Source organism: Pseudomonas sp. PNPG3, from assembly GCF_023093815.1.
GTDB lineage: Bacteria > Pseudomonadota > Gammaproteobacteria > Pseudomonadales > Pseudomonadaceae > Aquipseudomonas > Aquipseudomonas asiatica.
In genome coordinates, this window is the sequence record NZ_JALLKV010000036.1 from 1 (window position 1) to 47884 (window position 47884).

Annotated in this window: 41 protein-coding genes and 1 pseudogene; 22 read left to right on the forward strand and 20 right to left on the reverse strand. The window is 63.3% G+C overall.

Annotated elements, in window-relative coordinates; genetic code table 11:
* Window positions 1-78: 78 nt before the first annotated feature.
* Entirely contained in the window at window positions 79-1602 is a 1524-nt protein-coding gene (locus MJ643_RS20650; RefSeq protein ID WP_013974059.1) for a fumarate hydratase, read from the reverse strand.
* Window positions 1603-1850: 248 nt separating this feature from the next.
* On the opposite strand from MJ643_RS20650, the gene MJ643_RS20655 reads away from it, so the two are divergent.
* On the forward strand, window positions 1851-2771 hold the full coding sequence (locus tag MJ643_RS20655; protein WP_024087696.1) for an iron-sulfur-binding ferredoxin reductase: 921 nt from the start codon (window positions 1851-1853) through the stop codon (window positions 2769-2771).
* Window positions 2772-2847: 76 nt separating this feature from the next.
* Here the strand turns inward: MJ643_RS20655 and pyk are convergent, their stop codons facing one another.
* A complete protein-coding gene (gene pyk / locus MJ643_RS20660) occupies window positions 2848-4302 on the reverse strand; it encodes a pyruvate kinase (protein WP_013974057.1) in 1455 nt (484 codons plus the stop codon).
* A 179-nt stretch (window positions 4303-4481) separates the two neighbouring features.
* Here pyk and MJ643_RS20665 point away from each other — a divergent pair, with 179 nt between their 5' ends.
* The 3 genes from MJ643_RS20665 to sbcB all read left to right on the forward strand — a co-directional run bounded on the left by MJ643_RS20665 (window position 4482) and on the right by sbcB (window position 6856).
* Entirely contained in the window at window positions 4482-4868 is a 387-nt protein-coding gene (locus MJ643_RS20665; RefSeq protein WP_003259593.1) for a hypothetical protein, read from the forward strand.
* 123 nt (window positions 4869-4991) lie between these two features.
* Window positions 4992-5351, forward strand: coding sequence for a PilZ domain-containing protein (locus MJ643_RS20670; protein WP_003259592.1), 360 nt, complete (start codon window positions 4992-4994; stop codon window positions 5349-5351).
* A 71-nt stretch (window positions 5352-5422) separates the two neighbouring features.
* Window positions 5423-6856 carry an exodeoxyribonuclease I gene (gene sbcB / locus MJ643_RS20675; protein WP_013974056.1) on the forward strand — a complete coding sequence of 478 codons (1434 nt, stop codon included), beginning with the start codon at window positions 5423-5425 and terminating at the stop codon, window positions 6854-6856.
* 85 nt (window positions 6857-6941) lie between these two features.
* Here sbcB and mvaT read toward each other — a convergent pair whose 3' ends face one another.
* Window positions 6942-7319, reverse strand: a complete 378-nt coding sequence (mvaT, locus tag MJ643_RS20680) for a histone-like nucleoid-structuring protein MvaT (protein ID WP_003259590.1) — start codon at window positions 7317-7319, stop codon at window positions 6942-6944.
* Window positions 7320-7603: 284 nt separating this feature from the next.
* Here mvaT and purU point away from each other — a divergent pair, with 284 nt between their 5' ends.
* The gene (purU, locus tag MJ643_RS20685) at window positions 7604-8455 is read left to right on the forward strand and encodes a formyltetrahydrofolate deformylase (RefSeq protein ID WP_023662871.1); all 852 of its coding nucleotides are present in this window, start codon (window positions 7604-7606) and stop codon (window positions 8453-8455) included.
* Between the two features lie 297 nt (window positions 8456-8752).
* Here purU and MJ643_RS20695 read toward each other — a convergent pair whose 3' ends face one another.
* The 4 genes from MJ643_RS20695 to MJ643_RS20710 form a co-directional block, all read right to left on the reverse strand.
* Complete coding sequence (locus tag MJ643_RS20695) at window positions 8753-9745, reverse strand: lysylphosphatidylglycerol synthase transmembrane domain-containing protein (RefSeq protein WP_013974054.1); 993 nt, start codon at window positions 9743-9745, stop codon at window positions 8753-8755.
* Window positions 9742-10506, reverse strand: coding sequence for a DUF2334 domain-containing protein (locus MJ643_RS20700; RefSeq protein WP_013974053.1), 765 nt, complete (start codon window positions 10504-10506; stop codon window positions 9742-9744). Before MJ643_RS20700 ends, MJ643_RS20695 begins: the two co-directional genes overlap by 4 nt.
* Window positions 10499-11620 carry a glycosyltransferase family 1 protein gene (locus MJ643_RS20705; RefSeq protein WP_013974052.1) on the reverse strand — a complete coding sequence of 374 codons (1122 nt, stop codon included), beginning with the start codon at window positions 11618-11620 and terminating at the stop codon, window positions 10499-10501. The genes MJ643_RS20700 and MJ643_RS20705 overlap by 8 nt, the downstream gene beginning before the upstream one ends.
* Before the next feature lie 233 nt (window positions 11621-11853).
* Window positions 11854-13728: a methyl-accepting chemotaxis protein gene (locus tag MJ643_RS20710; protein ID WP_013974051.1), complete on the reverse strand. Its 1875-nt coding sequence runs from the start codon at window positions 13726-13728 to the stop codon at window positions 11854-11856.
* A 170-nt stretch (window positions 13729-13898) separates the two neighbouring features.
* Here MJ643_RS20710 and MJ643_RS20715 point away from each other — a divergent pair, with 170 nt between their 5' ends.
* Window positions 13899-15374, forward strand: a complete 1476-nt coding sequence (locus tag MJ643_RS20715) for a helicase HerA-like domain-containing protein (RefSeq protein WP_013974050.1) — start codon at window positions 13899-13901, stop codon at window positions 15372-15374.
* Between the two features lie 156 nt (window positions 15375-15530).
* On the opposite strand, the gene MJ643_RS20720 is transcribed toward MJ643_RS20715, so the two are convergent.
* Together MJ643_RS20720 and MJ643_RS20725 are read right to left on the reverse strand one after the other, a co-directional pair.
* The gene (locus MJ643_RS20720; RefSeq protein WP_013974049.1) at window positions 15531-17003 is read right to left on the reverse strand and encodes an inorganic phosphate transporter; all 1473 of its coding nucleotides are present in this window, start codon (window positions 17001-17003) and stop codon (window positions 15531-15533) included.
* Window positions 17004-17314: 311 nt separating this feature from the next.
* Window positions 17315-17515 (reverse strand): hypothetical protein, encoded by a 201-nt coding sequence (locus MJ643_RS20725; RefSeq protein ID WP_003259583.1) that lies wholly within the window; start codon window positions 17513-17515, stop codon window positions 17315-17317.
* A gap of 488 nt (window positions 17516-18003) precedes the next feature.
* Between MJ643_RS20725 and pcaR the strand changes: the two genes are divergently transcribed.
* From pcaR to pcaC, 9 genes are all read left to right on the forward strand, one after another.
* Window positions 18004-18894: a pca regulon transcriptional regulator PcaR gene (gene pcaR, locus MJ643_RS20730; RefSeq protein ID WP_013974048.1), complete on the forward strand. Its 891-nt coding sequence runs from the start codon at window positions 18004-18006 to the stop codon at window positions 18892-18894.
* Between the two features lie 328 nt (window positions 18895-19222).
* Complete coding sequence (locus MJ643_RS20735) at window positions 19223-20569, forward strand: MFS transporter (RefSeq protein WP_208209683.1); 1347 nt, start codon at window positions 19223-19225, stop codon at window positions 20567-20569.
* A 152-nt stretch (window positions 20570-20721) separates the two neighbouring features.
* A complete protein-coding gene (locus tag MJ643_RS20740) occupies window positions 20722-21582 on the forward strand; it encodes a CoA transferase subunit A (protein ID WP_015271654.1) in 861 nt (286 codons plus the stop codon).
* Window positions 21579-22358, forward strand: coding sequence for a CoA-transferase subunit beta (locus tag MJ643_RS20745; protein WP_015271653.1), 780 nt, complete (start codon window positions 21579-21581; stop codon window positions 22356-22358). The genes MJ643_RS20740 and MJ643_RS20745 overlap by 4 nt, the downstream gene beginning before the upstream one ends.
* Entirely contained in the window at window positions 22355-23560 is a 1206-nt protein-coding gene (gene pcaF / locus MJ643_RS20750; RefSeq protein ID WP_169774743.1) for a 3-oxoadipyl-CoA thiolase, read from the forward strand. The genes MJ643_RS20745 and pcaF overlap by 4 nt, the downstream gene beginning before the upstream one ends.
* A 185-nt stretch (window positions 23561-23745) precedes the next feature.
* Window positions 23746-25035, forward strand: coding sequence for an MFS family transporter (locus tag MJ643_RS20755; protein WP_013974043.1), 1290 nt, complete (start codon window positions 23746-23748; stop codon window positions 25033-25035).
* A 9-nt stretch (window positions 25036-25044) separates the two neighbouring features.
* Window positions 25045-26397, forward strand: a complete 1353-nt coding sequence (locus tag MJ643_RS20760) for a 3-carboxy-cis,cis-muconate cycloisomerase (RefSeq protein ID WP_024087692.1) — start codon at window positions 25045-25047, stop codon at window positions 26395-26397.
* A gap of 11 nt (window positions 26398-26408) precedes the next feature.
* Window positions 26409-27200, forward strand: coding sequence for a 3-oxoadipate enol-lactonase (pcaD, locus tag MJ643_RS20765; protein ID WP_013974041.1), 792 nt, complete (start codon window positions 26409-26411; stop codon window positions 27198-27200).
* A gap of 10 nt (window positions 27201-27210) precedes the next feature.
* Entirely contained in the window at window positions 27211-27603 is a 393-nt protein-coding gene (pcaC, locus tag MJ643_RS20770; protein ID WP_013974040.1) for a 4-carboxymuconolactone decarboxylase, read from the forward strand.
* A 127-nt stretch (window positions 27604-27730) separates the two neighbouring features.
* Here the strand turns inward: pcaC and MJ643_RS20775 are convergent, their stop codons facing one another.
* The 6 genes and pseudogenes from MJ643_RS20775 to ttgA form a co-directional block, all read right to left on the reverse strand.
* Entirely contained in the window at window positions 27731-28243 is a 513-nt protein-coding gene (locus MJ643_RS20775; protein ID WP_208209684.1) for an Mpo1-like protein, read from the reverse strand.
* Window positions 28244-28478: 235 nt separating this feature from the next.
* Window positions 28479-28553: pseudogene (locus tag MJ643_RS20780) on the reverse strand (hypothetical protein); the annotation flags it as partial.
* 9 nt (window positions 28554-28562) lie between these two features.
* Entirely contained in the window at window positions 28563-29819 is a 1257-nt protein-coding gene (locus MJ643_RS20785; protein WP_024087690.1) for an OprD family porin, read from the reverse strand.
* Between the two features lie 362 nt (window positions 29820-30181).
* Complete coding sequence (locus MJ643_RS20790; RefSeq protein ID WP_013974037.1) at window positions 30182-31639, reverse strand: AdeC/AdeK/OprM family multidrug efflux complex outer membrane factor; 1458 nt, start codon at window positions 31637-31639, stop codon at window positions 30182-30184.
* Entirely contained in the window at window positions 31636-34788 is a 3153-nt protein-coding gene (ttgB, locus tag MJ643_RS20795; protein ID WP_013974036.1) for a multidrug efflux RND transporter permease subunit TtgB, read from the reverse strand. The genes MJ643_RS20790 and ttgB overlap by 4 nt, the downstream gene beginning before the upstream one ends.
* Before the next feature lie 3 nt (window positions 34789-34791).
* The gene (ttgA, locus tag MJ643_RS20800) at window positions 34792-35946 is read right to left on the reverse strand and encodes a toluene efflux RND transporter periplasmic adaptor subunit TtgA (protein WP_013974035.1); all 1155 of its coding nucleotides are present in this window, start codon (window positions 35944-35946) and stop codon (window positions 34792-34794) included.
* 258 nt (window positions 35947-36204) lie between these two features.
* On the opposite strand from ttgA, the gene ttgR reads away from it, so the two are divergent.
* Complete coding sequence (gene ttgR / locus MJ643_RS20805) at window positions 36205-36837, forward strand: efflux transport transcriptional regulator TtgR (protein ID WP_013974034.1); 633 nt, start codon at window positions 36205-36207, stop codon at window positions 36835-36837.
* Between the two features lie 251 nt (window positions 36838-37088).
* Here the strand turns inward: ttgR and MJ643_RS20810 are convergent, their stop codons facing one another.
* Window positions 37089-38540 (reverse strand): MDR family MFS transporter, encoded by a 1452-nt coding sequence (locus tag MJ643_RS20810; RefSeq protein ID WP_024087689.1) that lies wholly within the window; start codon window positions 38538-38540, stop codon window positions 37089-37091.
* Between the two features lie 452 nt (window positions 38541-38992).
* Between MJ643_RS20810 and MJ643_RS20815 the strand changes: the two genes are divergently transcribed.
* Window positions 38993-39862, forward strand: coding sequence for an oxaloacetate decarboxylase (locus MJ643_RS20815; protein ID WP_003259571.1), 870 nt, complete (start codon window positions 38993-38995; stop codon window positions 39860-39862).
* Window positions 39863-39887: 25 nt separating this feature from the next.
* On the opposite strand, the gene MJ643_RS20820 is transcribed toward MJ643_RS20815, so the two are convergent.
* Window positions 39888-40793, reverse strand: a complete 906-nt coding sequence (locus MJ643_RS20820; protein ID WP_013974031.1) for a LysR family transcriptional regulator — start codon at window positions 40791-40793, stop codon at window positions 39888-39890.
* Between the two features lie 103 nt (window positions 40794-40896).
* On the opposite strand from MJ643_RS20820, the gene MJ643_RS20825 reads away from it, so the two are divergent.
* Both MJ643_RS20825 and MJ643_RS20830 read left to right on the forward strand, forming a co-directional pair.
* Entirely contained in the window at window positions 40897-41772 is an 876-nt protein-coding gene (locus MJ643_RS20825) for an MBL fold metallo-hydrolase (RefSeq protein WP_024087688.1), read from the forward strand.
* A gap of 27 nt (window positions 41773-41799) precedes the next feature.
* On the forward strand, window positions 41800-42414 hold the full coding sequence (locus tag MJ643_RS20830) for an NAD(P)-dependent oxidoreductase (protein WP_013974029.1): 615 nt from the start codon (window positions 41800-41802) through the stop codon (window positions 42412-42414).
* Between the two features lie 98 nt (window positions 42415-42512).
* Here MJ643_RS20830 and MJ643_RS20835 read toward each other — a convergent pair whose 3' ends face one another.
* Window positions 42513-43388: a LysR substrate-binding domain-containing protein gene (locus tag MJ643_RS20835; RefSeq protein WP_208209743.1), complete on the reverse strand. Its 876-nt coding sequence runs from the start codon at window positions 43386-43388 to the stop codon at window positions 42513-42515.
* Between the two features lie 114 nt (window positions 43389-43502).
* Between MJ643_RS20835 and MJ643_RS20840 the strand changes: the two genes are divergently transcribed.
* Window positions 43503-45140, forward strand: a complete 1638-nt coding sequence (locus tag MJ643_RS20840) for a 5-guanidino-2-oxopentanoate decarboxylase (protein ID WP_013974027.1) — start codon at window positions 43503-43505, stop codon at window positions 45138-45140.
* Window positions 45141-45274: 134 nt separating this feature from the next.
* Here MJ643_RS20840 and MJ643_RS20845 read toward each other — a convergent pair whose 3' ends face one another.
* Window positions 45275-46195, reverse strand: a complete 921-nt coding sequence (locus MJ643_RS20845) for an AraC family transcriptional regulator (protein ID WP_208209725.1) — start codon at window positions 46193-46195, stop codon at window positions 45275-45277.
* Window positions 46196-46397: 202 nt separating this feature from the next.
* On the opposite strand from MJ643_RS20845, the gene MJ643_RS20850 reads away from it, so the two are divergent.
* Both MJ643_RS20850 and MJ643_RS20855 read left to right on the forward strand, forming a co-directional pair.
* Window positions 46398-46691, forward strand: a complete 294-nt coding sequence (locus MJ643_RS20850) for an antibiotic biosynthesis monooxygenase family protein (RefSeq protein ID WP_003258431.1) — start codon at window positions 46398-46400, stop codon at window positions 46689-46691.
* Between the two features lie 82 nt (window positions 46692-46773).
* On the forward strand, window positions 46774-47007 hold the full coding sequence (locus MJ643_RS20855; protein WP_023660990.1) for a hypothetical protein: 234 nt from the start codon (window positions 46774-46776) through the stop codon (window positions 47005-47007).
* On the opposite strand, the gene MJ643_RS20860 is transcribed toward MJ643_RS20855, so the two are convergent.
* Complete coding sequence (locus tag MJ643_RS20860) at window positions 47008-47613, reverse strand: flavin reductase family protein (protein ID WP_013974025.1); 606 nt, start codon at window positions 47611-47613, stop codon at window positions 47008-47010.
* Between the last annotated feature and the right edge of the window lie 271 nt (window positions 47614-47884).

The following is a 47884-nucleotide window of genomic DNA, read 5'->3' on the forward strand; positions in this document are numbered from 1 at the left end:
ATTTAGTCCCACCACCCCTTCAAGTCTAACCATACAAGCGGGCATGCCCGCGAAGAGGCCGCCGCCGTTACATCAGGTTTACTTCACTTCGACTGCCAGGCTCTGGGCAATCTTGCTCTGCCACAGGGCAGGGCCAGTGATGTGTACCGACTCACCGTTGCTGTCCACGGCGACGGTCACCGGCATGTCCTTGACCTCGAACTCGTAGATCGCTTCCATGCCCAGCTCGGCGAAGGCCAGGACCTTCGACTTGCGGATGGCCTGGGCCACCAGGTAGGCAGCACCGCCGACGGCCATCAGGTACACGGCCTTGTTGTCCTTGATCGCTTCGATGGCGGCAGGGCCGCGCTCGGACTTGCCGATCATGCCGAGCAGGCCGGTCTGCTCGAGGATCTGGCGGGTGAACTTGTCCATGCGGGTAGCGGTGGTCGGGCCGGCTGGGCCTACCACTTCGTCACCGACCGGGTCGACCGGGCCAACGTAGTAGATGAAGCGGCCTTTCAGGTCCACCGGCAGTTCTTCGCCACGGTTGAGCATTTCGACCATGCGCTTGTGCGCGGCATCGCGGCCGGTCAGCATCTTGCCGTTGAGCAGGATGGTTTCGCCCGGCTTCCAGCTCGCGACTTCTTCCGGGGTGATGGCGTCGAGGTTGACGCGACGGGCGCTCGGGCCGGCTTCCCAGACGATTTCCGGGTAGGCGTCCAGCGACGGCGCTTCCAGCTCGGCCGGGCCGGAGCCATCGAGCACGAAGTGGGCGTGGCGGGTGGCGGCGCAGTTGGGGATCATGCACACCGGCAGCGAAGCGGCGTGGGTCGGGTAGTCCATGATCTTGACGTCGAGCACGGTGGTCAGGCCACCCAGGCCCTGGGCGCCGATGCCCAGCTGGTTGACCTTCTCGAACAGTTCCAGGCGGATTTCTTCCAGACGGTTCTGCGGCCCACGGGCTTTCAGTTCGTGGATGTCGATGGACTCCATCAACACTTCCTTGGCCATGACGGCGGCCTTCTCGGCGGTACCGCCGATGCCGATGCCGAGCATGCCAGGCGGGCACCAGCCAGCGCCCATGGTCGGGACAGTCTTCAGTACCCAGTCGACGATCGAGTCGGACGGGTTGAGCATGGCCATCTTCGACTTGTTCTCCGAGCCGCCGCCTTTGGCTGCGACATCGACCTCGACCTTGTCGCCGGGGACGATGGAGTAGTGGATCACTGCCGGGGTGTTGTCCTTGGTGTTCTTGCGGGCACCGGCCGGGTCGGCCAGGATCGAAGCGCGCAGGACGTTTTCAGGCAGATTGTAGGCGCGACGCACACCTTCGTTGATCATGTCGTCGACGCTCATGGTGGCGCCGTCCCAGCGCACGTCCATGCCCACGCGGATGAACACGGTGACGATACCGGTGTCTTGGCAGATCGGGCGATGGCCAGTGGCGCACATGCGCGAGTTGATCAGGATCTGGGCGATGGAATCGCGCGCAGCAGGCGATTCTTCACGCAGATAGGCCTCGTGCATGGCCTGGATGAAATCGACGGGGTGGTAGTACGAGATGAATTGCAGGGCGTCGGCGACGCTCTGAATCAGGTCGTCTTGCTTGATCACGGTCATGCAGCGCGCTCCTCTTAAAGACGGGAACATTCATTACGGCGCTCGACGGTGCCGACCAGCGTGTCGAAGCGCCTTGCAAGGCGCCGGCAGGTCAGGCCGACGGAAAAAGGCGCGGCAGTATAGCGCGCATCCGTGCCGGGCACACCTGCGGTCGGTCTGGACCATGGTCGGCAGTGGTTGGGCATCCTTTTTGCTGCCGTTGCGTGCTTGGCTTAAAGTGCACTGTGATATGTGGAGAAAGACCGACCATGCCCGAACTTTGCGTGGGCGAGCGCCGCTGGGCGGTGCCGACCGGCAGCAACCTGCTCGATGCCTTGAACGAGGCCGGGCTGAACGTACCCTACAGTTGCCGCGCCGGCAGTTGCCATGCCTGCCTGGTGCACTGCCTGGGCGGGCAACCGCTGGATGCCATGCCCGAGGCCCTGGCGCCGGACAAGCATGCCCAGGGCTGGCGGCTGGCCTGTCAGTGTCGGGTAGTCGAAGATCTGCGCGTGGCGCTGTTCGACCCGCAGCAAGATGGCCTGCCGGCGCAGGTCTGTGCCCTGGACTGGTTCGGCGATGTGCTGCGCGTGCGGCTGCGGCCCGAACGGGCAATGCGTTACCAGGCGGGGCAGCATGTGGTGCTGTGGAATGGCGCGGTGGCGCGGCCTTACTCCTTGGCCAGCCTGCCGGGCGAAGATGATTTCCTCGAGTTTCATATCGACTGCCAGCACCCCGGCGCCTTTTGTGACAAGGCCCGTGGCTTGCAGCTGGGTGATGTGCTGCGCCTGGGCGAGCTCAGGGGTGGGGCCTTGCACTACGACCCGGACTGGCAGCAGCGGCCGCTGTGGTTGCTGGCGGCGGGGACCGGGCTGGCGCCGTTGTGGGGCATCTTGCGCGAGGCTCTGCGGCAGGGGCACCAAGGGGAAATCAGGGTCATGCATGTGGCGCGCGAGGGCGTTGGGCATTATCTGGTCGAGCCGTTGCGCCAGATGGCGGATGTGAATGTCGAGTTGGTACTGGCAGAGCGGCTGGATGAAGCGTTGGCCGGGTTGCGGCCGTCATCGCGGCAGACGGTGGCGCTGGTGTGCGGGGCGCCGGGGAGTGTCGAGCGGTTTGCCCGGCGGCTGTTCATTGCCGGGGTGCCACGGGGGCAGGTGTTGGCCGATGTGTTTGTCGAGCATGCCTGAGGCATTTGTGTTGATCGTGCCGGCCCATTCGCGGGCACGCCCGCGAACGGGGCCATGGCGCGGCCCCTTGGCGGGATCAACCGACCAGCGGATCACCGACATGCAGGATCTTCATGCCATTGGTGCCACCGATGGTGTGGTAGCTGTCACCCTTGGTCAGGATTACCCAGTCACCTTGCTCCACCAGGCCACGCTTGAGCAGTTCGTCGACCGCTGCCTGACTCACCTTGTCGGCCGGCAGCGAGGCCGGATCGAAGGCGATCGGGTACACGCCGCGGAACATGTTGGCACGGGCCTGGGTAGCGCGGTGCGGCGACAGGGCGAAGATCGGCACGTGCGAACGCAGGCGCGACATGATCAGCGGGGTGTAGCCACTCTCGGTCAGGGCGATGATCGCCTTCACGCCTGGGAAGTGGTTGGCGGTGTACATGGCCGCCAGGGCGATGCTCTCGTCGCAGCGCTCGAAGGTAGTGTGCAGGCGGTGGCTGGACTTCTGGCTGGTCGGGTGCTTTTCGGCACCCAGGCAGATGCGGGCCATGGCCTGGACAGCTTCGATCGGGTAGGCACCGGCGGCGCTCTCGGCCGACAGCATCACCGCGTCGGTGTTGTCCAGCACGGCGTTGGCTACGTCGGACACTTCGGCACGGGTCGGCATCGGGTTCTGGATCATCGACTCCATCATCTGGGTCGCCACGATCACCGCCTTGTTGTTGCGGCGGGCGTGCTGGATGATCTTCTTCTGGATAGCGATCAGCTCGGCGTCGCCGATTTCCACGCCCAGGTCGCCACGGGCGACCATGACGGCGTCGGATGCGAGGATCAGCTTGTCGAGGGTCTCGTCGTCGGCCACCGCTTCGGCGCGTTCGATCTTGGCCACCAGCCAGGCGCTGCCGCCAGCTTCGTCACGCAGCTTGCGTGCGTATTCCATGTCGCTGGCGTCACGCGGGAAGGACACGGCCAGGTAGTCCAGGTCCATTTCCGCGGCCAGCTTGATGTCGGCCTTGTCTTTCTCGGTCAGGGCCGGTGCGGTGAGGCCGCCACCTTTACGGTTGATGCCTTTGTGGTCGGACAGCGGGCCACCGATGATCACCACGCAGTGCAGGGCATCTGCGGTGGCGGTCTCGACGCGCATCACCACGCGGCCATCGTCGAGCAGCAGTTCGTCACCAACGCCGCAGTCCTTGACCAGGTCGGGGTAGTCGATACCGACGATGTCCTGGTTGCCTTCGGTCAGCGGGTGGGCGGTGGAGAAGGTGAACTTGTCACCGATCTTCAATTCGATACGCTTGTTGGCGAACTTGGCGATGCGGATCTTCGGACCCTGCAGGTCGCCCAGCAGTGCAACATGGCGGCCGTTCTTGGCGGCGATGTCACGGATCAGGCGCGCGCGGGCCTTGTGCTCGTCCGGAGTGCCGTGGGAGAAGTTCAGGCGTGCCACGTCCAGGCCGGCGAGGATCAGCTGTTCGATCACTTCCGGCGAGTTGCTGGCGGGGCCAAGGGTGGCGACGATTTTGGTACGGCGGATGCTCATGCACAGACTCCTATAGTGAAGCGCAGCGAAAGGCTACTCCTGAATCTCGCTGTAGTCATTGTTCCGTTGCACTACCTGCGACCGAGGCAGGGTGGCATTTGAACGGGCAGGGCATCCTTGCAAAAGGATGTGAAGATTTGCCGGCAAAGGCCGATACACTGGCATCAAAGGAGACCCCCATGCGAGCCCTGATCGTTTTAGCCCTGGCGGCCAGCGCCGTCGGCTGCACCCGCTGGTCCATGGACCACCACCTGAACAATGCCTACCGTGCCTACGACCGTGGCGATTGCGCGCGGGTCATGCTCGAGCTGTCGCAGGTCGACCGCACCAGCCGTGCACGACCGTTCATCCACCCCGAGGTGTCGCTGCTGCGCGGCCAGTGCCTGGAGCGCCAGGCCTTGTACGTGGATGCGGCGCAGACCTACCAGTACCTGATCCAGCAGTACCCGGGCAATGAATACGCGTATCGTGCCCAGGCACGCCTGCAGACCCTGGAGAAACTCGGCCATTTGCGCGGCACCGAAGCCGCCGTGGCGAACCCGGTGACCGCCGCACCTTGGCGTTAACACCAAGGTGTGATTTATTTCACGGGATTTGCCGCGCGCGCTGCGCTAATCTGTAACTCAGTTGTTACAACAACCGCCAGTTCCACGTATTCCTGGCATCGGATACGGACTGCACTTGCGATCATGTTCAACAAGCGCCACATCGAACGCCATCAGCTGCCTTGTGTTCTCAAGGTGTTCAATCGCATTACCGGCCAGGCCATCGGCCAGCTGGGTAACGCCTCTGAAGACGGGCTGATGCTTATAAGCCAGCTACCTGTGCTGGTCGGGCCCGACTACGATTTGCAATTACGCCTGCCGCTGCTTGGTGGCGGGCATCAATTCGTCAACCTTACCGCCAGCTGCCTGTGGTGTCGTGAAGACCAGACGCCCGGGCACTACGATTCCGGCTTCATGCTGCTGCAGGCCCCCCGCGAGTACGATGAATTCGTCCGTTCGTTGCGCGACTATTTCAGTTTCCGCCCCGCCAACGCATCTGCCTGAACCTGCTGAGCCCCGGGCCCAGCTACTGGAATCGCGCTAGAATCGGGTCGACCTCGATACAGGACGACCCCGTGACCTCCAGCATTTTCTGGCACGACTACGAAACCACCGGCATCAACCCGCGTTGCGACCGGCCGCTGCAGGTGGCCGGCGTGCGCACCGACTTCGACCTCAACGAAATCGACGAGCCGATAAGCCTTTATTGTCGGCCCTCCGACGATATCCTGCCGCACCCGGCGGCTTGCCTGGTGACCGGCATCACCCCGCACCTGCTGGCCGAGCAGGGTTTGTGCGAAGCGGAGTTCATGACCCGGGTGCATGCGCAACTCGCGCACCCTGGTACCTGCGGTGCCGGCTACAACACCCTGCGCTTCGACGACGAAGTGACCCGTTACAGCCTGTACCGCAACTTTTTCGACCCTTATGCCCGAGAGTGGCAGGGCGGCAACAGCCGCTGGGACCTGATCGACATCGTGCGCACGGCCTATGCACTGCGCCCGGACGGCATCGAGTGGCCGCAACAGGACGGGCGCACCAGCCTGCGTCTTGAACTGCTGAGCAAGGCCAATGGCATCGACCACGGGCATGCCCACGAAGCGCTTTCCGACGTGCGGGCAACCATCGCCCTGGCCCGCCTGATCCGACAGAAACAGCCCAAGTTGTATGACTGGCTGTTTCAGTTGCGCAGCAAGCATAAAGTGATGGAGCAGATCAGTTTGTTGCAGCCACTGGTGCATATATCCGGGCGCTTCTCGGCGGCACGCAATTACCTTGGTGTCGTATTGCCACTGGCCTGGCACCCGCGTAATCGCAATGCACTGATTGTGTGCGACCTGCATCAGGAAACCCTACCGTTACTACGGGAAAGTGCTGAAGTTCTACGCCAGCGTTTGTATACCCGCCATGAAGAACTGGCCGAAGGCGAATTACCCGTGCCGCTCAAATTGGTGCAGATCAATCGCTGCCCGGTACTGGCGCCACTTTCGGTATTGCGCCCGGCCGATCAACAACGGTTGGGCCTGGACTTGACGTTGTTACAATTGCGCGGCGAAGAATTGGCCGAGCAACAGGCGCAATGGCAAGACAAGCTGGAACACATCTACGGCAAGGAAGACTTTGCCCCGAGTGAAGACCCGGAACAACAATTGTATGACGGTTTTCTGGGGGACCGTGACCGCCGCTTATGCGAGCAAGTTCGTGCACTGGAGCCGGCGCAGTTGAGCCGTGGGCAGTGGATGTTCGATGACCCGCGCCTGCCTGAACTGTTGTTCCGCTATCGGGCGCGCAACTTCCCCGAGACCCTGAGCGGCGAAGAGCGGCAACGCTGGTTCAGCTTCTGCCAGCAACGCCTGAGCGACCCGCAGTGGGGCGCGCCGAATACGCTGGGCGACTTCGAACAGGCGCGGCAGCAAGCCTGGGAGGGCGCTGACGATGCCGGGCGGCGTGTGCTGGATGCCTGGCAGGTACATGCCCGGCAATTGCAGGCACAGTATGCAGTTGGCTGAGCGCTGGCACAAAACGCGGACAAACAAAAACGCCGGCAATATGCCGGCGTTCTTGTTGCGATAAGCAGCAGGCGTGTGCGGACAATCAGTCCAGCAGGGTCGCCCAGCTTTCAACCACATCGCCACCCCACTTGGCTTTCCATTCTTTCAGGGTCTTGTGGTTGCCGCCTTTGGTTTCGATCACTTCATTGTTGTGCGGGTTCTTGTATTGCTTGACCTTGCGTGCACGCTTGGTGGCGGTAGTCTTGACCGCACCACGAGGTGCCTTGCTCAGTTTCGACTCTGGGTCGAGCAGGGCAATCACGTCGCGCAGCGACTTGGAGTATTCGCCCATCAGTGTGCGCAGTTTGCCTTCGAACTCCAGTTCTTTCTTCAGCTTGTCATCCTGCGACAGGTTGGCCAAGCGGGCCTGAAGTTCCTTGATGGCTTCTTCGGTAGCGCGGTACTCGTTGATCAGGGACATGGAGTGTTCCTTAATGCGTGTTCAGAAATGTGTGGGGCAATAATAGACAGGCAATACTCGCAAGTAAACATATTGTTGGGCAATTAACTGTTAACTAAGCTGTGACAACCATTTCTCTAGGTGAACAAAAATTTACAATTAACCCTGCATTTCGTCACGTCTGTCATAGAATCTCGGCTGTGCATCTGGTCAGGAACACAGGCCACGGCCGCTACGATCATTACTGCGTTTTTCCTGGCGGGCCGCTAGAATGAGCGCCTTTGCGAAGTTCTGGAGTCTCATTCATGCGCACCTATCGTCTGGTGATCGCCTGCCCCGACCGTGTTGGCATCGTGGCGAAAGTCAGTAATTTCCTGGCCTTGTACAATGGCTGGATCAACGAAGCCAGCCACCACTCTGATGAGCAGAGCGGTTGGTTCTTCATGCGCCATGAAATCCGCGCCGAATCGCTGCCGTTCGGTATCGAAGCCTTCCGTGAAGCGTTCGCGCCGATCGCCGAAGAGTTCTCCATGACCTGGCGCATTACCGACTCGGCGCAGAAAAAGCGCGTGGTGCTGATGGCCAGCCGCGAGTCGCACTGCCTGGCCGACCTGCTGCACCGCTGGCACACCGATGAACTGGACTGCGAGATCCCTTGCGTGATCTCCAACCACAACGACCTGCGCAGCATGGTCGAGTGGCACGGTATTCCGTTCTTCCATGTACCGGTCGACCCCAAAGACAAGGCACCGGCCTTTGCCGAAGTTTCGCGCCTGGTGCAGGAGCACGCCGCCGACGTGGTGGTGCTGGCCCGCTACATGCAGATCCTGCCGCCGCAGCTGTGCCAGGACTATGCTGAAAAGGTGATCAACATCCACCACAGCTTCCTGCCGTCGTTCGTCGGCGCCAAGCCGTATCACCAGGCCGCCCTTCGTGGTGTGAAACTGATCGGAGCGACTTGCCACTACGTAACCGAAGAGCTGGACGCCGGCCCGATCATCGAGCAGGACGTGGTGCGTGTCAGCCATGCCGACAGCATCGACGACATGGTCCGCTTTGGCCGTGATGTGGAGAAGATGGTGCTGGCCCGTGGCCTGCGTTATCACCTGGAAGACCGGGTGCTGGTGCATGGCAACAAGACTGTGGTGTTTGACTGACAGAGTCGGGTTGGCGGTGAGATCTTGGGGCTGCTGCGCAGCCCTTTCGCGACGCAAGGCCGCTCCCACAAGGGTATGGTGTACCCCGTTCCATGTGGGAGCGGCCTTGTGTCGCGAAAGGGGCGCAAGGCGCCCCCGGCAATCCTGAGGCATACGCAATGGCCAAGACCCGCAATAACCCCACCGCCTCACCCCCACCCACCCTCGGTGAAGGCTGCCTGGCCCGCTACGACCCCGAAGCCCTGGCCGACACCGATGGCACCGATTTCCCCGGCGCCGCCGAACTCTGGCAGCAGCTCAACCCGCCTGACGCCGCCAACGCTCCAGCAGCGGGCGCGCCAGCAGGCACACAAACACCGGCCCACCCGCCAGCAGATAAAAGTAGTAAGTGACCGCCCGCCATATCAGGATCGCCGCAGCAGCGGTCGAACTGCCTACCAGTGGCGTCAGCAGGCTGGCCGAAGTCAGCTCGGCGGCGCCGGCACCACCCGGCAACAGGCTGAACTGGCCAGCACTGAGCGACAGCATCTGCACCAGGAAGCTGGGGATCCACGCCAGGTCTACCCCCAACCCCCTCAATACCAGATACAACACGCTGTAGCGCAGGCCCCAGTGGGCGCAGGTCAGGGTGAACACCAAGGTCAGCGTACGCTTGGGCAGGCGCCAGGTCTGCGCCAGTGCATCGATGAAGCGTAGCAGTTTGCGTGCCCAGCGCCGCTTGCGCTGGCGGCTCATGCCCAGGCGGCGCAGCAACCTGCCGTTCACGCGCATCACCGTGCGCCGGTAGCGCAGCAGGCCGATCACCCCGGCCAGTGCCGTGCACAGCAGCAACGCGCTGCCCAGCAACATGCTTTCCTGGCTGCGGCCCAGGCTATGGAACAGTGCATAGCCGGCAATCGCCAGCATCGCGCAGAAAAAGAACACCAGATCGTTCAGCTGATCCATGGCAAACACCGCGCCGCTGCGCGCTGGGCCGATCCGGTCGCGTGCCAGCAGGGCCATCAGGGTCAAGGGGCCGCCGCTGCCGCCGGGGGTGGTACAGATGGCGAACTCGGTAGCCATCACCACACCCAGGCTGCGCAGGCGCCCAAGCCTTGCTCCTTGCTGGCCGAGCAGCAGGCGCAGGCGAATGGCGTTGATGACCCAGCACAGCAGGATCATGCCCAGTAGAGTCAGCATCAGGCTGGGGGCGAAGCGCTGCAGCCTCGGTAACAGCTCGCTGCCACCGAGCAGGGCTGGCACCAGCACGGCACTCAGCAGTGCCAGGGCCAGCCAGGCCAGGCGGTTCATACGCTGGCCTGGCGGTCGAGCCAGGTGGACTTGGTCAGCGGCTCGCGGCCCTGTGCCAGTAGCGTGTGCAAGGTGTTCAGCCAATAGTCGCGGGACACGCGATGGCGCATGTCCACCGGGTGCAGGCCCAGGCGCAGGGTCTGGGCGTCGCGCCAGCGCCGGCATTGCCAGTCGCACAGCACCCGTGACAGGCCACGGCGCCAGGCGCTGCGTGCACTCCAGACAAGCCCTGGGGCCTTGATCGCGGTGAAGTCCGGTAAACGATACAGGTGCTGTGGCGTGCTGGTGTAGCGCAGCGGCAGACGGCGCAGTGCCTGGCGGGTGCCTTCGCTCATCAGCCAGGCAGGCGCGACGAAGCCTGCCACTGGCCAGCCCTGCCGGGCGAACAGTGCCAGGCCGTGCTCCAGTCGTTGCAGGGCCTGCTGCTGGTCAAGGGCGTAGAATTCCCCTTCGTGGGTATAGATGCGGCGCATGAAGTATTCGCCGGGTGTGCGCGGTGGTGGCCCGCTGTCGGCATGGTAGAAGCCGTGCAGGGCAAGCTCGTCGCCCTGGGCCAGGCGCCGTTCGAGCAAGCGGCAGAAGGTAGGCGAGCGTTGCAGCGGGTTGCGGTGGTGAAAGTCCGGCACCACCAGCCAGGTCATTGGGATGCCGCCGATGGCGTCGACGGCCTGGACGAAAGGCTGGTAGTCGGGCCAGGTCTCGGGCGCGACATCGTGCAGCACCAGCATCAGGCTGCGCGATGCCGGTAGCGGCTCAGCCATGGGCACGTACCTGTGGCTGGTGACCGAGCACAGCCTGGTAGTGCTGCAGCAGGCCGGTGACCACGTTGTCCCACGAATAGTGCTGCTCGGCATGGCGACGGGCCTGTACCCCAAGCGTGCACACACCGGCTTCGAACGCCTCTTGTACGGCCGTCGCCATGGCTTGGCTATCGTTGGGGCGGCACAAGCGCCCGCACTGTTCGTTGACGATTTCGCCGAAAGCACCTGCGCGCACGGCCACTACCGGCGTGGCGCTGGCCATCGCTTCGAGAATGACCAGGCCGAAGGTTTCCTGGTCACCGGCATGCACCAGCAGGTCGGCGCTGGCCATCAGCCGGGCGACTTCCGGTGCCGGGCAGAAGTGATCGATCACACTGACGTTCCGCGGTACGTTGGCCGGCATGTTCGAACCCACCAACAGCAAGTGGTAGGGGTGGCCCAGGTGCTGCATGCAGTCGAGCAGCACCGGCAGGTTCTTTTCTCGCGAGCCACGGCCGGCGTAGATCAGCAGGCGACTGGTTTCGGCAATACCCAGTTCGGCACGCAGCTGCGGGTCGCGCTGGTTGGGGTGGAAGGTGGCCAGGTCGACGCCCAGGCGCTGCACGTGCACATCGCGCACGCCCAGGCGGCGCAACTTGTCGGCCATGACCTGGCTGGGGGCCAGGACCCGGTCGAAATTGCCGTACAGCTTGCTGACATAGGCCTCTACATTGGGGGTGAACCAGTTGCCCATGCGGTTACTGACCAGCAGCGGCAGGTCGGAATGGTAGAAGCCGATTACCGGCACATCGAGCTTGCGCCGCGCTTCCAGCGCAGCCCAGGCGGTCAGGTAGGGGTCGCCGACTTCGATCAGGTCGGGCTTGAGCCTGCGCAGCACATTGCACCAAGGGGCCAGGCGTACCGGGAAGCGGTAGCCATTGCCGAACGGCAGCGGCGGTGCGGGCACCTGGTATATGCCATCGGCGTGCTGGGCGCTGGCACCGGGTATCAGCAAGCTGTGGCGGACGCCCTGGATGGCGTCGAGGCGGTGGTGTTTGGCATCAAGATAGGTACGTACGCCACCACTGGCGGGAGCGTAGAACATGGTGATGTCGGCGATGTGCACGATCAGCATCCCTCCGGGATCGTCTTCGGGTCTGTCATCCGGCGTTAACGGGCCGGCGATGACGCGCCTAAAGGTTGACCTATCAGAAGGATAGTTTGTTCGATCGGGGTTGGGTGGGGCGGGGGATCGGTGTGGGCTTCTTCGCGGGCTTGCCCGTTCCCACAGGGATTACACAGGCTTCAGGGTCTGTGCAGTTCCTGTGGTAACGGGCAAGCCTGCGAAGCAGGCGACGCGGATTGAGATCAGATGCGGAAGCTGCCCACCAGGTGCTTCAGGCGGCCGGCCTGCTGCTCCAGGTCGGAGCAGGCGCGCAGGGTGGCCTGCAGGTTTTCCACGCCCTCCTGGTTGAGCATGTTGATTTCGTTGATGTCCATGTTGATCGCTTCGACCACGGCGGTCTGCTCTTCGGTGGCGGTGGCTACCGACTGGTTCATGCCGTCGATCTCTCCGATGCGCACGGTAACGCTGTCCAGCCGTTCACCGGCCTGGTTGGCAATCTGCATGCTGTCCTGGCTGTGGCGCTGGCTCTGGTCCATGGTCTCGACCGATTCGCGCGCGCCGACCTGCAGTTCCTCGATCATGGTCTGCACCTGTTGCGCCGACTCCTGGGTGCGGTGCGCCAGGTTGCGTACTTCATCGGCGACAACCGCAAAACCACGCCCGGCTTCACCGGCGCGTGCCGCCTCGATGGCCGCGTTCAGCGCCAGCAGGTTGGTCTGCTGGGAAATGCTGGTGATCACCTCAAGGATCTGACCGATGTTGACGGTCTTGCTGTTCAGCGTCTCGATGTGCGCGCTGGAAGTGACGATCAGGTCGGACAGGCGGTTCATTGCTGCAATGTTGCGTTCCACCACCTGCTGTCCTTCTTCGGCCAGCAACCGCGCCGAACTGGCGTGCTGCGAGGCCTGGGCGGCGTTGCCGGCAATTTCCTGGGCGGCGGCGCCCAGTTCGTTGATGGCGGCGGCCACGCTGTTGGTGCGGTTGGACTGTTCGTCGGAGTTGGTCATCGACGAGTTCGAGGCACTGATGACCCGCAGGGCTACTTCGTTGACCTGCTCGGTGGCCGAGGACACTTCGCGGATTGAGCTGTGAATACGCTCGACGAAACGGTTGAAGGCGCTGCCCAAAATGCCGAATTCGTCATGGTTGTGGATACGCAGGCGCTTGGTCAGGTCGCCTTCACCTTCGGCGATGTCTTCCATGGCGCGGGTCATGGTGTGCAGCGGCTGCATCAGCACACGGATCAGCAGGCCGAGCAGGCCGATGATGATCACCACCGCCACCAGAGTGGCGATTACCGCCGAGGTGCGGAAGGTGCTCAGCATCGAGAAGGCTTTGTCCTTGTCCACCGACAGGCCGATGTACCAGTTGGCCGACGGCAGGCCGGTGATCGGGGTGAAGGTCAGCAGGCGGGCCTGGCCGTCGCTCTGCACTTCGGTCAACTCACCGCTCAGTTTCGGCGTGTGCTGCGGGAACAGGTCCGACAGCGACTTCATCACCAGGTCTTTGTCCGGGTGCACCAGGATCTTGCCTTGATCGTTGACCAGGAAGGCATAGCCCATGCCGCCGAAGTTCAGCGAGTTGATGATCTGCACCAGGCCGTCCAGGGCCAGGTCGCCACCGACGACACCGACACTGCCGGACACTTTGTTGATGATGCCGATGACCATCCTGTTGGTGGCCATGTCGATGTATGGCTCGGTCAGGATCGGGCCTGCGGCGTTCATGCCGTCCTTGTACCAGGGGCGGATGCGTGGGTCGTAGCCGTCTGGCATCTTCGTGTCAGGACGCACGCTGAAGCCACCGTCGACCTTGCCCACGTAAACTGTGAGAAAGCTCGAGATCAGTGCATTCTGGCTCATCAGGGTTTCTGCGCTGGCCGGGTTCTGGGCAATATTCTGCGCCAGGTTTTCCACCAGCTTGATACGGCCTTCGAACAGGTTGCGGATATTGGTCGAAGTGGAAGCGCCCATCTCAGCCAGATAGTTCTCGAGGTCCTCGCGGATCGCATTACGTTGGAGGTAATCGTTGTAGAGCGTGAAAAGGCTGAAGGCGAGTATCACGATCAGTGATGCTGCCAAAAGAATCTTGTGGCTGAAACGAAGGCTTTTGTTCATGGCGTAATCGGTTCCGCTAAGGTTTCATATCAGGCGTTTGCACGCGTGGGGTCGCAAAGCAGTGCAATATCCCGAAAAAGTCCCTTTTCGGTTGTTCCTCTCTATTAAGGCGAATATCACCCACAGGTATCGGCCGAATTACGGTAAAGCTTGAGCAGAGGATTTAAGAGATGTCGGAATTTTCGACCATCGTTGTAGGTGCTGGTCCGGATGGCCAGCCGGTTGGGCAAGCCATGAGGTTGGCCAACCGCCATGGCCTGGTTGCGGGCGCTACGGGTACTGGCAAGACCGTCACCCTGCAGCATCTGGCGGAAGCGTTCAGTGACGCCGGGGTTGCGGTGTTCGCCGCCGATGTCAAAGGCGACCTGTGCGGCCTGGGCGCTGCTGGTGCGCCGCAGGGGAAGGTGGCCGAGCGTATCGCCGGCATGCCCTGGCTGGGGCACAGGCCCCAGGCTTACCCGGTGAGCCTGTGGGACATTGCCGGGCAGTCCGGCCACCCGCTGCGTACCACCCTCAGTGAAATGGGGCCGCTGCTACTGGGCAACCTGCTGGAACTGACCGACAGCCAACAGGCGGCGCTTTACGCGGCGTTCAAGGTGGCCGACCGTGAAGGCCTGCTGCTGCTCGACCTCAAGGACCTCAAGGCGCTGCTCGCGCACCTGAAGGACAACCCGCAACTGCTGGGCGAAGACAGCGCGCTGATGACCACGGCCTCCACTCAGGCGCTGTTGCGCCGGTTGGCGACCCTGGAGCAGCAGGGCGCCGAGGCGTTGTTCGGTGAACCGGGGTTGCAGCTTGAGGACCTCCTGCGGCCAGACCCGGATGGCCGTGGGCGTATCCACCTGCTGGACGCCAGCCGGTTGGTTCACGATGCCCCCAAGGTGTACGCGACCTTCCTGTTGTGGCTACTGGCCGAGTTGTTCGAACAGTTGCCCGAGCGTGGTGATGCCGACAAGCCGGTGCTGGCGTTGTTCTTCGATGAAGCGCACTTGTTGTTCAACGATACACCCAAGGCATTGCAGGATCGTCTGGAGCAGGTGGTGCGGCTGATTCGTTCCAAGGGCGTGGGTGTGTACTTCGTCACCCAGTCGCCGGGAGACTTGCCAGATGCGGTGCTGGCCCAGTTGGGCTTGCGCATTCAGCATGGCTTGCGGGCGTTCACTGCCAAGGAGCAGAAGTCGCTGCGGGCGGTGGCTGATGGCTTCCGCCCCAACCCGGCGTTCGACACCTTGGCGGTGCTGACCGAACTGGGTATTGGCGAGGCGCTGGTGGGGACACTGGAAGAGAAGGGCACGCCAGCGATGGTGCAGCGTGTGCTGATTGCACCGCCGCAGTCGCGTATCGGGCCGTTGAGCGCGGCTGAGCGCAGTGTGCTGATTGCCAATTCGCCGCTGGCAGGGCGTTACGACAAGCCGGTGGACCGTGAGTCGGCGTATGAGATGCTGACCCAGCGCAAGGGCGAGCCGGTGGAGCCCGCGCCGCAACCCAAGGCGGATGAAGAAAGCTTTGCCGACAAGGCTGGTGAGTTCTTGCAAAGTGCGGCAGGGCAGGCCATCAAGTCGGCGGTGCGCCAGGCGGCCAACCAGTTGGGGCGGCAGTTGGTGCGAGGGTTGATGGGGTCGTTGCTGGGGGGCAAGAAAAGGTAGGTTGCCTGTACCGGCCCCTTCGCGGGTAAACCCGCTCCCACAGGTTCATCACAGATATCAAGAGCTGTGCATTACCTGTGGGAGCGGGTTTACCCGCGAAGAGGCCGGTACAGAAAAAAGGCGACCCGAAGGCCGCCTCTTTCAGAACCGTATCACTCAGCCAATGGCTTTGGACGCCAGCCAGAACAGGCCGGCCGCCAGGCCCATCGACGCAGGCAGGGTCAGTACCCAGGCCAGCAGGATGGTCTTCACGGTGCCGCCTTGCAGGCCGCTCTTGTTGGCGACCATGGTGCCGGCCACACCGGACGACAGCACGTGGGTGGTCGATACCGGCAGGGCGAAGATGTTGGCCATGCCGATGGCACAAGCCGCGGTGATCTGTGCCGACATGCCCTGGGCATAGGTCATACCCTGCTTGCCGATCTTCTCGCCAACGGTCAGTACCACGCGCTTCCAGCCGACCATGGTACCCAGGCCCAGGGCCAGGGCGACGGCCACGATCACCCAGAACGGGGCGTACTCGGTAGTGGCAGTCAGGTCTTTGCGCAGTTTTTCCAGATCGGCCTTTTCACGGGCTTCCAGACCCGGCAGCTTGCCGACCTTCTTCGCCGTGTCGTCCAGGCACAGCAGGTAGCGGCGCACTTCGACACGCTTGTCGGCACTCAGGCTGTGGTAGTCGGTCACGCCCTGCAGCGAGGACTGCAGCGCGGCAATGGTCGGCTCGGTCTGCTGCGGGTTGCAGCTGAACTGCTCCGGCAGGTCGCTGGACTTGGCCTTGCCCAGGGCCAGGAACTCGCCCAGGGTGGCGGCGTTGCGCTGGTAGAACTGGCTCATGTGCAAGGTGGCGTCGCGGGTACGCTCGATCTGGTAGGTGGTGCTGTTCAGGTCGAGGACGAATTTGGCCGGGACGATACCGATCAGCACCAGCATGATCAGGCCGATGCCTTTCTGGCCGTCGTTGGAACCATGCACGAAGCTCACGCCCATGGCCGAAACCACCAGTACCAGGCGGTTCCAGAACGGTGGGTGCTTTTTGTCGTCGAGCTTGCGGCGCTGCTCGGGGGTCTTGTGCATCTTCGACAGCGGACGCCACCACTTGAGGCCGATCAGCACCATAGCGGCAACGGCGAAGCCGGCCATCGGCGAGACCACCAGCGACATGGCGATGTCGATTGCCTTCTGCCAGTTGACACCGTCGCCCAGCGGGATGTCGTTGATCAGGGCGTTGGCCAGGCCGACGCCGAGGATGGAGCCGATCAGCGTGTGCGAGCTGGAGGCGGGGATACCGAAGTACCAGGTGCCCAGGTTCCAGGTGATGGCCGCAGCCAGCAGCGAGAAGACCATGGCCAGGCCGTGTCCGGTGTTCACATTGATCAGCAACTCTACTGGCAGCAGGTGCACGATGGCATAGGCCACCCCGACACCGCCGAGCAGAACGCCAAGGAAGTTGAACACGCCGGAGAAGAACACGGCGAGGTGCGGCGGCATGGCTTTGGTATAGATGACGGTAGCTACCGCGTTGGCGGTGTCATGAAAGCCATTGATGAACTCGAAGGCGAGCACGAAGGTCAAGGCGAGCAGCAGGCTCACCAACACCCAGGCATCCAGTCCGCTGAATAATTCGATCATGAAGGTTGTCTGGCGATCTTAGGGGGGCGGGATTATGCCAGAAAACGTTGGCAATCGATGCATTTGCGACAGACCGACGGCAATCTTCCTTACGCGAGCGTGATGTGCACGGTGCAACGTGCCGGCAGGGAAATATCCGCTAAAGCGCGTAAAAGCTGGCGAAAACCGGCAAAAAGCTGGATAAAAAGCCGCTTCGCTTCTTTTCAAACGGGCGTATGAAATTTGTGTAATTCCATTTCACCTTCGGCCGGACAGTAAAGATCGACCGCGCCCGGGCTGGCCGGGCGACGACGCGCTGGCGTGGTCCCGGGTCAGGGAGTGTCGCTGCGCAGTTCCTTTTCCATACGTTCCAGTTCCTGGCTGAAGGCCTGGTCGCGCACGCTGGCGCGCTTGCGCCAAGGTTTGCGTTCCGGATCCGGTTGTGCGGCGTAAGTGGTGACTTCGCCACCATAAACATCCTTGTAACGTTCAGCCTGGCGCTCGAGTTCCGCGCGCAGTTCATCTTTCGTCACAGTAGTACCTGAATTAAGTTTGATGACAGTTGTTATGCGTTGTGCAGCGTGCACATGCCTTGCTGGCAGCAACGGTTTGATACAGCGGAAGGTTCCATTGCCACGGCATCGTCGAGGCCTGCGCAATCGATTATAGCAATCGATATTCGCCGAACATCGTAATTTACCCAACCCTGACATCACAAGACGCAAGTAATGGAATGCATTCGATGACAGTTTGGGCCTTTCGTACAAGTTTGAAAGGCAATACGGACAAAAGTTCGTTGCAGTGCAGCAGCGGGACCGTCGAGCGGGAGGGTAATGAAAAACGGCCTCGCCAAAAGGCGAGGCCGTTGCCTGGGGACTTCTACGGTGGGTACCTGACCAGTCTCTCCAAAGAAGCCACAAGTGGCATGAGAAAGGTATAAGTAAAAGTGTCAGCGGTCAATTGCGATTATCGGCCGTTTGTTCGATAATCGCACGAGTGGGCGTTTTTTTTGAGGTGTGCGATGAGTGACGAAACCTTGGCCAGCGATTCCGTCAATCCAGAGTCGGTCAACCTGGAGCAGGGGCGACCTGCCTCGGCAGCCCTGGCACCGCCGATCGTGGCGTCACCGGCCAAGCGCATCCAGGCCTTTACCGGCGACCCGGACTTCATGACCTCCCTGGCGCGAGGCCTGGCAGTCATCCAGGCCTTTCAGGAACGCAAGCGTCACCTGACCATCGCCCAGATCAGCCACCGCACCGAAATCCCCCGTGCTGCGGTACGCCGTTGCCTGCACACGTTGATCAAGCTGGGTTACGCCACCACCGACGGGCGCACCTATTCGCTGTTGCCCAAAGTGCTGACGCTGGGGCATGCGTACCTGTCGTCGACGCCGCTGGCGATTTCCGCCCAGCCTTACCTGGACCGCATCAGCGACCAGCTGCACGAGGCGGCCAACATGGCCACGCTCGAAGGTGACGACATCCTTTATATAGCCCGTTCGGCGACCGTGGAGCGGTTGATTTCGGTCGACCTGTCGGTGGGCGGGCGCCTGCCGGCCTATTGCACATCGATGGGGCGCATCCTGTTGGCGGCCATGGACGACACCAGCCTGCGTGAATACCTGGAGCGTGCCGACCTGAAGGCGCGTACCAGCCGTACCTTGCACGACCCCGAGTCGCTGTTCGCCTGTATCCAGCAGGTGCGTGCCCAGGGCTGGTGCGTGGTAGACCAGGAGCTGGAGCAGGGGCTGCGCTCGATTGCGGTGCCGGTGTATGACGCCTCGGGGCAGGTGCTGGCGGCATTGAATGTGAGTACCCATGTCGGGCGGGTGACGCGCAGTGAGCTGGAGCAGCGGTTCTTGCCGATCCTGCTCGCAGCCAGCCGGGACCTTTGCCATCAGTTGTTTGGCTGAGCCCCGCAGGGCGCACAGCGCGCCACTTTCAAATTTAGAACAGGAAAAACCCTTTCCTGTGCGATAAACGCACAGTGTCGTTCGCGGTGAATTGCGCCGCCTCCGCCCGCTGATTAATGTCTCTCGCAACGGTCGGCTGTGCCGACCGAACAAGAAAAACATAAGAGGCACTTAACATGAATACTGTCCCCTCGCTGCCGCGGCCGCACCCGCGCGCAGTACCGTTATATCCAGGCTGACGCCGGCCGCATTCCCCCAAATCATCGTCCTCTGTACCGTTTGATCGCGTGCAGTGGGCTGGCTGTGCCCCTCATTCTGGAAAACAATAATGAATCAAGCGCAAACCAACGTCGGCAATAGCCTCGACGTCCAGTCGTTCATCAATCAGCAGCCGCTGTCCCGCTACCAATGGCGGGTGGTGTTGCTGTGCTTCCTGATCGTCTTCCTCGATGGCCTGGACACCGCCGCCATGGGCTTCATCGCCCCGGCCCTTTCGCAGGAGTGGGGGATAGACCGCGCCAGCCTCGGCCCGGTCATGAGTGCTGCATTGATCGGTATGGTTTTCGGTGCCCTCGGCTCCGGCCCGCTGGCGGACCGTTTTGGCCGCAAGGGCGTGCTGGTGGGCGCAGTGCTGGTATTCGGTGGCTTCAGCCTGGCCTCGGCCTACGCCACCAACGTCGATCAGTTGCTGGTGTTGCGCTTCCTGACTGGCCTGGGCCTTGGTGCAGGCATGCCCAACGCCACCACGCTATTGTCTGAATATACCCCCGAGCGCCTCAAGTCGCTGTTGGTGACCAGCATGTTCTGCGGCTTCAACCTGGGCATGGCCGGCGGTGGTTTCATTTCCGCCAAGATGATCCCGGCCTACGGCTGGCACAGTCTGCTGGTGATCGGTGGCGTGCTGCCGTTGCTGCTGGCGCTGGTGCTGATGGTGTGGCTGCCGGAGTCAGCGCGGTTCCTGGTGGTGCGCAACCGGGGGACTGACAAGGTGCGCAAGACCTTGTCGCCCATCGCGCCACAGGTGGTGGCCGAGGCGGGCAGCTTCAGCGTGCCGGAGCAAAAGGCAGTGGCTGCGCGCAACGTGTTTGCGCTGATCTTCTCCGGTACCTACGGCATGGGCACCATGCTGTTGTGGCTGACCTATTTCATGGGCCTTGTGATCGTCTATCTGCTGACCAGCTGGTTGCCAACCTTGATGCGCGCCAGCGGCGCGAGCATGGAACAGGCTGCCTTCATCGGCGCACTGTTCCAGTTCGGTGGCGTGCTGAGCGCCGTCGGTGTGGGTTGGGCCATGGACCGCTTCAATCCGCACAAGGTGATCGGCATTTTCTACCTGCTGGCCGGGGTGTTCGCCTACGCCGTGGGGCAGAGCCTGGGCAACATCACCGTATTGGCCACGCTGGTGCTGGTTGCCGGCATGTGCGTGAACGGCGCCCAATCGGCGATGCCTTCGCTGGCGGCGCGCTTCTATCCGACACAGGGCCGCGCCACAGGGGTATCGTGGATGCTGGGTATCGGCCGCTTCGGTGCGATTCTCGGGGCCTGGAGTGGTGCGACGCTGCTGGGGCTGGGCTGGAACTTCGAACAGGTGCTGACGGCGTTGCTGGTGCCGGCGGGGCTGGCGACCGTGGGTGTGATCGTGAAAGGGCTGGTGAGCCACGCTGACGCTACCTGACGCAATGAGGCCAGTACAGGCAGTGAGGGGAGATAGGTAGGGATGCAATAATTGGTTCGATAATCGCACAAATAGTCGATTATCGGATTGTAAGCCACCCACCAGTCTCCTTAATCTGAGCTCACCGAAGCACCCTGACCAGGAGTCTCCAAATGGCTGCAATTCTCCCGCTTCACGAAGCCGTGAAGCAGTTCATCCAGGATGGCGATACCGTCGCCCTCGAAGGTTTCACCCACCTGATCCCGACTGCCGCCGGCCACGAGATCATCCGTCAGGGCAAGCGCGACCTGACCCTGGTGCGCATGACTCCGGACCTGATCTACGACCAGCTGATCGGCGCCGGCTGCGCCAGCAAGCTGATCTTCTCCTGGGGTGGTAACCCAGGTGTCGGTTCGCTGCACCGCCTGCGTGATGCTGTCGAGAAGCAGTGGCCACACGCCATCGAAATCGAAGAACACAGCCATGCTGACCTGGCAAACGCCTATGTCGCCGGTGCTTCTGGCCTGCCGTTCGCCGTGCTGCGTGCCTACGCCGGCTCCGACCTGCCGAAGGTCAACCCGCTGATCAAGAGCGTCACCTGCCCGTTCACCGGGGAAGTGCTGGCAGCTGTGCCGTCGGTGCGCCCGGATGTGACCGTGATCCACGCGCAAAAGGCCGACCGCAAAGGCAATGTGCTGCTGTGGGGCATCCTCGGCGTGCAGAAGGAAGCCGCCCTGGCCGCCAAGCGCTGCATCGTCACCGTCGAGGAAATCGTCGACGACCTGCAGGCCCCGATGAACGCCTGTGTGCTGCCGACCTGGGCCCTGAGCGCGGTATGCCTGGTACCTGGCGGTGCGCACCCGTCCTATGCCCACGGCTACTACGAGCGTGACAACCGCTTCTACCAGGCCTGGGACCCGATCGCGCGTAGCCGCGAATCGTTCACCGCCTGGATCGACACCTACATCCGTGGCACTGCCGATTTCAACGAATTCAAGGCCAAGCTGGCCAGCACTGCGGAGGCCGCACAATGAGCTACTCCACTTCCGAAATGATGACCGTCGCTGCAGCCCGTCGCCTGCGCAACGGTGCTGTGTGCTTCGTCGGCATCGGCCTGCCGTCCAAGGCTGCCAACCTGGCGCGCCTGACATCTTCGCCAGACGTGGTGCTGATCTACGAATCCGGCCCGATCGGCGCCAAGCCAAGCGTGCTGCCGCTGTCTATCGGCGACGGCGAGCTGGCCGAAACCGCTGACACCGTGGTGCCGACCGGCGAGATCTTCCGCTACTGGCTGCAAGGTGGGCGCATCGACGTCGGCTTCCTCGGCGCCGCCCAGGTCGACCGCTTCGGCAACATCAACACTACCGTCGTCGGTGATTACCACGCCCCGAAAACCCGCCTGCCAGGTGCTGGTGGCGCACCGGAAATCGCTGGTTCCGCCAAGCAGGTACTGATCATCCTTAAGCAGTCGCCGCGTGCCTTTGTCGACAAGCTGGACTTCATCACCTCGGTTGGCCACGGTGAAGGCGGCGACTCGCGCAAACGCCTGGGCCTGCCAGGCGACGGCCCGGTCGGCATTATCACCGACCTGTGCATCATGGAGCCGGAAGCCGGGACCCACGAATTCGTCGTCACTGCGATCCACCCGGGTGTGACCCGCGAACAGATCATCGCCGCCACTGGCTGGGCGATCCGCTTTGCCGACGATGTGCAGACCACCGCCGAACCGACCGAAGTCGAGCTGTCCGCCCTGCGTGACCTCGAAGCCCGTACCGCCGCGGCCCATGGCCAGGTCGCAGGAGAAGCCTGATGCGCGACGTATTCATCTGTGACGCCATTCGCACCCCGATCGGCCGCTTCGGTGGCGCCCTGGCCGGCGTGCGGGCCGACGACCTGGCCGCCGTGCCACTGAAGGCGCTGATCGAGCGCAACCCGACCGTGCAGTGGGATCAGGTTGACGAAGTGTTCTTCGGCTGCGCCAACCAGGCTGGTGAAGACAACCGCAACGTGGCACGCATGGCGCTGCTGCTGGCCGGCCTGCCGGAGAGCATTCCGGGTGTCACCTTGAACCGCCTGTGCGCGTCGGGCATGGATGCCATTGGCACTGCCTTCCGCGCCATTGCCAGCGGCGAAATGGAGCTGGCGATTGCCGGCGGCGTCGAGTCGATGTCGCGTGCCCCGTTCGTCATGGGCAAGGCCGAAAGCGGCTATTCGCGCAACATGAAGCTCGAAGACACCACCATCGGCTGGCGTTTCATCAACCCGCTGATGAAGAGCCAGTACGGTGTGGACTCCATGCCGGAAACCGCCGACAACGTGGCTGACGATTACCAGGTTTCGCGTGCCGACCAGGACGCCTTCGCCCTGCGCAGCCAGCAGAAGGCAGCTGCGGCCCAGGCCGCCGGCTTCTTCGCCGAAGAGATCGTGCCGGTGCGAATCGCGCACAAGAAGGGCGAGACCATCGTCGAGCGTGATGAACACCTGCGCCCGGAAACCACGCTGGAAGCCTTGACCAAGCTCAAGCCGGTCAACGGCCCGGACAAGACCGTCACCGCCGGCAATGCCTCGGGCGTGAACGACGGTGCCGCGGCGTTGATCCTGGCTTCGGCCGAGGCTGTGAAGAAACACGGCCTGACCCCACGTGCCCGCGTACTGGGCATGGCCAGCGCCGGTGTTGCACCGCGAGTGATGGGCATTGGTCCGGTGCCGGCAGTGCGCAAGCTGACCGAGCGCCTGGGTGTGGCGGTGAATGATTTCGATGTGATCGAGCTCAACGAAGCCTTTGCCAGCCAAGGTCTGGCGGTGCTGCGTGAGCTGGGTGTGGCCGACGATGCACCGCAGGTGAACCCCAACGGCGGTGCCATCGCCCTGGGCCACCCGCTGGGCATGAGCGGTGCGCGGCTGGTGCTGACTGCGCTTCACCAGCTGGAGAAGAGCGGTGGGCGTAAAGGCCTGGCGACCATGTGTGTGGGCGTAGGCCAAGGTTTGGCGCTGGCCATCGAGCGGGTTTGACTTGTACCGGCCTCTTCGCGGGTGAACCCGCTCCCACAGGGAACCACGCATCCCCTGTGGGAGCGGGTTTACCCGCGAAGAGGCCGGCACATGCGACTCAAGGCCAGTTGCCAGCCAGATAGCGGAACGAGTGTGTTACCAGGTGTGTCTAGAATTACCTGCGACCCTCCAGGAGTAAACTCACCATGACCTCAACCTATTACACCGGCGAAGAACGCAGCAAACGCATCTTCGCTATCGTTGGTGCCTCTTCGGGCAACCTGGTGGAATGGTTCGACTTCTACGTCTATGCCTTCTGCGCGATCTACTTTGCCCCGGCTTTCTTCCCCTCCGACGACCCCACCGTGCAGTTGTTGAACACGGCAGGCGTGTTCGCCGCGGGCTTTCTGATGCGCCCCATCGGTGGCTGGATCTTCGGCCGCCTCGCTGACCGCCATGGTCGCAAGAATTCCCTGATGATCTCGGTGCTGATGATGTGCTTCGGCTCGCTGATGATCGCCTGCCTGCCCACCTATGCCAGCATCGGCACCTGGGCCCCGGCGCTGCTATTGCTGGCCCGGTTGATCCAGGGCCTGTCGGTAGGCGGCGAGTACGGCACCACTGCCACTTACATGAGTGAAGTAGCCCTGCGCGGCCAGCGCGGTTTCTTCGCCTCGTTCCAGTACGTGACCCTGATCGGCGGCCAGTTGCTGGCGGTGCTGGTGGTGGTGATCCTGCAGCAGCTGCTCACCGAAGAAGAGCTGCGCGCCTGGGGCTGGCGCATTCCGTTCGTGGTCGGTGCCATTGCCGCACTGATCTCGCTGATGCTGCGCCGCTCGCTGCATGAGACCAGCAGCGCCGAAACCCGCCAGGACAAGGACGCCGGCACCATCAAGGGCCTGTTCCGCGACCACGCGGCGGCCTTCATCACCGTGCTTGGCTATACCGCGGGCGGTTCGCTGATCTTCTACACCTTCACCACCTACATGCAGAAGTACCTGGTCAACACCGCTGGCATGACCGCGAAAAATGCCAGCTACGTGATGACCGGCGCGCTGTTCCTGTTCATGGTGCTGCAGCCGTTCTTCGGCATGCTCTCCGACCGCATCGGCCGGCGTAACTCGATGATGCTGTTCGGTGCCCTGGGTACGCTGTTCACCGTGCCGTTGCTGATGGCGCTGAAGACCGTGAGCAGCCCTTTCATGGCCTTCGTGCTGATTTCCCTGGCGTTGTGTATCGTCAGTTTCTACACCTCGATCAGCGGCCTGGTGAAGGCCGAGATGTTCCCGCCGCAGGTGCGCGCACTGGGTGTGGGCCTGGCCTATGCAGTGGCAAACGCGGCGTTCGGCGGTTCGGCCGAGTACGTGGCCCTGGGCCTGAAGACCTTGGGCATGGAAAACACTTTCTACTGGTACGTGACGGCGATGATGGCGATTGCCTTCCTGTTCAGCCTGCGCCTGCCGAAGCAGGCCGCGTACCTGCACCACGATAATTAAGGACGTGGCATGACCAACCTACTGTTCGACGCCTACTTCACCGCACCGGCCATGCGCGAGATCTTCTCCGACCGTGGCCGCCTGCAGGGCATGCTCGATTTCGAAGCGGCGCTGGCGCGGGCCGAGGCGGCTGCCGGGCTGGTCCCGCATAGCGCGGTAGCGGCCATCGAGGCGGCGTGCCACGCCGAGCGCTATGACGTTGGCGCGCTGGCCAATGCCATCGCCACTGCTGGCAACTCGGCGATCCCGCTGGTGAAGGCGTTGGGCAAGGTGATTGCCAGTGGCGTGCCCGAAGCCGAGCGCTATGTGCACCTGGGCGCCACCAGCCAGGACGCGATGGACACTGGCCTGGTCCTGCAGCTGCGTGCTGCCCTCGACCTGATCGAAGCCGACCTCGGCAAGCTGGCCGATACCCTGTCGCGTCAGGCCTTGCAGCACGCCGACACGCCGCTGGTGGGGCGCACCTGGCTGCAGCACGCCACCCCCGTGACCCTGGGCATGAAACTGGCCGGTGTGCTGGGCGCCTTGACCCGTCATCGCCAGCGCTTGCAGGAGCTGCGCCCACGCTTGCTGGTGCTGCAGTTCGGCGGCGCCTCGGGTAGCCTGGCGGCGTTGGGCAGCAAGGCGATGCCGGTGGCCGAAGCCCTGGCCGAGCAGCTCAAGCTGACCCTGCCCGAGCAGCCCTGGCACACCCAGCGCGACCGCCTGGTGGAGTTTGCCTCGGTACTAGGCCTGGTCGCTGGTAGCCTGGGCAAGTTCGGCCGCGATGTCAGCTTGCTGATGCAGACCGAGGCGGGGGAACTGTTCGAGCCTTCCGCGCCGGGCAAGGGTGGGTCTTCGACCATGCCGCACAAGCGCAACCCTGTCGGCGCCGCGGTGCTGATCGGCGCCGCGACCCGCGTGCCGGGGCTGGTTTCGACGCTGTTCGCCGCCATGCCCCAGGAGCATGAGCGCAGCCTCGGCCTGTGGCATGCCGAATGGGAAACCCTACCGGACATCTGCTGCCTGGTCTCTGGTGCGCTGCGCCAGGCCCAGGTGATTGCCGAGGGCATGGAAGTGGATGCCGCGCGCATGCGCCGTAACCTCGACCTGACCCAGGGCCTGGTGCTGGCCGAAGCGGTGAGCATCGTCCTCGCCCAGCGCCTGGGCCGCGACCACGCCCATCACCTGCTGGAACAGTGCTGCCAGCGCGCTGTGGCCGAACAGCGCCACCTGCGCACCGTGCTGGGTGAAGAGCCGCAGGTCAGTGCCGAACTGTCCGCCGAAGAACTCGATCGCTTGCTCGACCCTGCCCATTACCTGGGCCAGGCCCGCGTCTGGGTGGCGCGCGCCGTGTCCGAACATCAACGTTTCACTGCCTGAAGGAGACCGCTGTGGCGCACTTGCAACTGGCCGATGGCGTTTTGAATTACCAGATCGATGGCCCGGAAAACGCCCCGGTGCTGGTCCTGTCCAACTCGCTGGGCACCGACCTGGGCATGTGGGACACACAGATACCACTGTGGAGCCAGCACTTGCGCGTGCTGCGCTACGACACCCGTGGCCACGGTGGGTCGCTGGTCACTGAAGGCCCCTACAGCATCGATCAGCTGGGCCGTGACGTGCTGGCCCTGCTCGATGGCCTGGATATCGCCAAGGCGCACTTCGTCGGCCTGTCGATGGGCGGCTTGATCGGCCAGTGGCTGGGCATCAACGCAGGCGAGCGCCTGCACAGCCTGACCCTGTGCAATACCGCCGCCAAGATCGCCAACGACGAGGTGTGGAACACACGTATCGACACCGTGCTCAAGGGCGGCCAGCAGGCCATGGTCGACCTGCGCGATGCCTCCATCGCCCGCTGGTTCACCCCGGGCTTCGCCCAGGCCCAGCCAGCGCAGGCCCAGCGCATCTGCCAGATGCTGGCGCAAACCAGCCCGCAAGGTTATGCCGGCAACTGCGCGGCGGTGCGTGATGCCGATTACCGCGAGCAACTGGGCCGTATCCAGGTGCCGGCGCTGATCGTTGCTGGTACCGAGGACGTGGTGACCACTCCGGAGCACGGCCGCTTCATGCAGGCCGGTATCGCGGGTGCCGAGTACGTCGACTTCCCGGCGGCGCACCTGTCCAACGTCGAGATCGGCGAGGCGTTCAGCCGCCGAGTGCTCGCCTTCCTGCAGGCTCACTGAGGATACCGCCATGGACGAGAAACAACGTTACGACGCCGGCATGCAAGTACGCCGCGCAGTGCTTGGCGATGCCCACGTGGACCGCAGCCTGGAGAAGCTCAACGACTTCAACGGCGAGTTCCAGGAGATGATCACCCGCCACGCCTGGGGTGACATCTGGACTCGCCCTGGCCTGCCGCGCCATACCCGTAGCCTGATCACCATCGCCATGCTGATTGGCATGAACCGCAACGACGAGCTGAAGCTGCACCTGCGCGCGGCGGCCAACAACGGCGTGACCCGCGACGAAATCAAGGAAGTGCTGATGCAGAGCGCGATCTATTGCGGCATTCCGGCGGCCAATGCCACCTTCCACATGGCTGAGTCGGTGTGGGATGAGCTGGGTGTGGAGTCGCGTACCTGACCACTACGCGGTCCCTTGTAGGAGCGGCCTTGCGTCGCGATGGGCCGCGCAGCGGCCCCTAGGCTTCAGCTTCGCAGCCAATATTGCCGGGGCCGCTTCGCAGCCCTATCGCGACACAAGGCCGCTCCTACATAGAGCGCGCCACCACGGGCCCGGCGTTGGCCTCGACGGCGCGTTTCAGGGCCGGGCACAGGCCGAGCATGAATGCCGCTTCTGCCACCACGAACAACGGCCCGATGATCAACCCGCTGACATCGTCGACAAACGCCGGCTTGCGGCCTTCGTAGTAATGGCCGACGAACTGGATGATCCAGCCCACCACGAACGCCCCCAGCCCGGTGCCGAGCCACAGCGCTGTCGTCTGCATCGCCAGCACCTGGCCGACCCACAGGCATAGCCCAAGCAACAACCCCATCACCAGGCCGAAGCGCAGATCCAGGCGCAGGTAGAACCAGACCGAGGCCGCCGCCACCGGCAGGGCAGGGGACAGCCACATGCCGGCTACCTCCCAGCCAGGGCGCGACAGCAGGATAGTGACCGCCAGCACGATCATCGGGATGCCGACGAAGTGGGTGGCGATGTTGCGTGGGTCGCGGTGGTAGCTGGCGTATTGGCTCAGGTGGTCGACGAGGGTTTTCATTGTTTTGCCTCCCTGGTTGCCTGATCGAGGTGTATTGCCTGTTCCGGCCTCTTCGCGGGTAAACCCGCTCCCACAGGGTCACCACAACTCCTGAGGGCTGCGCTGGACCTGTGGGAGCGGGTTTACCCGCGAAAGGGCCGGTACAGGCGACCGATATAGCTCAGGATAGCCCGCCCCCGCCACCATCATCAGCTCAGCGAATGGCAGCAGCCCGCACTGGTATATCCAGGCGCCGGGCATGTTGCAGCACCACCAGGCCTTCTGGGGTGGGCGGCAGGGCTTTGCTGGCGCGGTCGACCAGGGGGCAGCCGCGAAGAATTCAAAGCAGATTCAGCGGGTAACTCACGATCAACCGGTTCTCATCGAACGAGTTGGTGCTGAAGTCCCGGCGCATGGTGGAGTTGCGCCACTTCACCGACAGGTCCTTGAAGCTGCCCGACTGCACCACATAGGCCAATTCGGTTTCCCGCGCCCATTCCTTGCCATCGTCCACGCCGCCTGCGGTGACGTTGTCACCCTTGATGTAGCGGTTCATCAGGGTCAGGCCTGGCACGCCGACGGTGGCGAAGTTGAAGTCATGGCGCACCTGCCAGGAGCGCTCCTTGGCGTTGTCGAAGCTGGAGTTGTAGCTGTCGTTTGCCAGGGTGCCGCCACTGGTGCCGTTCACCCGCATCCAGGCGTCGTCGCCGCTGACTTTCTGCAGGCCGACGTAGAAGGTGTGGCCCTGGTAGCGCGCGGAGAGCATGGCCGAGGCCGTGCGGTTGTCCAGTTCGCCGGCGCGTTCGGCGCCGTCTTCCTTGCCGATGAAGTAGCCCAGGTTGGCGCCCAGGGTCCAGTCGCCCAAGGGTTGGCTGTGCACCAGGTTGAGGTACTGCTGGCGGTAGATATCCTTGAGCTGGGCATTCCACAGGCCGATCATGGTGCGCTTGTCGTTGAAGGTGTATTCGCCGCCGCCAAAGTTGAAACGGTCGGAGGTGAACGCTGCCTTGCCGTTCATCGACATGTCTTCCATGCTGGCGTCGTTGCGCGGGCTGTTGCCGCGGAACTGGCCGGCGTACAGGGTCAGGCCGGCGATTTCCTTCGAGGTCAGCTGGCCGCCGCGGAAGGTCTGCGGCAGCGAGCGGCCATCGTCCGAGCGCAGGATCGGCAGTACCGGCATCCACTCGCCCACTTTCAGCTCGGTTTCGGACAGCTTGGCTTTCAGTGCCACGCCCAGGCGGCCGAAGTCATCGGCGGGGCGGCCATCGTCGTGCACCGGCAGCAGGTGGGTATTGGTGGTGCCTTTGCCGCCATCGAGCTTGACCGAATATAGGCCCAGTACGTCCACGCCGAAACCGACGGTGCCCTGGGTAAAGCCGGAGCGGGCGTCGAGGATGAAGCTCTGCGTCCACTCTTCGGCCTTGGCCTGCGGATGGGCCGGGTCGACGAAGTTGCGGTTGATGTAGAAGTTTCGCAGGTTGAGGGTGGCCTTCGCGTCCTCCAGGAAACCACCTTGGTCGGCGGCGAACACTGGGAGTGCGCAGGACATGGCCAACAGGCCGGGCAGCAGCTGGCGTGCGGGTTGCAAAGTGCTCATCTGTCGTGGATCTCTTGTTTTTATGGGCGAGCCGGTACGCTGCAGGATGCGGCCTGCAGGTGCGGGTCTTTTGGGATGAACCGGGGCAACGTTGCGTGGGAGGATGTTGCGGGGTGTGGCGGGGGTGAGGCAATTCGCCACAAGCGGAAGCGGGCGATAATCGAACGGAATGTTCTGGTTGGTTAATTGTTCTCCTGCACTGGCCTCTTCGCGGGTAAACCCGCACCCACAGGTACTGCACAGCCTTCAGCATTTATGCAAAACATTGTGGGAGCGGGTTTACCCGCGAAGAGGCCTGTACAGGCAACCGACAAACAAAAAGCCCACCGTTAAAGGTGGGCTCTTTGCTGTAACAGGGCTGATCAGCTCTTCGGTGCTTCCACAGCTGCCTGCTGGTTGTTGGCCTGCCCGGTCTGCTCGTACCAGCCACCGCCAAGCGCCTTGTACAGGTTGACCTCGCTGGTCAGCTGCGACAAGCGGTCGCCGATCAGTGCCTGCTGGGCGCTGAACAGGTTGCGCTGGGCGTCGAGGAAGGTCAGGTTGCTGTCGATACCGATGCGATAGCGGCGTTCGGCCAGGCGGTAGTAGTCCTGGTTCGCCTGCACCAGGTCGCGTTGCGCCTGCAGCTGCTCTTCGAAGGTCTTGCGCGCCGCCAGGCCATCGGAGACTTCCTGGAAAGCGGTCTGGATGGTCTTTTCGTACTTGGCGACGTTGATGTCCTTCTGAATCTTCGAGTAGTCCAGGCTGGCCTTCAGGCTGCCGGCGTTGAAGATCGGCAGGTTTATCTGCGGCTGGAACAGCCAGGTGCCCTGGCCGCCCGAGAACAGGTGGCCCATGTCGGGGCTCAGACTGCCGGCATTGGCGGTCAGGCTGATGCTCGGGAAGAACGCTGCGCGGGCCGCGCCAATGTTGGCATTGGCGGCCTTGAGCAGATGCTCGGCTTCCTGGATGTCCGGGCGACGCTGGAGGATGTCCGACGGCAGGCCGGCCGGTACTTCGGCCAGTTGGTCGGCATTGAGCTCCAGCGGCTTGGCCAGGTCGGCGGGAATGCCGGTGCCCAGCAGCACGGTCAGGCTGTTGACGTCCTGGGCGACCAGGCGCTGGTACTGCGAGTACTTGACCCGGGCGCCTTCCACGGCGGTACGCGCCTGGCTGACGTCCAGCGCCGAGGCTACGCCGACTTCGTTGCTGCGGCGGGTGAGGTTGTAGCTTTCCTCGTAGGTCTTCAGCGTTTCTTCGGTCAGCTTGAACAGCGCCTGGTCGGCCTGCCAGGTGTAGTAGGCGTTGGCCACGCTGGCCACCAGGCTGATCTGCGTGGAGCGACGCGCCTGCTCGCTGGACAAGTAGGTTTCCAGGGCCTGCTCGGTCAGGCTGCGCACGCGGCCGAACAGGTCCAGCTCATAGGCGCTGACGCCCAGGGTGGCCGAGTACTGGCTGGTGATGCCCGCTTCGCCCGTCTGCGACATGTTCGCCGGTACGCGCTGGCGGCTGCCGCTACCGTTGGCCGAAACCGCAGGGAACAGGTCGGCACGCTGGATGCGGTACTGCGCACGGTAGGCGTCGATGTTCAACGCGGCAACGCGCAGGTCGCGGTTGTTCACCAGCGCGGTCTGGATCAGCTGCTGCAGGGCCGGGTCGTGGAAGAACTGACGCCAGCCCTGTTCGGCGGCGGCAACCTCCGCCGACTGCGTCGGCGAGTAAGCCGGGCCTTGCGGCCACTGCGCAGCCACCGGCGATTCCGGGGTCTGGTAGTCAGGGATCAGCGAGCAGCCGCCAAGAATGAAAGCGGTTACTGCCAGGGACAACAAAGACTTGGTCATTGCCCAGCCTCATAACGTGGAGTTTCAGGGGTGACGTCTTTTTCCGGCTCTTTGCTGCCGAACAGTGACGACACTGCGACGAAGAACAGTGGTACCCAGAAGATAGCCAGCACGGTCGCACTGATCATGCCGCCGATCACACCAGTACCGATGGCGTGCTGGCTGCCGGCGCCGGCGCCGCTGGCGATAGTCAACGGTACCACGCCGAGGATGAACGCCAGCGAGGTCATGATGATCGGGCGCAGACGCATGCGGCACGCCTCGATCGCCGCGTCGTACAGGCTGCGGCCTTGTTCGTGCAGTTCCTTGGCGAACTCGACGATCAGAATGGCGTTTTTCGCCGCCAGGCCGATGGTGGTCAACAGGCCGACCAGGAAGTATACGTCGTTGGACAACCCGCGCATGCTGGTGGCGATCAGGGCACCGATGATACCCAGCGGTACTACCAGTACCACGGCGATCGGGATCGACCAGCTTTCGTACAGGGCTGCCAGGCACAGGAACACGAACAGTACCGAGAGGGCGAACAGTGCCGGCATCTGCGAACCGGAGAGTTTTTCCTCGTAGGACATGCCGGTCCAGGAGAAGCCGATGCCGCTTGGCAATTCGCCAGCAATGCGCTCGACCTCGGCCATGGCTTCACCGGTACTGTAGCCCGGGGCCGGAGCACCGAGGATTTCCATTGCCTCGACGCCGTTGTAACGCGACAGCTTCGGCGAACCGTAGGTCCATTCGCCCTTGGCGAAGGAGGAGAACGGCACCATTTCGCCGGCGCCATTGCGCACGTACCACTTCTGCAGGTCTTCCGGGCTCATCCGCGCGTTCGGCTCGCCCTGGATGTACACCTTCTTGACCCGGCCACGGTCGATGAAGTCGTTGACGTAGCTGGCACCCAAGGCAATCGACAGGGTGTTGTTGATGTCAGCGATGGTCACGCCCAGGGCGCTGGCACGCTCGTCATCAATGGTCAGCTGGTACTGCGGCTCGTCGTTCAGGCCGTTCGGGCGCACGGCGCTGAGGATCTTGCTCTGCGCGGCCTTGGCCAGGAACTGGTTGCGCGCTTCCATCAGCTTGGCATGGCCGACACCGCCGCGGTCCTGCAGGAACACGTCGAAGCCGGTGGCGTTACCCAGTTCGAGCACCGCAGGCGGGGCAAAGGCGAACACCATCGCATCGCGGAAGGTGAAGAAGTGCTGCTGGGCACGCTGGGCAAGGGCGAACACGCTGTTTTCCTTGGAGCGTTCATCCCACGGCTTGAGCATGATGAATGCCATACCCGAGCTCTGGCCACGGCCGGCGAAGTTGAAGCCGTTGACGGTGAAAACCGAAGCCACGGTGTCGGCCTCTTCGCTGAGCAGGTACTCACGCATCTGGTCGACCACCACTTGGGTGCGCTCGGCACTGGAGCCGGCCGGGGTCTGTACCTGGGCAAACAATACGCCCTGGTCTTCTTCCGGCAGGAACGCGGTAGGGATGCGGGCGAACAGCCAGATCATGCCGACCACGATCAGCGCGTAGGCCAGCAGGAACGGTACCTTGTTGCGCAGGATGGTGCCCACGCTGCGCTCGTAGCCGGTTACGCTGCGGTCGAAGTTGCGGTTGAACCAGCCAAAGAAGCCACGCTTGGCCACATGGTGCTCGCCCTTCTTCAGCGGCTTGAGCATGGTGGCGCACAGGGCCGGGGTGAAGATGAGCGCCACCAGCACCGACAGGCCCATGGCCGAGACGATGGTGATGGAGAACTGCCGATAGATCACACCCGTGGAGCCGCCGAAGAACGCCATGGGCAGCAGTACTGCCGACAGCACCAGGGCGATACCCACCAGGGCACCCTGGATCTGCTCCATCGAGCGCTTGGTCGCTTCCTTGGGCGGCAAGCCTTCCTCGGACATCACCCGCTCGACGTTCTCCACCACGACGATGGCGTCGTCCACCAGCAAGCCGATGGCCAGGACCATGGCGAACATGGTCAGGGTGTTGATGCTGAAGCCGGCAGCGGCAAGGATGCCGAAGGTACCCAGCAACACAACCGGTACGGTCATGGTGGTGATGATGGTGGCGCGGAAGTTCTGCAGGAACAGGTACATCACCAGGAACACCAGGACCACGGCTTCGATCAGGGTGTGGATAACGCCACTGATCGATTCGGTGACCACCGGGGTGGTGTCATACGGGAATACCGCTTTCACCCCAGGCGGGAAGAACGGTTCCAGGTCGGCGATGGTCTGGCGCAGGGCCTTGGCGGTGTCCAGGGCGTTGGCACCGGTAGCCAGTTTAACTGCCAGGCCGGAGGCCGGCTTGCCGTTGAACTGGGCGCTGACGGCATAGTTTTCACCACCCAGGCCAACCTGGGCGACATCACCCAGACGCACCTGCGAACCGTCGCTGTTGACCTTGAGCAGGATCTTCTCGAACTGCTCGGCAGTCTGCAGGCGGGTCTTGCCGATGATGGTGGCGTTCAGCTGGGTACCCGGCATGGCCGGCAGGCCACCGAGCTGGCCGGAGGATACCTGCACGTTCTGCGCGGCCACGGCGGTCTTGACGTCGACCGGGGTCAGCTGGAACTTGTTCAGCTTGGCCGGATCGAGCCAGATACGCATGGCGTACTGCGCACCGAACACCTGGAAGTCACCCACACCCGCGGTACGCGAGATCGGGTCCTGCATGTTGGAGACGATGTAGTTGGCCAGGTCGTCCTTGGTCATGCTGCCGTCTTCGGACACCAGGCCGATCACCAGCAGGAAGTTCTTCACTGCCTTGGTGACGCGGATACCTTGCTGCTGCACTTCCTGCGGCAGCAGCGGGGTGGCCAGGTTCAGCTTGTTCTGCACCTGCACCTGCGCGGTGTCTGGGTTGGTGCCCTGCTCGAAGGTGGCGGTAATGGTCATGCTGCCGTCGGAGTTACTTTCCGACGACACATAACGCAGGTTGTCGATACCGTTGAGCTGCTGCTCGATCACCTGTACCACGGTGTCCTGCACGGTTTGCGCCGAGGCGCCCGGGTAGGTCACGGCGATGGCGATGGCCGGCGGCGCGATGCTGGGGTACTGGTTGATCGGCAGCTTCAGGATCGACAAGGCGCCGACCAGCATGATCACCAAGGCGATCACCCAGGCGAAGATCGGGCGATCGATAAAGAACTTCGACATGGTTTACTCCGCTTTGGCGTCTGCTTTCGCCGCGTTGGCCTGAACAGGGCTGGCCGGCTTCTTGACGTTGGTGGCTTCGCTGACCTTGACCTCGACGCCCGGGCGCACGTACTGCAGCCCTTCGGTGATCAGGCGGTCACCCGGGTTCAGGCCTTCCTCGATCAGCCAATCGCTGCCCAGGGTACGGTTGGCCTTGAGCTGGCGCAGTTCGACCTTGTTCTCCTGGTTGACCACCAGCGCGGTCGGTGCGCCTTTCAGGTCGCGGGTCACGCCCTGTTGCGGGGCCAGGATGGCGTTGGCGTTGACTCCGGCCTTGAGCCGCGCATGCACGAACATGCCTGGCAGCAGGGTGTGGTCGGGGTTGGGGAAGAGGGCGCGCAGGGTGACCGAGCCGGTGGTCTCGTCGACCGCGACTTCGGAGAACTCCAGGCGGCCTTCCTGCTTGAACAGGCTGCCGTCTTCCAGCACCAGCTGCACCGAGGCGGCGTTGTCGCCGGCCTTCTGCAGCTGGCCGCTTTCCAGGTCACGGCGCAGCTTGAGGAGTTCGGCGGTGGACTGGGTGACGTCGACGTAGATCGGGTCGAGTTGCTGGATGGTGGCCATGGCGTTGGCCTGGCCATTGCTCACCAGTGCACCTTCGGTGAACGAAGAACGGCCGATACGGCCGCTGATCGGTGCCAGGACCTTGGTGTAGCGCAGGTCGATCTGCGCGCTTTTGAGCGAAGCCTCGGCCTGCAATCGTTTGGCATTGGCGTCGTCGTATTCCTGCTTGGAGACAGCCTGTTCGTCGATCAGCTGCTTGTAGCGCTCGGCCAGCGAGCGGGTGGCCTGCAGGTTGGCCTGGGCATTGGCCAGGTTGGCTTCGTACACGGCAGGGTCGATCTGGTACAGCTGCTGGCCTTCCTTGACCTCACTGCCTTCCTTGAACAGGCGCTTGAGGATGATGCCGTTGACCTGCGGGCGCACTTCGGCGACGCGGTAGGCAGTGGTACGCCCCGGCAATTCCGAGGTCAGGGTGAAGGCTTGGGGCTGGATGGTCACGACGCCGACCTGAGGAGCCTGCGCCGCTGGCGCTGCTTCTTCTTTCTTACAGCCACTGAGCAGGGTTGCCAGGGCGACGGCGGAAACCAGAGCGGTAACGGCTGGCTTGAATTGCATGAGGATCCTCGGGTCGCTGGAGCTGGGAGACGCTCAAGAGTAATGGAAGAGTCTTGATCTGGAAAAATTGCTATCCGGTGGATAAATAGCTTGCTAAGGAATATACTTACATTCATGGTTGTTTGTAAATACCGCTGGGTTGTACTCGGGTACTGCCACAGCTCTTGATTAGCTCCCCCGCGAGGCACCCTGCAGAGGTGCCCCCGGAGTGTTACCCGCACGCGCCGCGCGTTCGGGGCAGATGAGGTTTGTACTGCCATGGTCCGTCGAACCAAAGAAGAAGCCCAGGAAACCCGCGCCCAGATCATCGAGGCGGCGGAAAAGGCCTTCTACAAGCGCGGGGTTGCGCGAACCACCCTGGCCGACATCGCCGAACTGGCGGGTGTGACGCGAGGAGCGATCTACTGGCACTTCAACAACAAGGCCGAGTTGGTGCAGGCGTTGCTCGACAGCCTGCATGAAACCCATGACCACCTGGCGCGGGCGAGCGAAAGCGAGGACGAAGTGGACCCGCTTGGCTGCATGCGCAAGCTGTTGCTGCAAGTGTTCAACGAGCTGGTGCTCGATGCCCGAACCAGGCGTATCAACGAAATCCTGCATCACAAGTGCGAGTTCACCGATGACATGTGTGAAATTCGCCAGCAGCGCCAGGCTGCTGTGCTGGATTGCCACAAGGGCATCACCCTGGCGTTGGCCAATGCCGTGCGCCGGGGCCAGTTGCCAGGCGAGCTTGATGTCGAGCGCGCGGCGGTGGCCATGTTCGCCTATGTCGATGGCCTGATCGGGCGCTGGCTGTTGCTGCCTGACAGTGTCGATTTGTTGAAGGATGTCGAAAAATGGGTCGACACCGGGCTGGATATGCTGCGCTTGAGCCCGGCTCTGCGCAAATGACACTTTGTTAAGGATTGTGAGGGAGTGTTACCCCTTTGTGTTAAGGGGGGATTAATGCTCTCGGAATGCTCAGCTGTGCAGGTTCTGCCGGCGCGCCGAGATCTCTGTGGGAGCGGGTTTACCCGCGAACACCGGCGAAGCCGGTGCCATTCACCGCGCTGCCTTCTTCGCGGGTGAACCCGCTCCCACAGGGATCGCACAAGATGCAGGTTTGCAGCAAGGCAGCAGCCCACACAACGGTGCGGCCGACTTCAGCGTCCACGCAGTTGCCGGTCGGGCAATGCAAGCGCTGCAAACAGTCCCAGCACAGCTACCCCGGCACTCCCCATCAGCAAATGCTGGAACGTCTCCAGCAACCGCCCCTGTGTCACCAGGTCCACTTCTCCGGCCTTCAGGCTCCCCAGCAACGGATTACCCAGCGACTCGAACCCGCCCTGGTGCAGCAGCGCCAGCAGCAGGCTGGACATGCACGCCACTCCCATGGCCCCACCCAGCGAGCGGAACAGGTTGGTGGTGCTGGTGGCCACGCCGATATCCTTGCTGTCCACCGCGCTTTGCGTGCCTACCAGCGAGGTCGGGAACTGCAGCCCGCAAGCGATGCCGGTCAGCAGCATGAACAGTGCACTGAGCAAGACCGACTGCGGCGGGGTCAGCGCCATGGCGAAAATGGCCAGTGGCATCAGCAGTGCGCCGGCCAGGATCTGCGGCTTGTAGCGCCCGGTCAGGCTGGTCATGCGCCCGCCGGTGAAGGCACCCATGGGCAGCCCCATCACCAGCGGCAGGAGGTGCAGGGCAGCACTGTCGGCGCCGGCACCGGTGATGCCCTGGTAGCGCAACGGCATGAGCATGGTCAGGGAGATCGACTGGAAGCTTGCGAAGAAGATCACGCCCCAGCACAGCACCGCCACGCGATTGCCGAACAGGCCGAGCGGCAGCAGCGGCTCCGGGCAGCGGCGCTCATGGGCAATGAACAGCATCAAGCCCAGCGCGGCGCAGGCGAACAAGGCCAGCACAGCCGGGTCGACCCAGGCGTGGCCCTGGCCGACCAGGGTAATGCCCAGCAACAGGCTACCCAGGCCGAGAATCAGCAAAACGGCACCCAGGTAATCCACCTGCGCCTCGCGGCGCTGCACCGGCATGCCGCCGAGGGCGCGGCGGATCGCCCACAGTGCAACCAGCCCCAGTGGCAGGTTGATCCAGAACACCCAGCGCCATGACAGGTATTCGGTCAACCAACCGCCCAGCACCGGGCCGGCGACACTGGCCACCGCGTACATGCTGCTGAAGTATCCCTGGTAGCGGCCGCGCTCCCGTGGGGGGACGAAGTCGCCGATGATCGCCTGGCTCACCGAGACCATGCCACCGGCACCAATGCCCTGCAGTACCCGGGCCAGCACCAGCTGTTGCATGTCCTGGGCCAGGGCGCAGGCGATCGAGGCCAGGGTGAACAGGCTGATGCCGGTGAGGATCATCCGGCGCCTTCCGTACAGGTCGCCCAGCTTGCCGTAGATCGGCACGGCGACAGTCATCGCCACCATGTAGCCGGAGATGACCCAGGCCAGCAGGCCGACATCGTTGAACTGCGCCGAGATCGCCGGCAGCGAGACGGCAACGATGGTCTGGTCCAGGGCGCCGAGGAAGATCGCCAGCATCAGGGCGGTGAGCACGTTGCGCAGGGTGGTGGGGGGCAGGGCGGCGGTCACGGGGATACCTTGTATGACGGTGGCGGCCTTCTTCGCGGGTAAACCCGCTCCCACAGGTCCGGTGTCGCTCCTGAGGACGGCGCGGTCCCTGTGGGAGCGGGTTTACCCGCGAAGAGGCCAGCATGAAGTCCCCGAATTGTAACCTGAGTTAGGTAGCTTCCTATCCACTATCTGCATCCCCTATGCAAGATCGGCATTGGCGCATTCATTCAGTGCTGCATGGCTGCGTGATATCGTTGGTATGCCACAGAGGCCGAAAATCGGGGGTTTGCACCAGCTTGGTGCAACATTATGCCGCAGGTTTTTGCGCCGCTGTCTCCCACACCTTTTATTCCTCTGCCTGCATGTCGAGCATGACCGCCCAGATGGCGACGGTTGGAACAGGCCAGGTAGACCCGATTACAGGGGTCGGTAGTTACCGTTCGAATTTCAACTTATTTTGCGGAGTGATCATGCCCAAGGCTTCCCATCAAGATCTGCGTTTTGCCTTCCGCGAGCTGCTCGCTTCAGGTTCCTGTTATCACACCGCATCGGTGTTCGACCCGATGTCGGCACGCATTGCCGCAGACCTGGGCTTCGAGGTCGGCATCCTCGGTGGCTCCGTCGCTTCGCTGCAGGTACTGGCTGCACCGGACTTCGCCCTGATCACCCTCAGCGAGTTCGTCGAGCAGGCCACCCGTATTGGTCGCGTGGCACAACTGCCGGTGCTGGCTGACGCCGACCACGGCTATGGCAACGCGCTGAACGTCATGCGTACGGTCATCGAACTGGAGCGCGCCGGCGTGGCTGCCCTGACCATCGAGGACACCCTGCTACCTGCCCAGTTCGGGCGCAAGTCCACCGACCTGATCCCGGTTGAAGAGGGCGTCGGCAAGATCCGTGCGGCGCTGGAGGCACGGGTCGATTCGTCGCTGTCGATCATTGCCCGGACCAACGCTGGCGTGCTCACCACCGAAGAAATCATCGTGCGTACCCAGAGCTACCAGAAGGCCGGAGCCGATGGCATCTGCATGGTGGGGGTGAAGGACTTCGAGCAACTCGAGCAGATTGCCGAGCACCTGACGGTGCCACTGATGCTGGTGACCTACGGCAACCCGAACCTGCGTGACGACGAGCGCCTGGCACGCCTGGGCGTGCGCATCGTGGTCGATGGTCACGCGGCCTACTTTGCCGCCATCAAGGCCACCTACGATTGCCTGCGGCTGCAGCGCGGCCAGCAGAACAAGTCGGAAAACCTCAGCGCCACCGAACTCTCGCACACCTACACCCAGCCCGAGGACTACATCCGCTGGGCCAAGGAGTACATGAGCGTCGAGGAGTGACAATGCCATTCCTGTAGGAGCGGCTTTACAAGTCCTGATCCCACTCCGGTTCGTCCTTGAACCGCTGCACAAGAAAATCCAGCATGCTGCGCAAGGTCGCCGGCATGTGCTTGCGTGAGGTGTACACCGCATTCAGGTTCAGTTCGCGCGGGCTGGCTTCGGGCAGCAGGCGCACCAGTTCACCCCGGCGCAGGGCCTGCGCTGCCTGGTAGGTCGGCAGCATGGCGATACCTGCGCCGGCCAGCGCCGCCTTCTGCAGTGTCATCGCCTCGTTGGCACTGATGTTCCCCGCCACTGGCACGGCGACTTGCTGGCCGGCTACCTCGAAATGCCACAGGCTGTGGCCGAAGTAGGCATGTGTCAGGCAGTTGTGCCGGCTCAGTTCCTCGACCCGTTGCGGCGTGCCGTGCTCGCGCAGGTAGGCCGGTGCCGCACACACTGCCGAGCGGCATACGCTCAGGCGCCGGGCAATAAGGTTGGGGTCCAGGTCATTGCTGGTGCGGATGGCCAGGTCGATGCGCTCGTCTACCAGGTTGACCGTGCGATCGAGCATCTGCAGTTCCACCTTCACCCCAGGGTAGCGTCGGACGTAATCGGCCACAGCATCCACCAGTTGGGCCTGGCCGAATGAGGTGCTGACGCTGATGCGCAGCGCGCCCTTGGGCGCGTCATCCGGCTGCTGCACCGCGGCCTGCAGGTCGCCAGCCAATTCCAGCAATTGCCGGCAGCGGGGCAGGGTTTCCTGTCCGGCGGCGGTGAGGCTGAGCTTGCGTGTGGTGCGCTGCATCAGCCGTGCGCCAACCCAGTCTTCCAGCTCTGCCAGGTAGCGCGATACCACCGGCCGCGACAGTTGCAGATGATCCGCCGCCGCCGACTGGCTGCCCAGGTCGACGACGGTGACGAAAACGCGCATGGCGTTGAGACGGTCCATGATTTGCCCGGTTTCAGAAACAAACTATGTTCGAGCATCGCATTTTTTGTCACGGATTGGGCAACTAAGCTGTTGGGCATTGTTCATTTGACGGGCGTTTGCGATGTCTCTTTTCACTCCCTTGCGTGGCCTGCTGCTGGCCTGTGTGACCCTGGCCGGCCCGGCGCTGGCTGCCGACCCCTTGCGGCTGGAGGTTTACAACCCCGGGCATGAGGCGATCTTCCCGGTCAGTTCGGTGATCGTCAGCGGCGAGCACGACGCCATCCTCGTCGATGCCCAGTTCGGCAAGGCCCAGGCCGAGCAACTGGTGCAGCGCCTGCGGGCAGGCGGCAAGCAGCTGACCACTATCTACATCAGCCATGGCGACCCGGACTACTATTTCGGCCTGGATACCCTGACCCAGGCCTTCCCGGACGCCAAGGTGCTGGCGTCGGCCGCCACGGTTGCCCATATCCGCCAGACCAAGGATGCCAAGCTGGCCTACTGGGGCCCGCAGATGGGCGCGGACAAGCCGGCGCGGCTGGTGCTGCCACAGGTGCTCGAAGGCAACCGCCTGACGGTGGAAGGGCAGGACCTTGAGGTGGTCGGCCTGGACGGCCCGCAACCTGACCGCAGTTTTGTGTGGATCCCGTCGATCAAGGCGGTGGTCGGTGGCGTGGTGGTGTCGGAGAACATTCATGTATGGATGGCCGACACGCAAACGGCCAAGTCCCACGCCGACTGGCTCGGCACCCTGGCGCACATCGAAGCGCTGGCGCCGCGCACGGTCATACCCGGGCATTACCTGGGGGACAGCAGCCGCTCGCTGCAGGCCGTGCGTTTCACGGCGAACTACATTCGTGATTTCGATGCCGAGACCGCCCAGGCGAAAGACGCCGGTGCGTTGATCGCGGCGATGAAGCGACGTTACCCGAGCCTGGCCGATGAAAGCTCGCTGGAGCTGGGGGCCAAGGTCGCCAAGGGCGAGATGAAGTGGTAGTTCCGTTCAACTGATGGAGAGTATCCCATGAGCAAGATTGCAATCATCGGTGCCACCGGCCGCGCTGGCAGCCAGTTGCTGGAAGAGGCCCTGCGCCGTGGCCACAGTGTGCTGGCCATCGCCCGCGACCCGTCGCGGTTGCAGGGGCGGGAGGGGGTGACCGTCAAGGCGCTGGATGCCAAGGACAGCGCAGCCCTGCAAGCGGCGGTCGCGGGTGTGGATGCGGTGCTGAGTGCGGCGCATTTCTCGACCATCGAGCCACACGCCATCATCGAGCCAGTCAAACGGGCCGGGGTCAGGCGCCTGCTGGTGGTGGGTGGGGCCGGTAGCCTTTTGCTGCCGTCTGGGCATCGGGTGATCGACAGCCCGGACTTCCCCGAGGCATACAAGGCCGAGGCCACTGCCGGAGTGCGTTTCCTGGAAGCGTTACAACGGGAGCCGAACCTGGACTGGACCTTCCTGTCGCCGTCGGCGGAGTTCGTTGAAGGTGAGCGCAGCGGGCATTACAAGCTGGGCAAGGATCATCTGTTGATCGGCGCGGAGGGTAAGAGCTGGATCACCTTTGCCGATTACGCGATTGCCATGCTCGACGAACTGGAAAAGCCGGCGCATTCGCGGCAGCGTTTCACTGTCGGCTATTGAGTCGCCTGCTTCGCGGGCACGCCCGCTCCCACAGGTAAAGCACAGGTCTTGGAATCTGTGCTGTACCTGTGGGAGCGGGCGTGCCCGCGAAGAGGCCCTCACTGGCTGGCCTGGTGTTCCAGCCAATCCAGCAACTCCCCCAACCCCGGCGGCAAGCTCTTGGCCTGGCTCACCAGGTAATACCCCTTGCCGGTCATCACCTTCAGCGCAAACGGCATGCACAACCGCCCCCCGCGCAAGTCATCGCCGATCAGCGACCAGTCGCCGATGGCCACGCCGGTGCCCTGCGAGGCCATGGCCATCGCCATGTCCAGCGTCTCGAAATGCTGCTTCGGACCTTGAATGGCCAGCGTTGCCCCGGCTGCCTGCAGCCATAACCGCCAGTCATGCTCATTCCGCGAGGGGGGCAGCAGCATGTGTCGCGCCAGGTCCTCGACCTGCTGCAACGGCACCGGCCCCTCGCGCAGTGACGGCGCGCACACCGGCGTCAACTGCTCATCGAACAGCTTGCGCACGCGCAGCCCGTGGTTCGGCGCATCGCCATACACCACCGCCGCATCGAAACCCTCGCGGCGAAAGTCCACTCCATGTTGCACCGTGGTGGTCAGCTCCACCGGTACATCCGGGCGTAGCGCCTGCCATTCCATCAGGCGTGGCAGCAGCCAGCGCATCACGCAGGTCGGTGCCTTGAGCTGTAACGTAGCGCTGCGCCCACCCACCTCGCGCACCCCTTGTTCAATCAGCGCAAATACCTGTTGCACCCTTGGCAGCCAGTCCTGGCCTTCACGGGTCAGGCTCAACCCACGGGCCTGGCGCTGGAACAAGGCATAGCCCAGATGCTCTTCGAGGGCCGCGATCTGCCGGCTGACGGCGCCCTGGGTGATATGCAGCTGCTGCCCGGCACGGGTGAAATTGCAGTGCTGGGCGGTGACCAGGAAGGTATGCAGGGCGGGCAGGGGCGGGAGGCGTTTCATTGTGCTGAGCCATGATTGCAGAACATGGCTAGTATGTGTTTTTTTGCATTGTGGCGATAGCCGTGGCTGGGTCCAATAGGGGCATAACCCAACCAAGATTCACGGTGAAACCCAATGGCGACCTGCGGCGAAGTACTGGTAAAACTCCTTGAAGGCTATGGCGTTGACCATGTCTTCGGCATTCCTGGTGTACATACCGTGGAGCTCTACCGCGGCCTGGCGGGTTCGTCCATCCGCCATGTCACCCCGCGCCACGAGCAGGGTGCCGGGTTCATGGCCGACGGCTATGCGCGGACCCGCGGCAAACCGGGGGTGTGCTTCATCATCACCGGCCCGGGCATGACCAACATCACCACCGCAATGGGCCAGGCCTATGCCGACTCGATCCCGATGCTGGTGATTTCCAGCGTGCAATCTCGCGACCAGTTGGGCGGTGGCCGTGGCAAGCTGCATGAGTTGCCCAACCAGGCCGCGCTGGTGTCGGGTGTGGCGGCGTTTTCCCACACCCTGATGAGTGCCGATGACCTGCCGCAGGTGCTGGCTCGGGCATTCGCCGTGTTCGAAGGCGCCCGACCGCGCCCGGTGCATATCGAGATCCCGCTCGACGTGCTGGTCGAACCGGCCGATCACCTGCTGCCGGGGCGCGTGGTGCGCAGTAGCCGGGCAGGGGCAGCGCCGCAGGCCGTGGCGCAGATGGCCGAGCGCCTGGCCAATGCACGGCGGCCATTGATCCTGGCTGGGGGCGGCGCATTGGCCGCGGGCGCTGCGCTGGCGCGCCTGGCCGAACACCTGCAGGCGCCGGTGGCGCTGACTATCAATGCCAAGGGGCTGCTGCCGGCCAGCCACCCCCTGCAGATCGGCTCGACCCAGTCGCTGCCAGCCACACGGGCGCTGGTGGCCGAGGCCGATGTGGTGCTGGCGATCGGTACCGAACTGGCCGAAACCGACTATGACGTGACCTTCAAAGGTGGTTTCGAGATCCCGGGCACCCTGTTGCGCATCGACATCGACGCGGACCAGACAGTGCGCAATTACCTGCCGACGCTGTCGCTGGTGGCCGACGCCGAATTGGCTGCCGAGGCGCTGTTCGACGCTTTGCAGCCACTGCCGCAACCCGTGCGTGAAAGCACGTGGGGGGCAACCCGCGTGGCCAAGTTGCGCCAGGCACTGGCGGCGGGTTGGGACCAGCCGACCCTGAGCCAGACGCGTCTGCTGAGTGCGATTCTTGAGCGTCTGCCCAATGCCATTCTGGTGGGCGATTCGACTCAGCCGGTGTACACCGGCAACCTGACCCTGGACATGGACCAGCCACGCCGTTGGTTCAATGCCTCGACCGGCTACGGCACCTTGGGTTACGCATTGCCGGCGGCCATGGGCGCCTGGCTGGGCAGCGCGGAGCAGGTCGGTGAGCGTGCCCCTGCGGTGTGCCTGATTGGTGATGGCGGTCTGCAGTTCACCTTGCCGGAGCTGGCCAGCGCGGTGGAAGCGCAGGTGCCGTTGATCGTGCTGCTGTGGAACAACCAGGGGTACGAGGAAATAAAGAAGTACATGGTCAACCGGGCCATCGAGCCGGTCGGGGTGGATATCCATACGCCAGACTTCATCGGTGTGGCGCGGGCCTTGGGCGCGGCGGCGGAGCAGGTGGCAGATGTGGCGCAGCTGCAGGTGGCGTTGGGGCAGGCAGTGGAGCGCAAGGGGCCGACCTTGATCCAGGTTGACCAGAATCAGTGGCAGGGAGCTGTGTCGGGTTGAAGTAAATCTATTGCCAGTATCGGCCCTTTCGCGGGTGAACCCGCTCCCACAGGTACTGCACAGTTATCAATATCTGTGCAAAACCTGTGGGAGCGGGTTTACCCGTGAAGAGGCCGGCACAGGCAAAGCCAAACTCAGCCAGCAGTCGCCCGCAACCTGGCCACATCACGAATCGGCGGCGCGCCATACAGCCGGCTGTATTCACGGCTGAACTGTGACGGGCTTTCATACCCCACCCGGTAGGCCGCCACCGCTGCCTCGAGGCCGTCATTGAGCATCAATCGCCGCGCCTCCTGCAGGCGCAGTTGCTTCTGATACTGCAGCGGGCTCATCGACGTCACGGCCTTGAACCGGTGGTGCAAGGTCGAGGTGCTGAGGTTGACTTCACGCGCCAGATCCTCGATGCGCAAAGGCCGCTGGTAGTTCTGGTTGAGCCAGGTGATGGCCTGACAAACCCGGTGGGTCTGGCTGTTGGCCAAGGCAATTTCGTACAACCGATAGCCCTGCGGCCCGCGCAGCAGGCGGTACAGAATCTCCCGGCGGAACAGCGGCGCCAGCATCGCGATGTCGCGAGGGGTGTCCAGCAGGCGTATCAGCCGCAGCAAGGCGTCGAGCAACGCGGCGTCGGTTCTCTCCACATACAAGCCACGACCGGAAGGCCGGTTGGGCACCAGCATCGGCCCGCTTTCGGCGATCAGTTGGCTTATTTCGGCTGGGTCCAGGTCCATGCGCAGGCCAAGGCTCGGGTGCTCGGGGCTGGCGTCGAGCTTTACGCCGCTAAGCGGCAAGGTTACCGAGACCACCATGTAGTGCAGCGGGTCGTAGGCGTACTGCTCGTCACCCAGGAACAGGCTTTTGCTACCCTGGGCGAGGATGCACAGCGCGGGTTGCGCCAGCGTCGGTACCGAGCGCACGTTTTCGGTGTAGCGCACAAGGTACAGGTCATCGATGGCCGATGCCGGGCCGTGAGGCTCCCCGGCGTGGCGGTGGATCAGCTCGGCCAGCTCCTGGCGTTGCAGTTCCAGGCTTGGGTCGATGGACGTGGCGATGGTCATGATGGCTTTCCTCTGCTGACCGACGCAGCATAGGTTTGGGCAATGGCGGGCGCTAGTCAAAAGCTGCACGCCGATTGCCTGATCCTGCCGCGCTGCAGGATCAGGCAATCGGCGTGCAGTAATGGCCTAACGTGTCGCGCGGGCGAGGCCCTAACCTTGGCAGCCTGGCTTTTTCGTCCGCCTGCTTCAAGGAGATTGTGCAATGACCCCGACACAACCGGTCACCCACCTTGCTTTCATCCGTGCCAGCAGCGGGCGCTCGGCGGAGCTGGGCGCGCGCCTGCGTGACTTGCTCGAGCCCTCGTTGCGGGCACCGGGCTGCCTGAGTTTTTCGGTGCAGCGTTCGCAGGCTGATGCCGATTTATGGTTGCTCAGTGGCAGCTGGCAGGACCAGCAGGCGATGAGTGGCTATTTTGCTTCGCCGACACTGGAAGTGTTTGGTGAGTTGGTGCAGGAACAGGTGGTCAGCAGCCTGGATCTGCATACCTTTGATTGAGGTGTTGCCTGTACCGGCGATAGGGCCTGTACAGGCAAATAGGGTAAAATGCCGGCCCCCGATCAACGAAGCGGATAGCAATATGGCACGTAGGGAATTTCCGTATTTCGAAGCGGTTTCGGCGATGGTCCCGGTGGAAGGTGGCGGCTACAACGCGGCCATCGCGGTCAAGGCCCTGGGCATGGGCGGTGTGCCGCGCTTTCACAAGATTCTCGACGGCCAGGTGTTCCAGGGCGCCGTGGCCGCCGATGAAGCGGCCACGGCCGAGCTGCAACGCCTGCAGGGCGTCAGCGAAGAGGGTGAGCTGATCTGGTGATCAGGCCGGTGGGCGGGCCATCTTGAACAGGTTGCCCAGCTCGAAATAGTCTGCCGGGCCACCACCACGCAGGATCGGCTCGGCGGCAGCGGTATCGTAGATACCGTTCTTCAACAGGTGCTCGGCAATGTGCACCGCCACCACTTCACCCAGGATCAACCAGCTGGGCACCAGTTCCTGGTCGGCCCGCTTGAGCTGGACGATCTGGCTGACCTTGCACTCGAAGGCCACTGGGGTTTCGCCAACACGCGGCACATTGACGATGCTTGATGGCGTGGCGGTGAGGCCGCTCAATTCGAATTCGCTTACCTCGGCGGCAACCGGTGCGCAGCTCTGGTTCATCTGCTCGGCCAACGTGCGAGTGGCCAGGTTCCAGACGAACTCGCCGGTCTGCTCGATGTTGTTCAGGCTGTCTTTGCGCCCGACGCTGCAGAAACCGATGATTGGCGGGATGTAGTTGAAGGCGTTGAAGAAGCTGTAGGGCGCCAGGTTCAGGCGGCCTTCGCGGTCCTGTGAGGAGATCCAGCCGATAGGGCGGGGGCCGACGATGGCGTTGAACGGGTCGTGGGGCAGGCCGTGGCCTTTTGCGGGTTCGTAGTAATACATCTGTGCTGGGCTTGCTGGCCCTACCTCCTGGTGGACAAGGCGCCTAGTGTGCCAAGCCTGTGCCCGCCTGAAAATGATCAAGCCCGGCCGAAGCCGGGCTGGGTGCTCGCATCAGGGATCAGCTGATGCGGTGGGCGTTGGTGCGGTTGAAGCCGTCTTCGGCGAAGCGCTGGCCACCAGTGCGGTCGAAGCCGTCTTCGGCGAAGCGTTGACCACCAGTGCGGTCGAAGCCGTCTTCGGCGAAGCGTTGACCACCAGTGCGGTCGAAGCC

Excerpts from the sequence above, each read along its gene's own strand:
- MJ643_RS20650 (WP_013974059.1), bottom strand. The coding sequence starts at position 1,602 with ATGACCGTGATCAAGCAAGACGACCTGATTCAGAGCGTCGCCGACGCC.
- MJ643_RS20655 (WP_024087696.1), top strand. The coding sequence starts at position 1,851 with ATGCCCGAACTTTGCGTGGGCGAGCGCCGCTGGGCGGTGCCGACCGGC.
- pyk (WP_013974057.1), bottom strand. The coding sequence starts at position 4,302 with ATGAGCATCCGCCGTACCAAAATCGTCGCCACCCTTGGCCCCGCCAGC.
- MJ643_RS20665 (WP_003259593.1), top strand. The coding sequence starts at position 4,482 with ATGCGAGCCCTGATCGTTTTAGCCCTGGCGGCCAGCGCCGTCGGCTGC.
- MJ643_RS20670 (WP_003259592.1), top strand. The coding sequence starts at position 4,992 with ATGTTCAACAAGCGCCACATCGAACGCCATCAGCTGCCTTGTGTTCTC.
- mvaT (WP_003259590.1), bottom strand. The coding sequence starts at position 7,319 with ATGTCCCTGATCAACGAGTACCGCGCTACCGAAGAAGCCATCAAGGAA.
- purU (WP_023662871.1), top strand. The coding sequence starts at position 7,604 with ATGCGCACCTATCGTCTGGTGATCGCCTGCCCCGACCGTGTTGGCATC.
- MJ643_RS20695 (WP_013974054.1), bottom strand. The coding sequence starts at position 9,745 with ATGAACCGCCTGGCCTGGCTGGCCCTGGCACTGCTGAGTGCCGTGCTG.
- MJ643_RS20700 (WP_013974053.1), bottom strand. The coding sequence starts at position 10,506 with ATGGCTGAGCCGCTACCGGCATCGCGCAGCCTGATGCTGGTGCTGCAC.
- MJ643_RS20705 (WP_013974052.1), bottom strand. The coding sequence starts at position 11,620 with ATGCTGATCGTGCACATCGCCGACATCACCATGTTCTACGCTCCCGCC.
- MJ643_RS20710 (WP_013974051.1), bottom strand. The coding sequence starts at position 13,728 with ATGAACAAAAGCCTTCGTTTCAGCCACAAGATTCTTTTGGCAGCATCA.
- MJ643_RS20715 (WP_013974050.1), top strand. The coding sequence starts at position 13,899 with ATGTCGGAATTTTCGACCATCGTTGTAGGTGCTGGTCCGGATGGCCAG.
- MJ643_RS20720 (WP_013974049.1), bottom strand. The coding sequence starts at position 17,003 with ATGATCGAATTATTCAGCGGACTGGATGCCTGGGTGTTGGTGAGCCTG.
- pcaR (WP_013974048.1), top strand. The coding sequence starts at position 18,004 with ATGAGTGACGAAACCTTGGCCAGCGATTCCGTCAATCCAGAGTCGGTC.
- MJ643_RS20735 (WP_208209683.1), top strand. The coding sequence starts at position 19,223 with ATGAATCAAGCGCAAACCAACGTCGGCAATAGCCTCGACGTCCAGTCG.
- MJ643_RS20740 (WP_015271654.1), top strand. The coding sequence starts at position 20,722 with ATGGCTGCAATTCTCCCGCTTCACGAAGCCGTGAAGCAGTTCATCCAG.
- MJ643_RS20745 (WP_015271653.1), top strand. The coding sequence starts at position 21,579 with ATGAGCTACTCCACTTCCGAAATGATGACCGTCGCTGCAGCCCGTCGC.
- MJ643_RS20755 (WP_013974043.1), top strand. The coding sequence starts at position 23,746 with ATGACCTCAACCTATTACACCGGCGAAGAACGCAGCAAACGCATCTTC.
- MJ643_RS20760 (WP_024087692.1), top strand. The coding sequence starts at position 25,045 with ATGACCAACCTACTGTTCGACGCCTACTTCACCGCACCGGCCATGCGC.
- pcaC (WP_013974040.1), top strand. The coding sequence starts at position 27,211 with ATGGACGAGAAACAACGTTACGACGCCGGCATGCAAGTACGCCGCGCA.
- MJ643_RS20775 (WP_208209684.1), bottom strand. The coding sequence starts at position 28,243 with ATGAAAACCCTCGTCGACCACCTGAGCCAATACGCCAGCTACCACCGC.
- MJ643_RS20785 (WP_024087690.1), bottom strand. The coding sequence starts at position 29,819 with ATGAGCACTTTGCAACCCGCACGCCAGCTGCTGCCCGGCCTGTTGGCC.
- MJ643_RS20790 (WP_013974037.1), bottom strand. The coding sequence starts at position 31,639 with ATGACCAAGTCTTTGTTGTCCCTGGCAGTAACCGCTTTCATTCTTGGC.
- ttgB (WP_013974036.1), bottom strand. The coding sequence starts at position 34,788 with ATGTCGAAGTTCTTTATCGATCGCCCGATCTTCGCCTGGGTGATCGCC.
- ttgA (WP_013974035.1), bottom strand. The coding sequence starts at position 35,946 with ATGCAATTCAAGCCAGCCGTTACCGCTCTGGTTTCCGCCGTCGCCCTG.
- ttgR (WP_013974034.1), top strand. The coding sequence starts at position 36,205 with ATGGTCCGTCGAACCAAAGAAGAAGCCCAGGAAACCCGCGCCCAGATC.
- MJ643_RS20815 (WP_003259571.1), top strand. The coding sequence starts at position 38,993 with ATGCCCAAGGCTTCCCATCAAGATCTGCGTTTTGCCTTCCGCGAGCTG.
- MJ643_RS20820 (WP_013974031.1), bottom strand. The coding sequence starts at position 40,793 with ATGGACCGTCTCAACGCCATGCGCGTTTTCGTCACCGTCGTCGACCTG.
- MJ643_RS20825 (WP_024087688.1), top strand. The coding sequence starts at position 40,897 with ATGTCTCTTTTCACTCCCTTGCGTGGCCTGCTGCTGGCCTGTGTGACC.
- MJ643_RS20830 (WP_013974029.1), top strand. The coding sequence starts at position 41,800 with ATGAGCAAGATTGCAATCATCGGTGCCACCGGCCGCGCTGGCAGCCAG.
- MJ643_RS20835 (WP_208209743.1), bottom strand. The coding sequence starts at position 43,388 with ATGAAACGCCTCCCGCCCCTGCCCGCCCTGCATACCTTCCTGGTCACC.
- MJ643_RS20840 (WP_013974027.1), top strand. The coding sequence starts at position 43,503 with ATGGCGACCTGCGGCGAAGTACTGGTAAAACTCCTTGAAGGCTATGGC.
- MJ643_RS20845 (WP_208209725.1), bottom strand. The coding sequence starts at position 46,195 with ATGACCATCGCCACGTCCATCGACCCAAGCCTGGAACTGCAACGCCAG.
- MJ643_RS20850 (WP_003258431.1), top strand. The coding sequence starts at position 46,398 with ATGACCCCGACACAACCGGTCACCCACCTTGCTTTCATCCGTGCCAGC.
- MJ643_RS20855 (WP_023660990.1), top strand. The coding sequence starts at position 46,774 with ATGGCACGTAGGGAATTTCCGTATTTCGAAGCGGTTTCGGCGATGGTC.
- MJ643_RS20860 (WP_013974025.1), bottom strand. The coding sequence starts at position 47,613 with ATGTATTACTACGAACCCGCAAAAGGCCACGGCCTGCCCCACGACCCG.